Source organism: Pontibacter saemangeumensis (assembly GCF_039541895.1).
Classification (GTDB): Bacteria; Bacteroidota; Bacteroidia; order Cytophagales; family Hymenobacteraceae; genus Pontibacter; species Pontibacter saemangeumensis.
The window spans coordinates 634,387-692,057 of the sequence record NZ_BAABHC010000029.1 but is presented as its reverse complement, the minus strand read 5'-3'; the positions used below and the strand labels follow the sequence as shown (position 1 = coordinate 692,057).

Here is a 57,671-nt window from a genome sequence, read left to right as displayed (position 1 = left end):
CTCTAATATAAAATCCGCCTTGTTATTCAGCATCAAGGACAAATAGGCATATCCCTGGTCAATGACGCTGAAGTTCCTGTCTTTTTTGAATTCAATAATAACAAAAGAGTTGGCTTCTTTATCAAATGCTAAAGTGTCAATTCTAAAATTGTTAAGCGAAAATTCTGTTCTCACGAAATCGAGTTTCAGGATTGTGCTTAAATTCTCTTCTGTCAGTTTCTGAATTTCCTTTTCAAGCTTAAAAGACGATTCTTTTATATGTTGAAGGTTACTCCCTATCTTGTAAAGGGCCATTTTGGTTACTCTTTATGTTGCTATATTTCTTTAAAAAAGAGTATTATTAATTTTATATGTTAAGGTAATAGACTGGAGGCACAACTCCAATTTTCCCCGCAGCCTCTCCAAAAATTTCCGACCTTTGCAGGAAATAGCTCCGTAACCTTATGAAACGACCCCTGAGGCTGATCATATTTGCCGGCATCGCACTGGTGCTTTTTTACTTTGTGCAGGAAACCTTCCTGAGCGATGACAACTATATAAAGCCGCTGCTGAAGGAGCGCGCCGACAAGGACCTCTCGTTCCGGGGCCGCACCAACAGCCCCTTCACCGATGAGGACCGCCGCAGCTTTGACAGCTTGGTGTACTACGCACCGAACCTGGATTACCGCGTGAAAGCCAAGGTAGAGAAGCTGCCGCAGCAGGATACCGTGCAGATGAACATGACAAACGACAGCACCGAAGCCTACCTGCGTTACGCCACCGCCACGTTTGAACTGGAGGGAAAGCCGCAGCGCCTGACGCTGTATAAAAAAGTGAACCGTGAGGCAGACGAGGAGGAGCAGCTTTTCGTGCCCTTCACCGACAAAACCAACGGCTTCGAAACCTATGGCGGCGGCCGCTACCTCGACATCCCGTTTGAGGAGGACGCCGAGACGGTGGAACTGGACTTTAACCGCGCCTACAGCCCCTTCTGCGCCTACAACCCCGACTACGTGTGCCCGGTGCCCCCCCAGGACAACCGCCTTACGATAGCCATTCCGGCAGGGGAGAAGACGTACGAGAAAACGGGCAAGTAAAGGCCGCAGGATTTTAGACACAGCTTATAAGCAAGGAAGAATTGCTTCAACCAGTGATTTTTTACCCACTCGTAATTCGGAATTGATAATTCGTAATTAGAAGAAGTATCCTTAATTTTGAAAAACAGAGGCTTCCGGCGCGGAGGCTAATCTTTTAAAGCAACAAAGAAAAACATGCGGATTTCATTCGACTGGCTGAAACAACTCATTCATATAGACAAAGACGCGGAAGAAGTGGGCGCTTTGCTGACGGGCGCGGGCCTGGAGGTGGAGGGCATCGAGACATTCGACGTGGTGCAGGGCGGCCTGGAAGGCATTGTGATCGGAGAGGTGCTGACCTGTGCCCCGCACCCGGACGCTGACCGCCTGCGCGTCACCACTGTGGACATCGGCACCGGCACCCCGAGCCACATCGTGTGCGGCGCGCCCAACGTGGCGGCCGGTCAGAAGGTGGTGGTGGCCACCGTGAACAGCACGCTGTACCCGGCAGGCGGAGAGCCTTTCAAAATCAAGAAATCCAAGATTCGCGGAGAGGTGTCAGAGGGGATGATCTGCGCCGAGGATGAGATCGGCATCGGCACCTCGCACGCCGGCATCATGGTGCTGGACACGGACCTGCCGAACGGCACGCCAGCGGCCGGGTTCTTCGGACTGGGCTCCGATAAAGTGTTTGAGATCGGCCTGACGCCGAACCGCGCCGATGCCGCCTCGCACTACGGTGTGGCCCGCGACCTGCAGGCGCTCACGGACGCGAAAGCCATAATGCCTTCCGTCGGGGATTTTAAAGTGAGCAACACCTCACGCCCGATCGCGGTGGAGGTGGAGAACACGGAGGCCTGTCCGCGGTATGCCGGGGTCACGGTGTCGGGCTTGAAGGTGGGGCCGTCGCCGGAGTGGATGCAGAAGCGCCTGCGCGCCATCGGTCTGTCGCCGATCAACAACGTGGTGGACGTGACCAACTACGTGCTGCACGAGCTGGGGCAGCCGCTGCATGCCTTCGATGCCGACAAGATCAAAGGAAACAGGATCATCGTCAGGACAGTGGCAGGCGGCAGCGCCTTCAGAACGCTGGACGGCGTGGAGCGCAAGCTGCAGGAAACGGACCTGATGATCTGCGACGCGGAGGGCCCGATGGCGATTGGCGGCGTGTTCGGTGGCGAGGAGTCCGGCGTTTCTGCCGGCACGACCAGCATCTTTATCGAGAGCGCCTACTTCTCCCCGGACTGGGTGCGCCGCACCGGCATGGGGCACGGCCTGAAAACCGATGCCTCCTTCCGCTTCGAACGGGGCACCGACCCGAACATGGTGATCTATGCCCTTAAGCGAGCGGCGCTGCTGATGCAGGAGGTAGCCGGTGGCGAGGTGTCTTCTGACATTGTGGACGTTTACCCTGCGCCGATACCGCATCACGAAGTGAAGCTCAGCATTGAGCGGGCGCATATGCTGATTGGGCAGCACATTGGCACAGAACGCATCAAAGCCATCCTCACCGATCTGGGGATAGAAGTAACAGGCGAAACAGACGCGCACCTGTCGCTGTCGGTGCCGCCGTTTAAAGTAGACGTGACCCGCGAGGCCGATGTGGTGGAGGAAATCCTGCGCATCTACGGCTTCAACAACATCGGGATGAGCGAGAACCTGTCCACCACGTACCTGGCCAAATTCCCGAAGCCCTATGCGGAGAACGTCACGGAGACGATCTCAAACTATATAGCCGACAACGGCTTCCATGAGATCATTACCAACTCCATTACCAACTCCAACCACTACCGGCCGGCCGGGGAGGCGGAGGTAGCGGGCCTGGTGCGGGTTATCAACTACAACTCCGAAGACCTGGACGTGCTGCGCAAGAGCATGGTGTTCTCGGGCCTGGAGGTGCTGCGCCGTAACATCAACCGCCGCCAGCGCGACCTGAAGCTGTTCGAGCTGGGAAAGGTATATGAGCAGCTCGGGGACGGAAGCACGAAAGAGAGCCGCAGGCTGGCTTTATATATGGCCGGCAACGTATCTGCCGAGAGCTGGAAGCAGCCAAGCGGCAAGGCCTCCTTCCACGACCTGGCGGGCGTGGTGCAGAACGTGCTGCGCAAACTCAACGCCGGGGACTTCGAGGTGCAGCCGCTGCAGCCGAACAGCTATATGCGCCAGGGCATCGCTTATACAAAGAATGGCACCGTTGTCGCGGAACTCGGCCCGCTGGACGCCGGCGTGACCCGCTTTATGGAGGTGAAGGAACAGGTGTGGTACGCCGAGCTAAACTGGGATTACCTGCTGAAGAAGTACAAGGACAACCTGGTGGCCGGGGAGCTGCCGAAATTCCCGGAAGTGCGCCGCGACCTGTCGCTGGTTCTCGATAAAAATGTTACCTTCGATCAGATCAGGCACATAGCCTTCCGGACAGAGCGCAAGCTGCTGCAGGACATGAACGTGTTCGACGTGTACGAGGGCGACAAGATCGCCGCAGGCAAGAAGGCCTACGCTATCAGCTTCACGCTGCTGGACCGGCAGCAGACCCTGACCGATAAGGTGATCGACAGCACGATGAGCCGCCTGATGCAGCAATTTGAGAAACAATTAGGGGCTTTAATCCGCAAATAGTGTTATGGCTAAGGAAAAGCAGTTACAACAACTCCGGCATATTGAAGACAGGTTGCGCAAACTCGTGACCCGCTACACCGACGTGCAGCAGAAGCTGGCCAGCGCCCAGGAAGAAATCAAGTTCCTGGAAGGGCTGGTGGAAGAGAAGGAGCAGCAAATAAAAAATTTTCAAAATCAGGAGAATATCGTTAAAATTGTAGACACGATAGCAGGAAACCCTGCAAATTCGACAGAGTTAAAGCTCAAGCTGAACGAATACATCAGAGAAATTGATAAGTGTATCGCTTATCTACAGGACTAAGCACCAGCATATAAGGAGCAGCAACCCGCTCTAAGAGGCTATGAAAGCACCTGAGAAAGCACAACCCCTAAAACGCAACGGATGGGTGAATTAGCCATAAAGATTCGCATCGCGGAACGTGAGTATCCGATGCGGGTGAAGGAAGAGGAAGAAGAAAGAATCAGAGTTGTCGGCAAGATCCTGAACGAGCGCCTGCGCTTTTTCAAGGACCAGTTCGGCTTACAAGACAAGCAGGACCTGTTGGCTTTGGTGGCATTCGAAACCATGGTCGACAAGGTGAAACTGGAGGAGGAGAAAGACTCCCACGGCACCGACATCGGACAACAGCTTTCTGTTCTGGAAGATATCTTATCAACTGTAAACCTTAAGTAGGCACCGGGGCCATTGCGGGCCTGCCACTTATTTTTCGTTAGGGCCGAAAGCCACACCTGTCTTTTGCAGGCACTGCTATATGTTTTTATTCATCATAAAAGCTTATAGTTATGCCAGATATCCTTTATATTTTAATTACGGCCATTGTCGCGCTCGGAGTGGGCGTGTTCATTGGCCGCTCCATGCTGCAGAAAGTGTACAAGCAGCAGGAGGAAGACGCGCGCCAGCGCGCCAAGAGCATCATCCGCGAGGCTGAGCTGAATGCCGAGAGCCTGAAGAAAGACCGCATCCTGGAGGCCAAGGAGAAATACCTGAAGCTGAAAGAAGAGTTCGACGAGGAGATGAACAAGAAGAAAAACATCATCATCCAGAACGAGAACAAGGTAAAGCAGCGCGAGCAGCAGGCCACCAAGCAGTACGAGCAGGCCAAGCGCCTGGAGGCGGACCTGGAGAAAGAGAAGGAAGCCCTCACCACCCAACTGGACAAGGAAAGAGCCAATATGAGCTCCCAGCTCGACAAGGAGAGGGAAAGCCTGAACACGCAGCTGGAGCAGCTTAAGAAGCGTAAAGAAGAAGTTGAGGCGAAGCACAACGAGATTGTGGGCCAACTGGAGCGGATCGCCGGGCTTACTGCCTCTGAGGCACGCGAGCAGCTGGTGGAGGCGCTGAAGAGCGAGGCGCAGACGCAAGCCTCGTCCCACGTCAAAGACATCGTGGCGCAGGCCAAGCTCACCGCCACGAAAGAGGCCAAGAAGATCGTGATCGAAACCATCCAGCGGACCGCCGCGGAGCATGCCATCGAGAACTGCGTGTCGGTGTTCAACATCGAGAGCGACGACATCAAAGGCAAGATCATTGGCCGTGAGGGCCGCAACATCCGCGCGTTAGAGGCTGCCACTGGCGTGGAGATCATTGTGGATGATACTCCGGAAGCCATTATTATATCGGGCTTTGACCCGGTTCGCCGTGAGATAGCGCGTTTGTCGCTGCACCGTCTGGTGGCGGACGGCCGCATACACCCGGCCCGCATTGAGGAGGTGGTTGCCAAAACCCGCAAGAACATTGAAGAGGAGATCGTGGAGATCGGCGAGCGAACCGCCATCGATTTAGGCATTCACGGGTTGCACCCCGAGCTGGTGCGGATGGTGGGCCGTATGCGTTTCCGCTCGTCTTACGGGCAGAATTTGCTGCAGCACTCCCGCGAGGTGGCTAACCTGTGTGCCACGATGGCGGCCGAGTTGGGCCTGAACGTGAAGCACGCGAAACGCGCCGGCCTGCTGCATGATATTGGCAAGGTAACGCCGGACGAGCCGGAACTGCCGCACGCGATCATCGGTATGGAATTGGCCAAGAAGTACAAGGAGCATCCGGATGTGTGCAACGCCATCGGCGCGCACCACGACGAGGTAGAGATGACCGCCATGGTGTCTCCGCTGGTGCAGGCCTGCGATGCCATATCCGGCTCAAGGCCGGGCGCCCGCCGCGAGATCATGGAGTCCTATATCAAGCGCCTGAAAGAACTGGAGGAAACAGCCGTTTCGTTTGAGGGCGTGAACCAGTGCTACGCCATCCAGGCAGGCCGAGAGCTGCGCGTGATGGTGGATGCCGATAACGTGTCAGACGAAAAAGCGTCGCAGATCTCCTATGATATCTCGCAGAAGATAGAGAAGGAGATGCAGTACCCGGGGCAGATCAAGATCACGGTCATCCGGGAGATGCGCGCCATCAGCTACGCCAAGTAACCGTTGCTATATAAATCAAGGGTGAAGCCGCCTGCCGCGTTTGTGGCAGGCGGCTTTCTTTTGTTATATATGGCTGCCCCTGTTTTTGCCCTGCGCCATCTTAATTGATCCGGGGATTGCTTCTGTTTTAGAAACTTTAGCTTTAAATTGTTTCTTTATTGTTAAAATGACGCTGCATGGCCTTAGCTTATAAGAGAATCATAATCAAAATAGGGTCTAATGTGCTCACGCTGGACAACGGCATGCCTGACCTGGCCAGGATCGGGCACCTGGTGGAGCAGATTGCCGAAATCAAAAAGCAGGGGAAGGAAGTGATCCTGGTGTCATCGGGGGCAGTGGCCTCGGGGAGGAGCCTGGTGCAGGTGTCGGAGAAGTTTGATGCGGTGGCCAGCCGGCAACTGCTGGCGGCGGTGGGGCAGGTGAAGCTGATCAACACCTACTCGGAGCTGTTCGGCAGGTTTGGCCTTGTTTGCGCCCAGGTGCTGGTGACGAAAGAGGACTTCCGCGACCGGCTGCACTACCTGAACATGAAAAACTGCTTCCAGATCCTGCTGCAGCACGACATCATCCCGGTCATCAACGAGAACGACGTGATTTCGATCACCGAGCTCATGTTCACCGACAACGACGAGCTCGCCGGGCTGGTGGCCTCTATGCTGAACGCCGACGCGCTGATTATTCTCTCCAACGTGGACGGCATCTACAACGGGAACCCGAAAGATCCCGGCTCCGAAGTCATCCGGGAGATAGACCACGCCGCCACCGGACTGTCCTCCTTTATCACCACGCAGCGGTCGCAGTTTGGGCGGGGCGGCATGCTCACCAAGAGCCATATGGCCCGGCGGGTGGCGCAACTGGGCATAGCCGTGCATATTGCCAACGGTAAAACAGAGAACATCCTGCCCCGGCTGCTACAGGAGACTGTCGTGAACACCCGTTTCCTGCCCAGCAAGGCCGCATCGGGCAAGAAAAAGTGGCTGGCCCACAACGAGAACAACGCCAAGGGAGCCGTGCACATCAACCCGGGAGCCCGGGAGGCGCTCTTCTCCTCCCGGGCCACCAGCCTGCTGCCGGTGGGCGTCACGGGCATCAACGGTGAGTTCCTGAAAGGCGATGTGGTGAAACTGCTGGATGAGAGCGGCGCACTGTTGGGGCTGGGCATTGCAGAATATGGATCTGACAAAGCCATGGAGCACATGGGGGAGAAAAACCAGAAACCGCTGGTGCACTACGATTACCTTTTTTTATATCCTGAACCAACCGACAATGCAGTTAAATAATATTTTTGAGCGCACGCAAAAGAGCAGCAGAAGCCTGAGTGGGCTGTCAGCGGAGACGGTAGACGCTATTTTGAGAGATGTGGCGGCTGCCGCTATCGAGCATACTGCCTTCCTGCTTTCCGAAAACGAGAAAGACCTGGCCCGGATGAGCCCGGACGATCCGAAATATGACCGGCTGAAGCTGACCGCATCCCGCGTAGAGGGTATTGCTGCGGATATGCGCAATGTGGCTGGCCTAACCTCCCCGCTCGGGGAGGTGCTGCTGCAGCGGCAACTTCCGAACGGCCTGCACCTCTCGAAGGTGCGCGTGCCGCTGGGCGTGATCGGGGTGATCTATGAGGCGAGGCCTAACGTGACCTTCGACGTGTTCTCGCTGTGCCTGAAAACCGGCAATGCCTGTATTTTGAAAGGGGGAAGCGACGCCTCTTTTTCGAACGAGGCGATTGAGTCGGTCATTCACCAGGTGCTGGACAAGCACGGCGTCAGCAAAGACATCGTTGCTTTGCTCCCGCCCGATAGAGCAGCCACCGAAGCGCTGCTGGGCGCGGTGGGGTACGTGGATGTGCTGATACCGCGCGGTAGCCAGCAGCTGATCGACTTCGTGCGGCAAAATGCCAAAGTGCCTGTCATTGAAACAGGGGCCGGCATTGTGCACACGTATTTTGATGAGACAGCTGATCTGGAGAAAGGGAAGGAGATTATATATAACGCCAAGACCCGGCGCGTAAGCGTGTGCAACGCCCTGGACTGCCTGCTCCTGCACCACAGCCGGCTGCAGGATCTGGAAACGCTGACGGCACCGCTGGCTGCGGCGGGCGTTACCATATATGCCGACAAGCCTTCTTTTGAAGTCCTGCAAAAGAACTATCCACAGGATTTACTGCAGCAGGCGTCGGAAGAGGATTTCGGCACAGAGTTCCTCTCGCTGAAGATGGCCCTGAAAACCGTAGAGAGCCTGGACGAGGCGCTTGATCATATCGCCACCTATAGCTCCAGGCACAGCGAAGCCATCATCTCAGAGAGCGAGGCGCATATAAACCGCTTTCTACAGCAGGTGGATGCCGCCGCCGTATATGCCAACGCCTCCACCGCTTTCACCGACGGGGCGCAGTTCGGGCTTGGGGCGGAGATCGGCATCAGCACCCAGAAACTGCACGCCCGCGGCCCGATGGGACTGGAGGAGCTCACCAGTTACAAATGGGTTGTAAAGGGAGACGGGCAGACCAGGCCTGCTTAGCCTGAAGCGAAAAGGAGCATATGGCCTGCCGGAGAAAGCAAGTGGCAAATCAGTATATATAGCCTATATAAAAAGCGCTCCCTCAGATGAAGAGAGTGCGCTTTGTTCTGAAGAAAGGATATATAACTCAGCTCAGAAAGGCGTTCAGCATCCAGAGCGTTTTCTCGTTTTCGTTGATGTCCTCGCTGATGAGACTCACCGTGCCCTCGTCGCCGGTTACGGCTGCCAGCTGCAGGATCTCCCGCTCCAGTTCCAGCAGGGTGCTCAGGTTCTGGTGCGTCACCGACACTGTTTCTTTATCGCCGCTAAGGTCACCTGCCTCCACTATCCTGGAAACACGCACATAATCCGAAAATGTATGCAGCGGCTGTTGCCCGATCGTCAGGATGCGCTCCGCAATGGCGTCTATCTTGGTAAGCGCAATGGTATAGAGCTCCTCGAACTTGGCGTGCAGCTGGAAGAAGTGAATGCCCTTGATATTCCAGTGGAAGCCGCGCAGGTTCTGATAATACAGGTGGTAATTGGCCAGCAACTCGTTCAGCTTCTCGGCTACCTGCTGGCTTTCTTTTTTCTGTAGTCCGATATTGGTTAGTTTTTCCATAGTCCTATATGCTTTTTATTTTGAGACTCACTGTACAAAGATCATCACAGGTTATATATAAATCAAATTGATATAATTTATACTTATATAACTTAAATCTATTTAGTAGCTTTGTAAGAGCAGCGGGATGCTGGCCCGGGCTTTCGTATTCTTACGCATATAACCTGAACGGATGACGCTTGTACAGCTGGAATATTTAGTGGCCGTAGACACCTACCGGCATTTTGCCACCGCGGCAGAGCATTGCTTTGTGACGCAGCCCACGCTGAGCATGCAGCTGCAGAAGCTGGAGGAGGAGATGGGTGTACAGCTCTTCGACCGGAGCCGCGTGCCGGTGCGCCCTACAGAGCTGGGAAAGGACATTATTGCACAGGCGCGGGTGGTGCTGGCAGAGGCGAAGAAGGTGCAGGAGATCGTGCAGAACCAGAAGCAGGAGCTGAGCGGGGAACTGCGCATCGGCATTATCCCAACGCTGGCACCCTACCTGATCCCGCTGTTCATCACCAGCTTTATGGAGCGTTACCCGGATGTGCGCGTGGTGGTGCAGGAACTGCTGACAGACCAGATTGTGGAGAAGCTGAACCACGAGCTGCTGGATGTGGGCCTGCTGGTGACGCCGCTGGAGAACAAATCCATCAGAGAGCTTCCCCTGTTCTACGAGGCCTTCGTCACCTACATAAACCCGTCGCACGCGCTGGCCAGGTCAGCCACCATCAAACCGGCACAGCTGGATATGGACGAACTGTGGGTGCTGAACGAGGGCCACTGCTTTCAGAGCCAGGTGCTGAACATCTGCAACCGGGGCGGTTTGAGGAGCGCGGACGGCAAAGGACACCTGGACTATAAGAGCGGCTCGCTGGAGACACTGAAGCGCATTGTGGAGACGCAACATGGCATGACGCTGCTGCCGGAGCTGTCGGTGCTGGAGATACCGGAGGAGAAGCGCCTGCTGGTGCACCCGTTTGCCGATCCGCAGCCGCTGCGCGAGGTAAGCCTGGCTGTGCACCGCAGCTTCCTCAAGAAAAAGCTGGTGCAGGCGCTGCAGCAGGAAATTATCGCCTCCATACCGGAACGCATCCGCAACAGGAAAAAGGAGCAGGTGGTGGCAGTGAAGTAAGCGCGCCGGTTCTTGAAACACGGGGTTGGGAGGTAGCGGCCATATATAAAATAACCAAAAGCCGGGCGAAGGGGTAAATGCCAGAACAGCCATCTGCCATACCTGTACGGAGGCAGGCAAAGAAAACAGCGCATGCGGAATTTTACGCTCCTACTTACCCTTCTCTCTATAACGGCTACACATGCACTGCGTGCCCAGACAGCAGACTCCACCGTTACCGAGGCCGCTGCCAGCCCTTTCCGGCTAAGTGGTGCGGTGGATGTATACTACGGGTATGATTTCTCCGAGCCGCTGGACCAGAACCGCCTGTACACCACGCAGGCGTACCGGCACAATGAGTTTAACCTGAACTGGGGCTACCTGCAGGCAGATTATACTACAGACCGGGTGCGGGCCACGCTGGCTTTGCAGGCCGGCACGTATGTGCAGGTAAACTACGCCGCCGAGCCCAACGAACTGACCCAGCTCATCGCGCAGGCAAACGCAGGTGTCCGGCTGGCCGAGGGCCTGTGGCTGGACGCCGGGATCCTGCCGTCGCATATCGGGTACGAGTCTACGTTCTCAGGCGATAACGAGATTTACACCCGTGCCCTGATGGCGGAGAACTCCCCTTATTACGAAACCGGGGCGCAGTTAACGGCCGAGGTATCTGACAAAATAACCCTGAAGTTTCTGGTGCTGAACGGCTGGCAGAACATACAGGAGACAAACAATGCCAAGTCGCTGGGCTTCGGGATGCGGTATATGCCAACGGAACAACTGGCGCTGAGCTACAGCAACTACTATGGCAACGAGGCCCCGGATGGCTTTGAGCCGAAGCGCCGCTTCTTCAACAACCTGAACGCCAGCTATTCCTTTTCAGAGCGGCTCACGGTGGCGGCCAGTGCCGATTACGGCCGGCAGGAACTGTTCGGCAGCAACAGGAAAGGCAGTTGGTATGCGGCGATGCTGATCGGGCGGTACAGGCTGGGCAGCCATTTTGCACTGGCCGGCAGAATAGAGCACTACAGTGATGAGGACGAGATCATCGTTACAACTGATACGCCTCACGGGTTCCAAACGTCAGGGGCGTCCCTCAACTTTGACTACAATCCGGCCCCCGGTTTTCTTTGGCGGCTGGAGGCCCGGGGGTATGATGCGCGCGACAGCATCTTTTACGGCAGGGATAAGGTGCAGACGGGCAACCTGCTGCTGGTCACTTCTTTTTCCATTAAGTTATAGCTTACTTTTCCAGCGCCATAAACACCGTGTTCAGCGACTCGGCATAGGTGGGGTGCGCGAAAGTGGCCTCCTTCAGCTGCGTGTATTTGAGTTTTCCCATCATGGCCAGCTGCAGCATCGCCATAATCTCGCCGCCCTCCGCCGCTATGATGGCCGCGCCAAGGATAAGTTTGCTCTCGGGGTGCACCAGCACCTTGTAAAAGCCTTTGGTGTTGCCCGTCTCGATGCCACGCGCCACGCGATCCATGGGGAGTTTGGCTACTTCACAGGCAATCCCCTGCTTCCTGGCCTGCTTCTCCGTCATGCCCACGCGTCCTACCTGGGGGTCCGTAAAGACGCAGTAGGGGACAAGCCTGTCTTTTGTGGTTCGGTGCGTGCCGTGCAGCAGGCTGTCGCGCAGTATGCGGTAATCGTCGTAGGAGATGTGCGTGAACCTGGGCCCGCCTTTTACATCGCCCATGGCATATATGCCTTCTATGTTGGTTTGCAGCGTTTCACTGGTTTTGATGTTGCCTTTCCCGTCAGTTTCCACGCCGGCATTCTCCAGGCCTAAGCCCGCCGTGTTGGCTTTCACACCCGTGGCGATGAGGAGGTGGGTGCCGTGCAGGGTCTGCCTGTCGCTGTTCTTCAGCTTTACCTGTAGTTCAAGCTTGCCGGGGGCCAGTTGCTTTACGTGCTGCGTCTCGGCATGCAGCAGCACGTTAATCCCCTCGTCCTCCAGTATCGCTTTCATGGCCCCGGCCACGTCCTCGTCCTCCCGCGAGAGCAGCTGTTCGCCTTGCTGGATGATTGTGACCTGGCTGCCAAACCTACGGAACATCTGCCCGAACTCCAGCCCTATATAGCCGCCGCCCAACACGAGCAGGTGCTCCGGAACCGCTGTGAGATCCTGTATGGTTTTATAGGTGAGGAAGTCTGTTTTGTCCAGGCCGTCGATGGGTGGCAGGAGCGGGAGGGTACCCGTGTTGATAAAGATCTTGTCTGCTGTGACGGTTTGCTTCCCGCCGGCCTGCAGCGTAACCCTGACTGTCCTTCTATCCTTGAAAGAGGCCCTGCCCCTGAGCAACGTGATATTGTCATCGTGCAGCCCTGTTTCCGCACCCTCCCTAAACTGGGCCACGATCGCATCGCGCCGCGCCTTTACTTCGTGCATCCGTACCTCAACAGCAGCGGTGTGCACGCCATAGTCCGCGGCGCGGCGGGCGGTGTGGGCAGTCTGGGCGCTGGCGAGGAGGGTTTTGGTGGGGGTGCAGCCATAGTTGATGCAGGAGCCTCCTATATGGGTTTCTTCCGCAATGGCTACGCGCCACCCGGCGGCGGCTAAGTCTTTGGCGAGGGGCCGGCCTCCCTGGCCTGTTCCTATTATGATAGCGTCGAAATGTTGCTGCTGTTCAGGCATGGGCGCGTTGTGCTTCATCCTTTCGCTTCAGTGCAAAAGTATATAGGGCAGAACGGGGTTGCCGTCGGGGCGGTTACAGCAGGCGCGTCGGGTTAAAAGAAAAAGGCTGCCCGTCAGGGCAGCCTTTTATAGATTTATAGGTATCTCTCCTCAGGAGTTGTGCATCTGTCGGGTATGCGCCGCGGCTTACGCGTTGATGCCGGCTTCCTGCAGCGCTTTCACCATCTCATCACCGATCTCGGCAGGAGACTCCACCACACGGATACCGTTCTCGCGCATGATCTTCATTTTCGCAGCGGCAGTGTCCTCTGCTCCGCCCACGATCGCACCCGCATGGCCCATGCGGCGGCCTGCTGGCGCGGTCTGGCCGGCGATGAAACCTACCACCGGTTTCTTGTTGCCCGACTCACTGATATATTTGGAAGCCATCGCTTCGTAGTTACCGCCGATCTCACCAATCATCACGATCGCGTCTGTCTCCGGGTCGTTCATCAGCAGTTCCACCGCGTCTTTGGTAGGCGTTCCGATAATCGGGTCGCCGCCAATGCCAATGGCGGTTGATATACCCAAGCCGGCCTTCACGATCTGGTCAGCGGCCTCGTACGTGAGCGTGCCTGATTTAGAAACGATTCCGATGCGGCCCGGCTTGAATACGAAACCGGGCATGATGCCCACTTTCGCCTCGCCCGGCGTGATCACACCCGGGCAGTTTGGCCCGATCAGGGTTACATCCTTGTTCTTGAGGTAATTCTTGGCAGCCACCATGTCTTTTACAGGGATACCCTCCGTAATGGCCACAATCACTTTTATCCCGGCGTCAGCAGCTTCCATGATGGCGTCAGCGGCGAAAGCCGGCGGCACGAAGATGATAGACACATCGGCGCCCGTTCTCTTCACGGCCTCTTCCACTGTGTTGTAAACAGGAAGATCAAGGTGGTTCGCGCCACCTTTGCCCGGCGTTACGCCACCCACTACGTTTGTGCCGTATTCAATCATCTGAGATGCGTGGAAAGAACCTTCCGAGCCTGTGAAGCCCTGCACGATCACTTTGGAATCTTTATTTACTAAAACACTCATGTGTATCTTATTTAGTTTGTGTATTGACGGTCGAACTATAAGCTTGTGCAAAAATAGGTTTTTTTATGGCCGGAGCAAAAAATAGTTGGGCCTAATACCGGGCATGGCCGCACCGCGTCGCGGAACAAGTTGTGGCTGTTACACTGTTCTTTTAGCAGCGTGCGCGGCGCAATGCGCGGCGGCTGTACCTGTATCGTCCTGCTTCGGCGGGCATGGCAGCCGGGAACCTCCCCGAAGCCAGTAAATGATTTAAATTATTACCTTTGCAACACAAGACAAAAACGAACCAGATGAAGTATCTGAACCATATCACCGAATCGATCGGAAACACCCCTTTGGTAAAGCTAAACCGCGTGACGGAGGGTATCAGAGCCACTGTGCTGGCCAAAGTTGAGTACCTGAACCCGGGAAACTCTGTCAAAGACCGCATGGCGATCAAGATGATTGAGGATGCGGAGGCGGCCGGTATCCTGAAGCCGGGCGGCACCATCATCGAAGGAACATCCGGCAACACGGGCATGGGGCTGGCGCTGGTTGCCATTGCCAAGGGGTACAAGTGCATTTTCACGATGTCGGATAAGCAGAGCAAGGAGAAAATAGACGTGCTGAAGGCCGTGGGGGCGGAGGTGATCGTGTGCCCTACCAACGTGGCCCCCGACCACCCGGACTCCTATTACGCCGTGGCAAGGCGCCTGAACCAGGAGATACCGAACTCGTTTTACCCGAACCAGTACGACAACATGTCGAACACGGTGGCGCACTACGAGACCACCGGCCCTGAGATATGGGACCAGACAGAGGGGAAGATCACGCACTTTGTAACGGGTGTAGGCACCGGGGGCACCGTGTCCGGCACGTCGCAGTACCTGAAGGAGCAGAACGCCGAAATCATTACGGTAGGTATAGATACCTACGGCTCGGTGTTCAAGAAATACAAGGAAACCGGTATTTTTGATGAGAAGGAAATCTATCCGTATGCCACGGAGGGGATAGGCGAAGACATTCTTCCCAAGAACGTGAACTTCGACCTGATCGACTCTTTCATCAAAGTGACGGACAAGGACGGGGCCGTGATGACCAGGCGCCTGGCCAAAGAAGAAGGCCTGTTCGTGGGCTGGTCCTGCGGCTCGGCGGTATATGGTGCCCTGGAATACGCCCGCGAGCACAACCTGACAGAAGACGATATGCTGGTGGTGATCCTGCCCGATCACGGATCACGCTACCTCGCCAAGCTGTACAACGACGACTGGATGCGCGCCCAGGGATACATCGACTAAGGAAACAGTTTTATGCCTATATAAAGAAATGCCCGGCCAATAGGTTCGGGCATTTCTTTTGTCTAATTTCAAAGTTTTAATTTTCTGTGCCAAGCCCGGGCGCTGTTGTTTTCTGGTACTATCCGATGTTTACGTATGAATGAGTTTTTTGCAAAAATAGTAGAGTCGGATTTTATGCCGCACGGGCATTGCTATTTCTGGAAAACAGAGATAGTGGCGATGAACGTGGGAGGAGACTCCCTGATCATGCTGGCGTACTATTCTATTCCGTTTATGCTCTTTTACTTCGCCAAGAAGCGGCAGGACCTTACCCACAAATACGTGTTTCTCCTTTTCGGGGCTTTCATTCTTGCCTGCGGCACCACCCACCTGATCGACATGATCACAGTATGGGTGCCTATATACAGGTTGGGTGGCCTGGTGAAAGTGCTCACAGCCATCCTGTCGGTCGGTACGGCCATCGTGTTATGGCGGTCGTTGCCGGTGCTGCTTTCCCTGCCGAGCCATGAGCAGCTTGCGGCGGCCAATGAGCAGTTGCAGGCTGAGATCACGGAGCGCGAGCGGGCGCAGGAGGCGCTGCGGATAGCCAACGACGAACTGGAGACGCGGGTGCAGGAACGCACAGCGCAGCTGCTGACAGCAAACCAACAGCTGGAAAAGGAGGTCGCGGTGCGCAGAGAGGCGGAAAGTGCGCTGCAGCAGAGGAACCGGGAGTTGAGGCGCTCCAACAACGATCTCGATAACTTTGTCTATTGCGCCTCGCACGACTTAAAAGCCCCGGTGTTGAACATAGAGGGCCTGTTAAACGTGCTGAAGGAGGAAATGCCGGTGCCAAACGAGAACGTGAACCAACTCCTGCAGCGGCTTGATAAGTCAGTGTTTCAGATAAACCGGGCCGTGCAGGACCTGACGGAGGTGAGCGGCATACAGCAGGACAGCAATTTGTTTACTATCGGGGAAGCGGAGCTGGAGCAGGTGCTGAAGGAAGTGGAGCTGAACATTGCCGATACCATTCAGCGCAACCTCGCCACCCTCGAAACCGACTTCGCGGCGCAGCCGGTGTTGCGCATCAACCAGAAAGATTTGAAGAGCGTGCTTTACAACCTGCTTAGCAACGCACTGAAATATAAACACCCCTCCCGCCGGCCGCATATAAAGATATCATCCGGAATTGAAGAAAATTTTATATTTTTGTCTGTAGCCGATAACGGAATAGGAATAGATTTGCGTGGAAATGAGGAGAAACTTTTTAAGTTGTTCAAGCGGCTGCATGACCATGTGGAAGGAAGCGGTGTTGGCCTTTATATAGTAAAACGCATTGTGGATAACTATGACGGCAGCATTGCGGTTACTTCTGAAGTAGAGCAGGGAACAACGTTCACCATGCGTTTCCCGCGTTCCTGAGACATTTGATTTTGACTGATGAAGAGAAAGCTTACAGGCGTTTTATTGATTGACGACGACGACACGACGAACTTCCTGAACCAGCGCCTGCTCGACAGGATGAAGGTAACAGAGCATATCCGTACGTTCGTGAATGGCAAGCAGGCCTTTGACTACCTGTACAACGTCAGCAATAACAACTATGAGGAGGAGAGCCAGAACTACTTCAAGCCCGAGCTGATATTGCTGGACATCAACATGCCGGTGATGGACGGGTTCGAGATGCTGGACCTGTATGAGCGCCTGAACCCTGAATTCCGGCGGAACATTATTATGGCGGTACTCACCACCTCCACGCATCCGCAGGATACGGCTAACTCCCGTAAGTATAACGCGGAGTACCTGACCAAGCCACTGACTGTTGAGAAAGTAAACGCGCTGCTTAACAAGCACTTTGCGGGCAAGCAAATTTAATCCGGCGAATATACCTGTCGCTCCATGAAACGGGCCGCGCAACATGTTGCGCGGCCCGTTTCATGGAGCGACAGGTTCAAAAAGAAAAGCCAGTGTGTGACTTTAACATTAGGTTCAGGAGCACGCCAATACCAGCCAGCAGCAGCCCGATGGCGATCAGTTTCTCCAGGTTATAGCCTGGTTGGTTTTCCTTTTTGAAGAGGCTGGCCAGCAGCGAGCCCACGGTAAAGGACAGCACGACAGGCAGGCTGCGGCTCCAGAGCACGTTGCCGATCAGGAAGTGGCTGATGAAGCCTGTAAAGCTGGTGACCACCAGGATGAACAGCGAGGTGGAGGTGGCGACCTTGGCGGGTATCCGGAAGAGCCTGGTCATGATGGGGATTTGCAGAAAGCCGCCGCCAATGCCAAACAGGCCCGCCACCGTGCCCGACACGAACCCAAAGACCGATACTAACCCGCCATTAAGCCGGTATGCCAGGTGGCTGGCTTTGTTTTTCCGGATAAAGGTGGTGGGCACGTAGCGGACCAGGTACATGAGGCCCGTGTGCCGGGGAGGCTGCTGCGTATGGGGAAGCAGCAGCGTAATCCCGACGACGAGCACAAACAGCGCGAAAACCATCTGCAACTCCTGCACCGGCAGCGAGGCCACCAGGTACGCGCCCAGCACCGTGCCGGCCATCGCGGGCAGCTGTAGCAAGGCACCCACCAGGTAGTCGATGCTGTGGTTGCGGGAGTTGAAGAACGAGGCAATGAGTGCGGCCGGCACCATGGCCGCCATGCTGGAGCCAATGGCTACCTCAATGTTGTAGCCGAAAAACAGGATCAGAATGGGCACCAGGAACACGCCCCCGCCAAAGCCGACGGTTACGCCAAATGCACTTACTGCCACACCTACTATAAAAAGCACGATCTCCTGCATCCGCTGTTGCTCCGCTAAAGCGGCAAAAAGGTTGTCAAATTGTTTCAGCCACGGGCACAAACCTGAAATCGTCCCCGTTGAAAAGGCCTTTGTCGCTGAGCTTGAGCGACGGGATAACGAGCAGCGCCATAAACGAGAGCGTCATGAACGGCGATGCCAGCCGGCTGCCCAGCTCTTTGCTCATGCGGTCGATGGCCGCGTACTGTTCCGCCACTTTATACCCGTCCTCTGCCGACATGATGCCCGCCACCGGCAGCGGCAGCAAAACTTTTTTGCCCATACCGACGGCCGCCACCCCGCCTTTCGCCCCGATGATCAGGTTCACGGCCTGGGCAATGCTTTCATCATCCACGCCCACCGCGATGATGTTGTGCGAGTCGTGGCCTACGGAGGAAGCGATGGCCCCCTCTTTTAAGCCTAGGTTCCGGATGAAAGCCACCGAGGGGGCCGCGTTCTCGTAGCGGTTCACCACCGTTAGCTTCAGCACATCCTGTGCCAAATCCGCCACAAGGAACCCGTTCTCCGCTTTCGCGGCTGCCCAGGCCTCTTTCGTGATCAGCTGCCCGTCGAAGGCCTCTATTACCCGGACCTGAGTTGCACCCTCAGCCGATAAGGCAAACTCCTCCGGGGCTTTTGGGGCGGTGTTAAAGTTGTTGATCTCTTCGCTCACCGTGAAAGCAATCCTGGTCTGCCCGAGCTCCGCCACCAGCTGGCCGTTTATATAAGTGGCCTGCACGTCAAAGTCCTCCAGGTTGTCCACCACGATAAGATCTGCGGCGTCGCCTTCGCGCAGCAGGCCCACCTCCAGCTTATAATGCTCCACCGGGTTTACGCAGGCCGCCTGCAGCACCTGGAACAGGTCGTGGCCCTTTGCCAGTGCCCGCTTTACCAGCAGGTTTATATGGCCCTCCACCAGGTTGTCGGGGTGCTTGTCGTCGGAGCAGAACATGATGTTGCGGTAGTGCTCGGGCAGCAGTGGGATCAGGGCCTCGAAATTATTGGCCGCGCTGCCTTCCCGGATCAGGATCTTCATGCCGGCGGCCAGTTTGTCCAGCGCCTCTTCGGCGGTGAAGCACTCGTGGTCGGTGGTGATGCCGGCCGCGGCATATTGGCGGGCCTGTTCCCCGCGCAGGCCCGGCGCGTGTCCGTCCACGGCCTTGCCGTATTTTTTTGCCAGCGCGATCTTCTCCATCACCAGCGGGTCGCGGTGCAGCGTGCCGGGCCAGTTCATCATCTCGGCCAGGTACTTGATCTCGTCCCGCTGAAACAGTTTCTCAATATCGGCGGGCGTAATCTCGGCGCCGGCGGTCTCGAAGGGCGTGGCCGGAACACAGGACGGAGCCCCGAAATAGAACTTGAACGGCACCTTGTTTCCGTTGCTGATCATATACTCCACGCCCTTCAGCCCAAGCACGTTCCCGATCTCGTGCGGGTCCGAGACGGTGGCCACGGTGCCGTGTGGCACAGCCAGGCGGGCGAACTCGCTGGGCACCAGCATGGAGCTCTCGATGTGCACATGGGCATCCACAAAACCCGGTAATATATAATGAGTTGCCTCTGTGGCGGCACGAACTATTTTAGAAATGCGGCCGTTTGAGACATGGACAGTGCCCGGAAAGATCTCCTGGCGGTGCAGGTCGATGATGCGCCCGCTCAGGGTGAAGTCTGTTTGCATGGGAACGATGTTTATTTTAAAGTTTAAAGTTAAGCGTTAAAGGTTGAGCATTATCAGTGTATTTTAACTCTTCCCTTCAATCTTTTAACTCTTAACTCAAATGATCTTATATTTGCATCAAATTCAGTTGTTTTGAGAAAGATAATTTCATATATCCTTTTAGCGGCGTTTATGGCTTCAGGCCCTCTGGCCGGCTGTACCGCGAAATCGCCGCAGCAGAAAAAAACGGCCTCTCTCAAACGGAAAAGCAAGCTCGGCAACCTGCCCTGCCCCTGCGACTCTAATTAAACGCTCTTTTAGTTTCTCTCTTTATGAAGAAAATCGTAATCGCACTCGACGGGTACTCCTCCTGCGGTAAAAGCACCACCGCGAAGTTAGTAGCCGCCGCACTTGGTTATGCATATATAGACACCGGCGCGATGTACCGGGCGGTTACCCTGTACTTTCTGCAGCACCACGTGTCGCTTACAAACCAGAAGGAGATCAAAGAGGCGCTGGAGCACATCGAGATCGACTTCCACTACAACCCGAAGACGGGCCGCAACGAGGTTTTCCTGAACGGGCTGAACGTGGAGGACGAGATCCGCAAGATGTATATATCGAACCAGGTGAGTGAGGTTAGCGTAGTTCCGGAGGTGCGCCGGGCCATGGTGGCGCAGCAGCAGAAGATGGGCCGCAAGCGCGGGGTTGTGATGGACGGCCGCGACATCGGCACGGCGGTTTTCCCGGATGCGGAGGTGAAGATCTTCATGACCGCCGACGTAGAAACCCGCGCCAAACGCCGACAGGACGAACTGCTGGAGAAAAAACAGCTGGTGAACCTCGACGAGATACGCGAGAACCTGCAGAAGCGCGACCACATCGACTCGACCCGGAAGGAGAGCCCGCTGCGCCGCGCCGAGGACGCGCACCTGCTGGACACTTCGCACATGACGATCGACGAGCAGGTGGAGTTTGTGATGGAAAAGGTGACATCAAACATATTAAGCAACCAGGTTTCTTTGCAACAGAACTGAGACAGAAAGGAATGGACGTAACCATAGATAAGAACTCCGGCTATTGTTTTGGGGTGGAGTTCGCGATACAGATGGCCGAGGATGAGATGGAGCACTGCGAAGAGCTCTACTGCCTCGGGGACATTGTGCACAACAGCATGGAGGTGAAGCGCCTTTACAAGAAAGGCCTCCGCATCATCGACCGCGACCAACTGAAAGAACTCCGCGACTGCAAGGTGCTGATCAGGGCGCACGGCGAGCCGCCCGAGACCTATAAGCTGGCCCTTGAAAATAACATTGAGCTGATTGACGCCTCCTGCCCGGTGGTGCTGAAGCTGCAGAACCGCGTGAAGCACGCCTTCGACAGCGGCAAGGTCGGAAACGCTCAGGTGGTGATATATGGCCAGGTGGGCCATGCCGAGGTAATCGGGCTGGCAGGCCAGACGGGAGACGCAGCCATTATCGTGACGACCGAGGAGGACCTTGGCAAGATCGACTTTACCCGCCCGGTCACCCTTTTCAGTCAGACCACCAAGAGCACAAAGGGCTTTTACCACATCAAGGCTTTAATTGAGGAGCGCCTTCGGCAGGCCAACCACGACAGCACCCAGCCTGCGTTGGATGCCAACGACAGCATCTGCCGGCAGGTGTCGAACCGCGAGCCGCAACTGGCCAGGTTCGCTACCGAGCACGACGTGATCGTGTTTGTGAGCGGCAAGAAAAGCTCGAACGGCAAGGCCCTGTACAGCGTGTGCAAGCAGCACAACCCCAACAGCTATTTTGTGGAGAGCGAGGAGGAGCTGCAGCCCGAGTGGTTTGCCGGGGCCGGCAGCGTCGGCATCTGTGGGGCCACCTCCACGCCGATGTGGCTGATGGAGCAGGTGTCGGGGAGTATCGCGGCCATGGAAGGGGCACAAGTATAAAAATATTACTGATAGGCTATATTGGCATTTTCACTACATTTAGGCCTTGCTTCGGCAAGGCCTTTTTTGTGAACCCGGGTATATGAAAAAATTTCTGCGTTACTTTTTTAAAGCGATCCTGATGAGACAGATGTTCCGCTTTTTTATAAACGGCCTCCTCATCATCGCACCGATCGCCATCACGGTGTTTATCGTGGTAGGCATCATCGATTGGATGGACAGCCTCTTCGACCTGGGCATACCGGGGCTGGGCATCCTGCTGATGGTGGTGCTGCTGACGGTGATCGGCTATATAGGCTCCTCCTTCTTCGTGAAGCCCTTTTTCGAGGTCATGGAGCGCATTGTGCACAAGGTGCCGCTCGTCAGCATCATATACTCCAGCATCAAGGACCTGTTCGATGCCTTTGTGGGCGACAACCAGAAGTTTAACCAGCCCGTGATGGTGAAAATGGCCGAGGACTCTCATAACTACAAGCTCGGCTTTGTGACCCAGGAGGTGCTGAAAACCATTAACATAGAAGATAAAGTGGCCGTGTACTTCCCGCACTCTTACAACTTTTCAGGGGAGCTTTTCCTGGTACCCAAGCATAACGTTACCTACCTCGACCTGCCCAGCAGCGAAGTCATGAAGTTTATCGTTTCCGGCGGCGTGTCGAAATTGTAGTTTTGATTGTTGGTTGTTAGTTGCTGGGTAGTGATAAAGAAGTAATGCTGGTTCAAAAATACAGCTACGGCTGCCCTCGCTCGCCTCTGGCGAGTGTGAGCTATAGGTCGGCCTCTGGCCGCTGAGCCACCATAACATAGAGTTAAACGAGGCGGGACGCCTCCTGATAACTCACACTCGCCAGAGGCGAGCGAGGGCATAGCATTACTTCTTTATCATTACCAGTTGCTGATTGTTGAATGGCTGCATGGTTAAATTGTTGTTCGCACGAAGTCCCCGTATGATATAGGACAGATGCCGAGGCATCCATATATAATGAACCGAACAGTTATATATAAACCCACAACCATTCAACAGTTTAACCATTTAACAATCAGCAATTAACAACCAGTAACTACCTTGCCCTATATCCTGAAAGATAAATCGAAGCTGTATTACCGCGTTATCGGGCACGGCGGCCGCGCGTTGCTCGCCTTCCACGGCTACGGGCAGAACAGCGCGTATTACCAGCCGATGGAGAAGGCGCTGGGCAACGACTACACCATCTACGCCTTCGACCTTTTTTTCCATGGGCGCAGCCACCTGCACAAGCACGACATGCCGCTCGGGAAGGCGTTTCTGCGGGAGCTGATCGAGCACTTCCTGGCAAAGCAGCAACTGGAGCGTTTTTCGCTGATGGGCTTCAGCATGGGCGGCAAGTTTGCCCTCACGCTGGTAGAATGCATGCCGGAGCGCATCGACGAGCTTTTCCTCATCGCCCCGGACGGCATCAAGACAAGCTTCTGGTACAACATCGCCACCTACCCCGGCTGGCTGCAGCAGCTCTTTAAGCGCACCGTGGTGAAGCCGGAGCTTTTCTTCGGGCTGCTTCGCATGCTCGACAAGTACAACATGGTGCATAAAAGCATGCTGCGCTTCGCCCACTACCAGATGGACAGCACCTCCAAGCGCCTGCGGGTGTACCGGAGCTGGGTGGGATTCCGGGAGCTCAACTTCGATATCCGGCGAATTGTGCAGCTGCTGAACAGGCACCAGGTAGCCGTTACCATGTTCCTGGGAGAGTATGACCAGATCATCGCCCCGAAGCGGGTAGGCGTGTTTGTGGATGCGCTGGAGAAAGGGGAGCTTGTTGTCCTGAAAACAGGGCACTCGTACCTGCTGCAGGACGTGGCCGAGCTGCTGCACAGAAAACGCATGGCAGGGTAAGGCGCAGCTTAGGGGCCATATGCTCTCCGTTTCTTCGTACGTCCGGAAAGTGCTGCCGGGCAGGGCGAAAACATTGTCCCCCTATACCAGTATACTTATTCTGAGTTCAGAAACCGTGCGGCCACGCCTGTTGCTACTTAACGGGAGTATGCGCAACTTTGAATCCTACATCTTCTATACTTAAGCCATAAAACATGAAAAAACCATTAAGCTTTCTCCTTTCTGCCCTTACTGTTTTGAGTGTCAGCTGCTCTTCCGGCGAGAACGCAGAAAATGACGATGTGACGAAAACGGGCCCCACAGAAAATGAGCAGGCCGAAGGCGAAACAGCGGTCAGCTTCCCTTCCGGCCCGATCGACAAAGACCTTGAGAGAATAACCTTGCCGGAGGGATTCCGGATCGACTACTATGCCAAGGATGTGGAGAATGCCCGGTCGATGGCGCTCAGCGAGTCGGGCATCCTGTTTGTAGGCACCCGCGAGCAGGATAAAGTATATGCGGTGATAGACGAGAACAAGGACGGCAAGGCCGACGAAGTGGTGGTGGTGGACTCGGGTCTGACCTCGCCCAACGGCGTAGCCATCCGCGACGGTGATTTATATGTGGCGGAGATCAGCCGCGTGATCAAATACCCAAACATCGAGCAGAGTTTCCGGAATAACCCCGAGCCGGAGGTGGTGAACGCCGATTTTCCGAGCGATACCCACCACGGCTGGAAATACATCGCCTTTGGCCCCGACGGCAAGCTCTATGTGCCGGTGGGAGCGCCCTGCAACATCTGCGATCCGGAGAAACCGATCTACGCCTCCATCACCCGCATGGACGCGGACGGCTCTAACGTGGAGGTATATGCGGAGGGCGTGCGCAATACGGTGGGCTTCGACTGGCACCCCGAGTCCAAAGACCTGTACTTCACGGACAACGGCCGCGATATGATGGGCGACAACATGCCGCCCGACGAACTGAACAAGGCCACTGAGAAAGGCCAGCACTTCGGGTATCCGTACTGCCACGCCGGCACCATCGCTGACCCGGAGTTCGGGAAAGGGCACGACTGCAGCGAGTTTGTGAAGCCGGTGCAGTTGCTGCACCCGCACGGCGGCACGCTCGGTATCAAGTTCTACACCGGCAACATGTTCCCGGAGGAGTACCGTAACCAGGCGTTTATCGCGCAGCACGGCTCCTGGAACCGCTCCGAGAAAATCGGCTACAGCGTGGCCACCGTGAAGACAGACGCCAACGGCAAAACCACGCACGAGCCTTTTGCCGAAGGCTGGCTGCAGGGGCAGGAAGACTGGGGCCGCCCGGTGGACGTGCTCGTGATGCCGGACGGATCTATGCTGGTATCCGATGACAAGAACAACGCCATCTACCGCATCACTTACCGGAAGTAGAATGGTTGATTGATGATTGTTGATTGATATATGGTATTTGTTAATTGATGGTTTCATGCTTCTCCTTCTGGACAACCATTTGGCCACACAGCCCTTTAACTATTCAAACAAGCCCTGACAATCAGCAATAAACAATTGACAATTAACATTTATGAGCGTGAGAAAGCAAATCAAACCAAAGCCTGAGAAAAAGACCATTGGGAGGCGCGAGCTGGTTTCTTTCCCACAGCTCGACATCGAAAACATAGAGGCCAAAATTGACACGGGCGCCTATACCTCTGCCATCCACTGCTCCGACATACACGAGGAGACGCTGCCGGATGGCTCCAGGATCATCGCGCTGGACCTGCTGGACCCTTCGCATCCGCAGTACAACCACAAAAAGCTGGAGTTTAAAGAGTACGACCTGCGCGAGATCAAAAGCTCTTTCGGGGAGGTGCAGGAGCGCTATGTCATCCGCACCCGGATTAAGTTCTTTAATGAGGAATTTGAGGCCGAATTCTCGCTCTCCGACCGCAGCGACATGAAATACCCGGTGCTGATCGGCCGCAAGCTGCTGAAGAACCGATTTATAGTAGATGTGGCCCGGAAGAACCTGGCCCATAAGTTCAAGATCAAACAGAAACAGAAATAAAAAGCATTTATGAAAATTGCTATTCTCTCCCGCAACTCTAAACTGTACTCTACCAAGCGTTTGGTGGAGGCGGCACACCAGCGGGGGCACGAGGCCGTGGTGCTCGACCATTTGCGTTGCGACCTTGTGATGGAGCAGGGCGACCCCCACATCCTGTATAAAGGGGAGCGCCTGACTGATATCGACGTGGTGATACCGCGCATAGGTGCTTCCGTTACGTTTTATGGCGCCGCCGTGGTGCGCCAGTTTCAGATGATGAAGGCGAAGAGCGCCGTGAGTTCGCAGGCTATCCTGCGCTCCCGCGACAAACTGCGCAGCCTCCAGATTCTTTCGCGCGCCGGGCTGGGCATGCCGAAAACCGCTTTCACCAATTACTCCAAGCAAACCTCCGAGCTGGTAAAAGAAGTGGGAGGCGCACCGTTGGTAATCAAACTGCTGGAAGGGACGCAGGGGCTGGGCGTGGTGCTGGCTGAAACCAAGAAAGCCGCCGAGTCGGTGATCGAGGCGTTCCACAACCTGAGGGCCCGCATCATTGTGCAGGAGTTTATCAAAGAGGCGGGCGGCGCCGACATCCGGGCCTTTGTGGTGAACGGCGAAGTGGTGGGAGCCATGAAACGGCAGGGCAAGGAAGGCGAGTTCCGCTCGAACCTGCACCGGGGCGGCAATGCCACCCTCATCAAACTGTCGCGCAAAGAGAAAGCCGCGGCGCTGCTGGCCGCCAAATCGCTGGGCCTGGCTATTGCTGGCGTGGATATGCTGCAGTCGTCGCGCGGGCCGCTTATATTGGAGGTGAACTCCTCGCCGGGGCTGGAGGGCATTGAGCGCGCCACGCAGAAGGACATCGCCAGCAAGATCATCGAATACACCGAGGCGCTGGTGCAAAAGAAATCGAATAAGGGGGTAGAGGAGTAGCACGGATGCCAGAAACCATCGTTATCAACGGCAGAAGCATCGACCGCGGCGAAAAAGTGCTCACGAAGCTGGCCATCAGCAAGCTGCCCAGCGGCACCGTGATCGAGATCCCTATCTATGTGTTCCGGTCGGTGCACGACGGGCCGGTGGTGCTGCTGATGGCCGGCATGCACGGCGACGAGGTGAACGGCACCGAGATCATTCGGCGCATGCTCACCCGCAAAATGCTGTACCCGCTGAAGGGGACCATCATTGCGGTGCCGGTGCTGAACATATATGGCTTCCTGAACTTTTCGCGGGAGGTGCCCGACGGCAAGGACGTGAACCGCAGCTTCCCCGGCAACCGCGACGGTTCGCTGGCCAGCCGCGTGGCGCACCGCTTCATGAAAGAGGTGATACCGTACGTAGACTATGGCCTCGATTTCCACACGGGCGGCTCCAGCCGCGCCAATTACCCGCAGATCCGGTGCGTGCTCTCCGATTACCGGAACGAGGAACTGGCCAAAGCCTTCGGGGCGCCTTTCATCCTGAACTCCTCTTACCGGCAGGGGTCGCTGCGTAAAGAGGCCGCCAAACTGGGCAAGTCCATCCTGGTATATGAAACGGGCGAATCACTGCGGTTTGATGAGAAGGGAATCAACGTCGGTATTGAGGGCACCTGCCGCGTGCTGCACCACCTGGGCATGATGCTGAACCACACACCGCCGCAGGAGCAAAGTGTTGTCTGTATGAGGGACATCTGGCTTCGGGCAAAAAACGCGGGCCTGTGGCGCAGCCACGTCAGGCTGGGCGAGTTTATCAAGAAGAACCAGAACATCGGCAGCATCACCGACCCTTATGGGGAGATGGAAGTGCGGCTGAATGCCCCGGCTGGCGGTTACGTCGTTGGCCTCAATAACATGCCCGTGGTCAACCAGGGCGATGCGCTGCTGCACATTTCCTTTTAGAGGCCAGGTTTCAGCATTGCCTATATATAGAACGAGCCGCCGTAGTTAGCTACAGCGGCTCGTTCTATATATAGGCAGTCAATTTATCCCGCTGGTATTTAAACGTTAAAACACATAGCGCACGTGTAGCGCGGTGTCCCAGAAGCCGCCTCCGACCGGGATGTTCAGGTAAGGCTTGATGTCGGCGCCGATGGTGAACGGGATATCCTTGATATAGTACTCCAGGCCGATGATGCCGTCAATGCCCAGCCCAACCACGTTGTCGTCGTAGTGCTTGTGGTCACGGTCATAATAGTCGTGGCCATTGTAGAAGCCCACATGGCCACCTAGGCCGTAGTACCACAGCAGCCCGTCGGCGTTAAAAGCCTGCGCGTGCTTCTCGTACAGCACCGTTACCACCGTGCCCCTGTACTTAAAGCCCGTGCTGATGATGCCCTCAATGGCGGCATCGCTCTGGATAAAATGCTTGATGGTGAGGCCGGAGGCAATGCCGCCCCTGAGGCCGATACCAGTAGAATAGCCGCTTTGGGCCTGTGCGCCAAGTGAAATACACAACAAAAGGGCCAGTGTGAAAGAAATGCGGTAAATCGTTTTCATGAAAACTTTTAAAAATGTTAAAAATGCAATAACTCCCGCTGTGCGTGGTGCTTCAGCGGGTGCAATATTAACAAACTTAACGTTCCAAAAAATGAATATTATACGGCTGCGGCTACTTATTCGTCTCGGACTTGTAGTCCTGCAGGTAAGCTGACTTGCCGGTGCGCCGCCCGATGAGCTTAAAAAAGGATATAAACTTCTGACCGTCAAGCTGCAGTGCCTTGGCAAAGGGGTCGGGGTTTCCCTGCTTCTCGAAGTCCTGCACGTACTGCTCGCGTACCTGCTGTGCCTCCTCCAGTTCCTGCGCCGCCTCTATGTGTACCAGCCCGGTTTTCTCCCACAGTTTCTTCCACCACCCGATGGTGTGGATAAAGTACCAGTACTTCTGGTAATCCTCTCGCAGGAAATCCGGCACCTGCTCCAGCGATTCAATCTCGCTGGTGAAGCAAACATCCACAATGGCCAGGCGGCCCCCGGGTTTCAGGAAGCGCGCGATGTAGGGCAGGTACTTCTCGTCAGTGCCGAAGTAGGTGTAGGAGTCCACCACGATCACCACATCAAAATACTCTTCGGCGAAGGGGAGCGTGCGGGCATCGGCCTCCAGCGGAATAACTTTCTCCTCACAGCCAGCGTCCAGTATGCGCTGGTAGTTGTCGCTGGCCGCGATGGCCTCGTCCACGGCCCAGACCGTCACATCAAACTCCTTCGCCAGGAAAATGGAGCTGATGGCTTTGCCGCAGCCCAGGTCCAGCACCCGCATCCCCGGCTTCAGTTCCAGCGATTTGGTGAGGCTCTCGAGGTTAAAGAGCACATTCTCGCCCATCGAGTGCTGGCGTACCCATTCCAGGTCGTAACTGGAGGCTTTCGGGAAAACGTGTTGTAGTTGTTTTTCGGGAGGCATATAAAAGATGTTAGCAGCGGTAAACGTAAAGGTGACGGTGAGGAAGAGGTATATGGGTTGGTGGTTAAATTGTTGGACGGTTGAATTGTTAGATGGTCAAATAGTTGTGAGCTTGTATAGGGATGGTTGGTCCTTCATATACTGATGCAGCATCATATCGTCATCTGTGATATATTTGGCTACTCTAAATAAATAACAATTTAACCATTAAACCATGTAACCATACAGCAACAAACAATCAGCAACTAAACTAATCAATGCTTGGCGCCCAGGTCGGCAATGTTGTCTGAGGGATGGATGTGTACCCCGCGCTGGTCCTGCGAGGCGGCATACAGCATGCCTTTGGCCACGGTTTCCGCCTCGATGGGCTTGTATTTCTCCAGCGGCCCGATCATCAGCCCGCTCAGCGGCTTCATGATTTTGGACGCGAACTCCTCGCCGGTGCGTTGCTCCTCCCGCTCGCCCAGCAGCAGCGCCGGCCGGAAAATGTGCACCGCGCTGAAAGGCTGTTCTTTTACATGCTGCTCCATCTCGCCCTTCACTTTGTTGTAAAAAAACATGGAGCTCGCATCGGCCCCCATGGCAGAGACAACCAGGAACTGGGAGGCGCCGCGCTGTGCCGTTATATCCGCCAGCTGCGTGACGTAGGTATAATCCACTTTGTAGAAAGCCTCTTTGGAGCCGGCCTTTTTGATGGTGGTGCCGAGGCAGCAGAAAACGTCATCGGCCAACAGGTCTGAGGCGTAGTCCTTCATCTTGTCGAAATCAACGATACGCTGCTCCAGGTTGGGGTAAATAAGGGGCAACTCCCGGCGTCCTACCGAAATGACTTCGCTGTAACGCGGGCTTTTGAGGAGCAGGCTCAGGAGGTGACCGCCAACCAAACCGCTGGCACCGACGATAAGGGCATTCCGTACTTTTTGCATAAAATAAATAGCTTACGCAGTCAGTACGTGCATCAGAGCTATATAGTCTAAAAAGTATAATACTTTCCCCGATAAATTATTCCGCTGCCGCGCCGGGCCACTGCAGAAGGTTGCAAACGGGCTACACCAGCCGGATGCTGTCTTCCTCCAGCTTGATTTTACCTGCTTTGTAGAGCCCCCCGATGGCGCGCTTGAACGTTTTTTTGCTCATGGCGAGGGTTTTATATATGTCCTCGGGCGTGCTGCTGTCGGAAAGGGGGAGCCAGCCGCTGCCCTGCTGCAGCAGCCTGAGAATCTTGTCTGAGGCGTCTTCAGTCTCGGTTTTGAGGGTGGCGTCCGGTTTGCGCAGCGTCACGTCTATTTTGTTATCCGGGCGGATGGTCTTGATAAAGCCGGTGGTCTTGTCGCCGAGGTGCAGGTCCTGGAACACCTCGTTGCGGTAGAGTATGCCCATATAGGCGTTGTTGATGATCACTTTGATGCCGATGTCGGTAAAGCCTGCCACCAGGAGCTGCACTTCCTCGCCCTCGGTTAGCTGTATGTCCTCGTTCTGCAGGTATTTTCCCAGCTTCGAGGTAGCCACGACCCGGTCCGAGGTTTCATCCAGGTACAGGTACACGCAGTACTTGCGACCCACTTCCATCTTGTCTTTCTGGTTGTGGAACGGCACCAGCAGGTCTTTCTCCAGCCCCCAGTCGAGGAAAGCACCGAACGGGGCGGTGTCGGTGCAGGTGAGGCAGGCAAACTCGCCCACGGTGGCGTCAGGCGTCAGGTCGGTGGCAATGATGCGGTCTTCGGAGTCGCGGTATACAAACACCCGCACAAAATCGCCCACCTGTGCGCCTTTCGGGATGTATTTGGCCGGCAGCAGAATGTCACCGTCTTCGGAGGTGAGGTATACCCCAAAGTCTACTTCGCGCGCAATCTCCAGTACGTTGTAATTGCCTATATCTACCATATATATAATCCGTGTGTTTGTCTGTATACGAAGTTTCCTTCCCCACAAATCTAACAAAAAGCAGCCGTGGGTAAAAGCGGGGAGTCTATATAACTACAGCCTCGGGTTATCGGCGCTGTTGTAGCAAGGCCCGCTCCCAATCCTCCGGGATGGGAATGACATAGCCCGACTGAGGGGAACCCTCCTCTGCGAAGGGCGGGTTCGCAGGGAGTGCGCGTTTGCCTGGTAAGCCCTCAGCTTGTGTTATATAGCCTGTGTTGACAGAATTTGAAACAGCTGATGCAACGCTGCCTTGCATTTCAGGGTCAGGTAGATGAGCCGGTAAAATAGCCAAGCAATATGAAAAGAGTAAGCATGCTCCCAGAGCCCGTTTTGTCAGCAGGCCCGTTCGCCTGTAACCCGTCTGCCGATGCCCGGACAGGGGCGCCGGAGGAGTATGTTTCTGTCAGGAAGAATGGCCGCATCTGGGTTGGGGCACCGGAAATACACCTGAACAAGGAAACCGCCACACTCACGCTCCTGGGAGTGGCCGGCGGTTTGGAGGAGGAGGTGATCGTGATGAAACTGAAGTTTGAGGGTGTCGGCACCTACTCGCTCACCAACAGGCAGGCGTTTTATTACACATCCGCCCACGGCCACGTGCTGACGAGCGCATTTGAACTGGCTCCCTGTTCGGCAGGCGTGCTGGAGATTTCGGGCTACGACCCGGCAGGAAAACTCCTCGAAGGAAACTTCCGGCTGGTGCTGACGAAAGAGCAAAGCAACCCGGGGAACGAGGCAGAGACCATGACCTTCTCGGATGGGAGGTTCAGGGGGAGAGTAACCGTTTGAACCGCATAAAAAAGGCAGCCCGTTTCCACAGGCTGCCTTTCAGGTATATATACCGCTGCGATATATAATCGCTGCGCTTACGCTTTTGCTTTGGTAGCGGGCTTTTTGGCGGTGGTTCTCAGTCCCTTGCTGCCGGTCGAGGCTTTGTCGTCCTCCTCCATGATGTCCTCAGGCTTCGCAATCAACCCGATCGACAGGCCATCCTCACCCAGGAAGTGCTCGATGTGGTGGCAGCGGTCCTCGGTCTTGAACAGGATGCCCTCCAGCAGCGACTTGGTGCCGAAGTCGTCATGCTCAAAGGCCAGCTTGATGGACTTGCGCAGCTCTACGGCGATGGTTTTCTCATCTTCCATATCCTTCTGCAGCATCTCCCGGATCCGGAACTCGCCTTCTTCCTCATGCGCTATATAGGCCAGCTCGATCTGCCTGGCCGGGTGGCAGCTCGGTACCACGCCCATCACGGTGAGGCGCTCGGCAATGGCATCGTACTGCTCGTGTAGCTGGGTGTAATGGTCCTCAAAAAACAGGTGCAGGTCACGGAACTGCGGGCCCTCCACCAGCCAGTGGTGCTTGTGGTACTGGTTATATAGGATGATGAAGGAGGACAGGTGGCGGTCCAGTTCTGCTGCCATTTTGGTGGCGGTGTCCTTTGTCAGGCCAACCGGGTTTCCCTCATATTCGGATTTCTCTCTTACTTTTTCCATAGTCGGTTTTCGTATGCTCTTTTGGTTTGCACTTCTTTAACAGGCAAACCGGCAAAAAGGATACGCCCGCTGTTAATAAAACTCCGCCACGCCGGGGCGTGTAAACCGGAAATCACGGAAGTCGTAATAGGGCCGCGACGACTCAAAGATCTTAAACTCATTGATGGTTTCGTTGGGCGGCAGCTGCGGGTAATAACTGATCAGGAACTGTATGGTGCTGAAAGACAGGTACTCGTTCCGGAACCGGAAGCCGATGCCATAGCCGCGGTAAGGCGGGTCTTTGAACGGAATGCTCTTGTTGCCGGTGGAGAGCCACGCCACGTCGGCGAAGAAAACGGTGGCCAGTTTAAATCCGAAAAGGGAGAAGGGCGTGTACAGGTTTGCCTCATAATTGAGCGCCACCCTTCTGGATCCCCTTAACAGGTTGGAGCGAAAGCCCCGGATCCCGCTTTCGTTGTTGATGGAGAGCAGCTCCTCCGGATTCCGGTTGATGCCCCAGGTGCCGCGCCCCCATATAAAGTGGCGCAGCTTCCAGTTGCCCCGCTCATGCAGCCTCGTAAAGTAGAGGCTTTCCAGTTGCACCACGCCCTGTTCCCACTCACCCTCCCGCACAAAGGAGTCGTAGGAGGCCCGGCCATAGAGGTAGCCGAAGGTGGGCGTGTACCTGGCCAGGGAAAGGGAGGCACCCAGGTACTTGCGCTGCCGCAGGTCGCCGTTCTCGTAGCCGGCGGTAAGGGAAAGAAGCGACCCGGCCGGTATGTCCTCTGTTCTACCAAAGCCGAACAGGTAGCGGTCTTTGTAGTACTTCCGGATGCTGTAGCCGAGGCTGCCCATCACCAGCGTGTTGTCCTGGAAGTTCTCTGTGGCCTTGACGGAGTAATTGGTGTTGATGAAACGGAGCCCGGTGATCAGGCGACCGCGCGGCTCATAACCCAAATAATACGATTTGAATTTAAAAGAGCGGCCCAGCCAGGCGTCCTGCCGGTTGTAGACAAGGTTACTGTAGCGGGGGATCGAATCCTCATCGGTCGGGGGGAGCATAATCCGCTCGTTGATCCAACTGGCGCCGACCGCGCCCGCGTATTTGGTGTTGGTGGCAAAAAAGTCGCGGTGCAGGTAGGCGCTCTTCTCCTTGTAAAAGTTTTTCTCCACATACGCCATATCGGCGGTGATGTAGGTTCTGCCGATGTTCTCCACGGTATAGTAGCCCGAAGCCTCCCAGGAGCGGGGCCTGTTGTCGAGGCCAAAGCGGTAAGAGATCTCCGCCCGGTGACCCTGGCCCAGGAAGTTGAGCTCGCGCAGCGATATGCGCCCCCTGCTGGAGGAAGGGGTGTAAGAGCCGGAGCCCCCCAAACTGAAGATATCCTTCGTGATCACGAACACATCCACGCTGTCCTGCGTGGTGGTCTCCTCGTTCACGATGATGCGTGCATCCAGCAGGTAGTCGGTCTGGCGCAGCAGACGCTCCGACTCCACCAGTGCCAGCGGCTCCAAAGGCTCCATCTTCTCAAAAAGCAGCTTGTTGCGGATCAGGCCGCGCCCCGTTTTCACGTGCAGTGAGTTGCCGATTTTCTCGAAGATGTTCTGCGGCACCCGGGCGGTGTCGTGGATGGAGTAGCCAAAGGCGTCCAGCGACATGATGTCGATGCGCCGCACGATTTTATAGGTATGCTTCTCGTACTCGCGCTGGATCAGTTCCGCATCCAGGCCATATACCTCCTCATCCACCCGGTCAAACACCAGCACCGATTTCAGCAGCTTCCCCATCACCGTCTTTCGCTCCGACAGCTTCTTGAGGTTGTCTATCATCCGGTCGTCGAAACGCTGCCTGGTAGTGTCTGTGAGGGTAGAGTCCTGGGTAACCGGCGGCACCTCCTGGCCATGGCACACCCCACCCGGCAATAACAGCAGGGCCAGCAGGCACACAAGGGGCAGGCAGCAGAATCTCGGGTGCAAATAGGACATAGGTATAGGTTGGCGGCGCGCGGGCATCTGTTTGTACAGCCTACTAATATAACGGTTTGTCAGGGCATTAGGAATACAGGCAGCCATAAAATTAGGTTGCCGGCCATTTCAGGCGTGTTTAGGCAGAAAATTAATTAGATAAATGTGCTAACATTTTTAGTTTATTAACACCTGTTGATAACATTGTGAATAAAATTTGCTAATAAAATTGGGTATTTTGTCTGGCGTGCCTTACCTTTAAATTATTGGAACGGATGAACACCAGGCATATGGACAGTAAAATAACAGGTAAACTAAAGATATTAGCAGATGCTGCGAAATACGACGTTTCCTGTTCGTCTAGCGGAGGGAAGCGCAAAAACGACAACAAGGGCCTGGGCAACGCCGAGGGCATGGGCATCTGCCACAGCTATACTGAAGACGGCCGCTGCGTTTCGCTGCTCAAGGTGCTGCTCACCAACTTCTGCATCTACGACTGCGCCTACTGCGTGACGCGCAAGAGCAACGACGTGCAGCGGGCGGCCTTTACCGTGCAGGAGGTGGTGGACCTGACGATCAACTTCTACCGCCGCAACTATATAGAAGGGCTGTTCCTGAGCTCCGGCATTTTCAAGAACGCCGACTATACCATGGAGCGCCTCGTGCGGGTGGCGAAGAAGCTGCGGCAGGAGCACCGGTTCAACGGTTATATCCACCTGAAGACGATCCCTGGCGCCAGCGAGGAACTCATCAAGGAGGCGGGCCTATATGCCGACCGGCTGAGCGTGAACATCGAGTTGCCCTCGGATGCAAGCCTGCAGCAACTGGCCCCGGAGAAAAACTATGCTGAGATCCTGTTGCCGATGGGAGCGATCAGCCAGCAACTGGTACAGGCGAAGGAAGAGAAAAAGCTGTTTAAGTCGGCGCCGGCCTTCGCGCCCGCCGGCCAGAGCACGCAGCTGATCGTGGGCGCCTCTGCCGAGAACGACCACCAGATCCTGCAGCTGTCCGATCAGCTGTATAAAAACTTCAGTCTGAAGCGCGTGTATTACTCCGGCTATGTGCCGGTGAGCAGCGACAACCGCCTGCCCATCATCACGGAGCCGCCTATCATCCGCGAGAACCGCATCTACCAGGCCGATTGGCTGATGCGCTTCTATGGCTTTGATGCGAAGGAGATCGTGGACGAGCAGCACCCCAACCTGGAGCTGGACATAGACCCGAAGCTGGCGTGGGCGCTGCGCAACCGCTTCGCTTTTCCCGTGGAGGTGAACACGGCTGATTACGAGCTGATCCTGCGGGTGCCGGGCATCGGGGTGAAGTCAGCGAAGAAGATCGTGTCGGCGCGGCGGTTTACACAGCTCAGCTTTGAGCACCTGCGCCAGATGGGGGTGGTGCTGAAGCGGGCCAAATACTTTATCACCTGCCAGACCAGGAGCCTGCAGAAGCAGGAGTTCGACTCGCACCAGATCCGGCGGAAGATCCTTTTCGGTGACGGTTCTGTGCGAAGCGCCCTGCTCACCCAGCAACTGGACCTGTTCCGGCAGGTCGGCTAAAACGGCGGGCTTTTCTATATATAGGGAGCAGGGAAGGGCGGCAGGGGTTACCGCCATATGTCTAACATCTTATGTCTTGAGGGAGCCATGGCCACAGCAAAAAGGAAAACAGTTATATCAAATTATAGAGCTAAATCCGTCACATCTAAAAAAAACACTGTTATGAGAAATAACCAGAAAGTTGCCAGTGTATCGCTTTGCTGCAAACTGAACATGCTGGTGCCCCAGCTGCAGCGCCTCAATGCCAGGATGCAGCCTGAAACGCAGGACAAAAAGCGCAGTGGTTACACGAGCGGCAAGTAATACCCGCGCTGCTGCCATGCACCTCTATACCTACGACGGTTCCTTCGAGGGCTTGCTGACGGTGGTTTTTGAGGCCTACGAACGGAAAGCCTGGCCCACCGCCATCGAACAGGAGCACCTGGCGCAGCCGAGCATGTTCGGTGAAACCGTGGCAGTGCCAGCTGACGAGGAAAAGGCGCAGCGTGTGTGGCAGGGGCTGCAGAAAAGGCTGTCGGTGGGGGCGCTGAAGGAATTATACCACACCTACCTGTGGGAGCAGCCCGGCTTTGAGCAGCTTATTTTTGACTATATCCGCCTGGCCTTCGGCACGAAAGAGAACATAGAGGGAAACTACGCCGCCCCCTGTGTGCTGCAGGTGCAGCAGGCGGCAAAGCAGGTGCACCGTGAGAAACACAGGATGGAGGCCTTCGTGCGTTTTCAAAAGACTGCGGACGATCTGTTTTATGCCACCGTCTCCCCGGATTTTAATGTACTGCCGCTGATTGTGAGGCACTTTGAGAAGCGATATGCCGATCAGCGCTGGGCCATATATGATACCCGCCGCCGCTACGGCGCCTACTACGATTTGCATAATACCGCGATGGTAAACCTGGAACTGGCGCCCCAGCAGCGGCAGGCGACTTTACCCCATGCAGCCCTGGATGCCGAGGAGGATAAGTACAGGCAGCTGTGGCAGGTGTATTTTGATCATGTGAACATACCCGAGCGAAAGAACCCTAAGCTCCACCTGCGCCACGTGCCAAAGCGCTATTGGAAATACCTCTCCGAGAAGCAGCCCCGAAACCTGCGTTAGAAAATTTTTCCGCGTCGGCCTGGCAAACTTTCCTGTAACGCATATGGAAGGAGATGCTGCGCGTCTGCTCGAGACTGCAAGAGCCAGCAGGCCACCTGTTTGCCTCCCTTGGGAAAGCGCCAAAACATACTTTAGGAGCTTCTGGAGCAGCATCTTACGTAGTTGTACTAAAAAAAGATAAAAATTGCACCTTTTATGTAACTTTAGTGCCCGAAAATACGTTCAAAACAATATATATCACTTTAATTGTACAGCAGAGGGGGAATGCTGCGTGCCGTGCTGCGTGTATCTTCCCTTGTTCTGCCGAAACCATAATTTGCATTATGAACATACGGGTACGAAAAAAACTAATTCAAGTCGCTCGTGGTCGGGCGCACCTGATGACCTTCCAAAACCTTATCTATGAGGCTGAACTAGGCCTTAACCTGGAAAACTCCTATGAGAAATCGATGCTGACAGAGGTGATTGATGAGATATCGGAGAAAGAGCATGCCGCCGGAAGGCCCCTGTTAAGCGCTCTCGTTCGCGTTAAAGGACAGAAAAACCAGGGCGACAATTTCTTCAGGCTGTGTGAGCGCCTGGGGTATGGCAGCTGGAAGGAGCTAAAGCGCAACCACAAGTTTATTGAAGAGCAACGGGAAGCCTGCCGCGAGTTCTGGCAGGACCGTAAAAACTACACATCCTATTTATAGCTCAGGTTATAACACAGGGTAAAGCAAAGGGCGAGGGGTTTCATATTCTTCGCCCTTTGCTTTACCCGCACGTTATGAAAAAGGCAGTTTTGTACGGATGAACCCATTTTATATATAAAGGCAGCACCCCAGCCTGGAGTGCTGCCTTTTTTTCATTTTCCCAGGCGCGCTGCTCTAGAGGGTACAATAGATACAAATTAAGCGGCGGGCTGAGCCATAGGCGGCCGTTTGTTTCTTAGGTTACAGCGCAGTGATCGCAGCATGAAGAACGTCTTTGCCCGCCGACAGCGTGTCGATAAAAGTCAAACAGCAGTTACGTCCGTGTCCTTACCCACTTCCTGACGTCAGTGAATGCGCGTCCTTGGCTGAATACTAATCGCGCTTGTGCTGCATTCCAACGGTTCCTGATGCCCCTGATTACGCTTCATTGATGGCGCGTGTAGCAAGATTGGCTGCCAAGCCTTTAAAGTTATGGTTTGTAACAGCAGCCGTAACCGAACCCTGCCGCCCCAAAAATCTATTCTAAAAGTATATAAGAACAAGGGAAACATGTGTGAAAGCTGAAAAATAACTGGTAGGGGAAAATTTTAAACAATATTGTTCAATTTTGTTTGGACTATATATAATAATTTACTTTTCTTTATACAATCAATAGGAGACAGTTGGCTACCTGCCTGGTAAAGCAAGTACGGCACCTCCTGCCCATATACTACCGATACGAACCATCTATACTTAATACAATTAACTTTTAGCCCCTTGTCTATGAAAGCAAGAACTTTTACAAAATCAATTATCCTATTCCTCCTGTTGGGCGGCATCGCGACGCAGGCGCAGGCACAGGCAGCCAAATTCGGGAAAATAGAGGAGGCCGAACTTAAGATGCGCACCTACGACAAGGACACCAGCGCTGCCGCAGTCATATTATCGGACTACGGCTTTACCCGGTTCGAACTGTCGGGCGAGCTTCGGGTGGTAACGGAGCGCCATATGCGCATCAAAATCCTGAAAAAGTCGGGCTACGATATAGCCAACATCGAAGTGCCCTATTACTCCTATGGCACCACACGGGACAAGGTGCTTTCCATCAAAGGGTTCACCTACAACCTGGAGAACGGGGAGATACAGAAGGAGAAACTGGATGCCAAGACAGTGTTCGATGAGAAACGAAACGAGTACTGGTACCTCAAAAAGTTTACGATGCCCAACATCAAGGAGGGCTCTGTGATTGATGTAGCCTTCACCACGTCCTCCGAGCGGATCTACAGCCTCGACGATTGGGAGTTCCAGAAATCCGTTCCGACGGTTTGGAGCGAGTACCGCCTGCGCATCCCCGAGTACTTCGACTACAAGTTCCTGATGCAGGGATATCACCCACTGTACAAGAACGACAACCAGAAAGAGGGCGGCGCTGCCAACATGGTGAACAACGCCTATGTCTTTATCATGAAGGACCTGCCAGCCCTGAAAGAGGAGAATTATATTACCTCCGTCACTGATTACCAGTCCAAGATCGGCTTTGAGCTGCAGCAGGTGAATTTCCCGGGAGAGCCGACGCGCATCATGACAGGAAACTGGGACAAGGTGGTAGAAGATTTGCTGTCTTCGGAGTCTTTCGGGACACAACTGAACCGCAACAACTTCTTTAAAGAGGACATTGCCGCCGTGCAGGCGAAGCACAAAGACCCGGAACAGCAGATGCTTGCCCTCTATGACCTCGTCAAAAACAGGATGACCTGGAACGATAAGACTGGGCTGTACACTGACAACCCTATCCGGAAGGCCTACGAGCTGCGCCAGGGCAGCGCCGCCGAAATCAACCTGCTGCTGACCTCGATGCTGCTGGAGGCCGGGCTGGACGCCAGCCCGGTGGCGGTGAGCACCCGCAACCATGGCCGCGTGCTTACCACGGCTTCCCCGATGATCAGCAAGTTTAACTATGTGATCGCGCATGTGAAGGTGGGGGGCAAGGAGTACCTGCTGGATGCCACGGAGCCGCTGTTGCCTGCGGGCATGCTGCCGTTCCGCTGCCTCAACGGGCATGGCCGCCTCATCCGGAAAAAAGACCATGGCTGGCTGGCGCTGAATGCCATCTCTCCCCGCTCGAAGCTTTTCAGTGCCGAGATCACCATCAACAGCCATGGCGAGATGTCTGGGACCGGCCGCGAGTCTGCGGCGGGCTACAACGCGCTGTACCTGCGCAAAACCATACTGGAAGAGGGGGAGAGCAAATACGCTGAGCGCATTGCAAAAGAGGTGGGCGACTTTAAGATGGGCAAGCCCGAGATCAAGAACCTGCGCGAGATAAACAATGCCCTGGACATTACCTATGCGATCAGCGCCTCGGGCAGCGCGCAGGCGAACAGCATCATCTACCTGAACCCGATGCTGGGCCAGGGAGAGAAAGAAAACCCCTTTAAACTGGAGGAGCGCCTGTACCCTGTGGATTTTGGAGCGCCGATAGACGAAACCTATATATGCCGCTTCACCATTCCGGAGGGATATGAACTGGACGAAGTGCCGAAGGGGATAGCCGTGAACCTCCCGGAGAAGGGTGGCCGCTTTATGTACGTGGTGCAGCAGCAGGACAACGTGGTGCAGGTTATGAGCAAAGTGAGCATTAACAAGCCCATCTTTTATGCACCTGAGTACAGCCACCTGAAGGAACTGTACAACCAGATCATCGCCAAGCATGCCGAGCAGATCGTGCTGAAAAAGACTGTAGCCAATTAAGCTGCTGCACATACCTCTATATAAACCGGAGTGGCAGCGCAGCAAGCGCCTCCCATATACCCTGTTGCGGTGAGGGGCGCTCGCTGCGCTTTTATCGGAATAAAAGCATCCAAATTTTTGATCCAAACTTAAGACACCTTACTATGTACAAGATTTACACATTGCTGTGGATGCTGGCCGGCTCTCTGCTGCTACTGCCGCAGGCCGGGGCCACAGGGCAGGATGCGCTGGAGGAGCTGGCAAAGGACGCGAACATCATTATCCGCTCTGAGGAAACTGTGTTCACGGTGAACTCCATCAACAGCGGCACCACGACCTACAATGTGACCCTCACCATCCTGAACGAGCATGGCAACCACCGGGCGAAGCTCTATGTGGGCTACGATAAACTCACCAAGGTCGAGCGGCTGGAGGGCACCTCGTATGACCGTTTCGGGAAAAAGATCAAGGCGCTGAAGAGCAAAGACGTTGTGGACATGAGCGCCGTGGACGGTGGCTCCCTGTTTACGGACAACCGCGTGAAGATTGCCAACCTGGTCCACACCGTTTACCCCTATACGGTGGAGTTCGCTTACGAAGTCTCCAACAACAACCTGCTGGGGTACCCCCGGTTCATTCCGCAGGACGAGGAGCGCCTGTCGGTGGAGAAAGCCTCGTACGTGGTGCGGGTGCCGCTGGGCACGAAGCTGCGCTACCACGAAAGCAACATGCCGCAGCCTGTAAATAAAGCAGCCACCGCCACACACGAAACCTACACCTGGCAGGTGCAGCACCTGAAACCTGTGGAAACGGAGCCCTACGGCCCGGGGCTGGAGGAACTGGTGCCGGTGGTGCGCACAGCCCCCACCGATTTTGAGGTGGAAGGCTACAAAGGCAACATGGAAAGCTGGAAAAGCTATGGCATGTGGATAAACCAGCTGAACCAGGGCCGCGACGTGCTGCCGGATGCGACAAAGCAAAAGCTAATCGCACTGACCGCCAATGCCAAAACGCAGGAGGAGAAAGTGCGGATCATATATGATTACCTGCAGGGGAAAACGCGCTACGTGTCCATCCAGCTGGGCATCGGCGGGTGGCAGCCCTTCGAGGCCAGCTTCGTGGACAGCAAAGGCTACGGCGACTGCAAAGCCCTCACCAACTACACGCAGGCCATGCTGAAAACGGTGGGCGTCACCTCTCACCATGCCCTGATCCGGGCCGGGGACGATGTAACGGATATCAGGACAGATTTCCCCAGCAGCCAGTTTAACCACGTGGTGCTGGCCGTGCCCATGCCAAACGATACGCTGTGGCTGGAGTGCACCAGCCAGACAGAGGCAGCAGGCTACTCCGGCAGTAACACCGGTGGCCGCCATGCGCTGCTGATAACGCCGGAGGGCGGCAAGCTGGTGAGAACAACGGATTACACGGCCGCCGATAACTCGCAGCTACGCCACATCAGGGTGCGGCTGGATGAGAAAGGCAGCGGCACGGCCAGCATCACCACCCATTACAAGGGCCTGCAGCAGGAGTCGCGAAGCGGGGTCATACACCACCTGCAGCCCGAGGAGCAGCGCAAGTGGCTGTACAAGCAGGTGCAGGTGCCGTCGTTTGAGATCAGCAAATACGCTTTTGAGCAGCAGAAAAGCCGCGTGCCCGTGGTGAAGGAACAACTGGAGCTGAGCCTGCGCCAGTGCGCCACCATCAGCGGCAAGCGCATGTTCATAAACCCCAACCTGATGAACAAGTGGACGTCCGTGCCCAACCAGAGGGACAAACGCTTGACGGAGGTGGTGCGGGATATGGCGTTCCTGGATGTGGACACGGTGGAGTTTGACTTGCCGGCGGGCTACGCCGTGGAGTTCCTCCCGCAGGATATTACCCACACCTCAGCGTTCGGCGAGTACAACGCCACGGTGAAAGTAGACGGCCAGCGCGTGATTTACAGGCGCAGCCTGCAAATGGGGAAAGGCCGCTACAGCCCCGAGTCCTATACAAAGCTGGTCGAGTTTCTCAACAACGTGATCAAGTCCGATGCACAGCAGGTCGTGTTTGTGAAAAACATCCCATAAGCCCGTTCAATGGAAACCTTGTTCACCCCCGGGCCCCCAGCGGAGCCATTGCCGGAGCGGCCGCACCAGAAGCTGTACACGGAGCAGGCGATAGCCATTGCCACTTTCTTAGGAGGCCCTTTGGGCGGCTCTTATCTCCTGAGCCTGAACTATATGCTGCTGGGCGATGAGGAGGCCGGGCAGCGCACCATCAAATGGGGCCTGACAGGCACTGTTCTCCTGCTGCTGGTTTTCTTTCTGCTGCCAGAGGCAATAGGGGAGGCGGTGCCGAACATGGTTTACAACCTGGCGTTCACGGGCCTTTTTTACTATATGGCCAAACGGTTACAGGGCGCGTACCTGGCCGAGCACCGACAGTTGCACGGCCGCTTCATGACACGGTGGCGGGCTGTGGGCGTGGGCCTGGTGAGTATGGTGGCGGCTGTGCTGGTGGCTGTCAGCATTACGGCTTTCCTGCCCGCCGAAGAGGAAAACAAGCTGAAATTCGGGTCTGCGGGCCACGCTATATACTTTGACGGGGAAACCGTAACGGCCGATGAGGCCCGCAAAGTGGCCAATCTGCTCGCCGACATTGACTTGCTGGGCGAGTACCAGCGGAGGGAAGTGCTGGTGGAGCAAAGCAAATGGGCCTATAAAGTGCTGTTGCCTGCTTCGGAGGAAGACTTCACCAACAGCTCCATCCTCGGGTATTACCGCCTCGTGCAGGCCGACCTCGACTCCTCCGGGTTTGAGAAGCGCGTGCAGCTGATGATGTTTTATATGGAGGGCGAGGCGCGGAAGATAAAGATCATCGAGTAGGTGTTGCCTGGTGCGTGTTTCGTGTGGGGTGTTTCGGGTTCCTTTTTCCAAACGTCTTAGGTGAGGCACCATCAGTGGTGGGCAGGGCATTGGCCGGAGAATGCGGCACCTGAACCAGCTCATCTACCAACTAAATAATTTTGAAAATAGAGTAACGAAAAACTGATTATTCCTGCGTCTTTTTCTGCATGGCTCCGTCATCAGGGTGTACATCAAATTTAAACACCTAAAAGATGATCGCCATGAAAAGATTCCATGTGAACGTGCGGGTGAAAAACCTGGGAGAGTCCGCCGCGTTTTACACCGCACTGTTCAACACTGCGCCCACCGTGCTGAAAGAAGACTACGCCAAATGGATGCTGGAGGACCCGCGCATTAATTTCGCCATCTCGCTGCACCCCGAGAACGCCGGCATCGAGCACCTGGGCATCCAGGCAGAGAGCGAGGAAGAACTGGCGGAGGTATATGGCAACCTGAAAAGAGCAAAAGGCGCGATCCGGGAGGAGGGCAAGTGCACCTGCTGCTATGCCAAATCCGAGAAGTCGTGGATAACAGACCCGCAGGGCGTAGACTGGGAAGCATTTTACACCTTCGGCGAGGCAACTATATATGGTGAAGGCGCCAACGCACGTGTCACCCAGCCTGAAGCGGCAGTAGCCCAACCGGCACTTTAAAGATCATCAGCCTTCGCAGCCCTGCTAAAATTTCCGGTGGGGCTGCGAAGGCTGTTTTCGTTAAAATTCGTTTCTTTATATATGGAAAGCCTCACAGCACAAGCTACCCGGATCGTCCCGATGCTGCCTGCGCACTATGCGCAGGTGCGGGAGATATATAACCTGGGCATCGCCACCAACAACGCCACCTTCGAGAGGGAGGCACCCGCTTGGGAGGAGTGGGACCATAGCCATATGCAAAGCTGCCGCCTGGTGCTGCTGGTGGAGGGCCGGGTGGCGGGCTGGGCGGCGCTGACGCCGGTCTCGGGCAGGTGCGTGTACCGCGGCGTGGCCGAAGACAGTGTGTATGTGCACCCGGACTTCAAAGGGCGTGGCTTTGGCAAACTGCTGCTGCGCACGCTGGTGGAGGCATCGGAGCAGGAGGGTATATGGACGCTGCAGGCCGGGATCTTCCGGGAAAACCACGCCAGCATCCGGCTGCACGAGGCTTGCGGCTTCCGGCTGGTGGGCGTGCGCGAGCGGATCGGGCAGCTGCACGGGCAGTGGCGCGACACCGTTCTGATGGAGAGAAGAAGCAACAAAATCGGTATCTGATATATGGAAAACTGCTGTGGCAACCCCGGTCAAAATAAACCCGCCTCCGACCCCTGCGCGGCAGTGGCACCCGTTTTCCTGGCCTACGAGGCGCAGCTGAAAAGCTTCGTGCAGAAACGGGTGCAGGACAGGGACGAGGCGGATGATCTGCTGCAGCAACTGTACCTCAAGCTTCACAAAAACTGCGAGCAACTACAGCAGGTGCACAACCTGAAAGCCTGGCTCTACCAGGTCACCCGCAACACGGTGTATGACTTCTTCCGGGAGAACAGCCGCCACCAACGCCTGGAGGACGGCACCGAACTGCCTGCGGAGGAGTTTCCCGAGCAGGCCCGGCACGAAGTGGAGGCCCTGGTGGAGCCGCTCATTAACCTGCTGCCGCCGCTCTACGCCGAGGCGCTGCGCCTGAGCGAACTGGAAGGCGTGAGCCAGAAAGAAATTGCAGAGCGCCTGAACATCTCCTATTCGGGCGCCAAGTCCCGCATCCAACGCGGCCGCGACATGCTCAAACAGCTGTTCTTCGAGTGCTGCCACCTCGACTTTGGCCCTGACGGGCAAGTGATCGGTGCACAGGTAAAAGCCAGCTGCAAAGCGCTACAATGATCGTGTTGCGCGTTTCGGGTATCGTGTTTCGGAAGTCTTGTTGACTTTATATAGCAGTCCGCCTGCGTCAGCGGCTTTTTCAAAAGCAAATATCACTGGCCTCCGCTCTGGCTAATCGCTGCCTGGTGCGGAGGCATGGCTACGCAATACAAAAACACCCGAATCACTACACACGAACAACGAAACACTAAAACTTATACCGCACCTGCGCCTTCACATCCGATCGGGTGGCGCCGTCAATCGTGTCGAGGCCGGAGCCGATGCTGTCCTGGTTGCGGTAGTGCGTCAGGCCGTACTTCAGCCATATATCCAGCTGGCGGTGCGGCCGGAACTGCAGCAGGGCGTAGAGGCGGGTGCCCCTGCCGCTGAACGCCGGGATGGAGAACGCATACAGCACGTCGCGCTCGTACACATACTGGCGGGTGTCGTAGCTGTCGGTGTCGAAGAGGGCGTAGCGCGTGCTGAGCCTGATCCTGTCAAAGTTGAAGTTCACGTCCTGCGCGATCAGATAGCCTGTGGCCTGCGGCGACTCGTGGCTGTAGGTGCTGAACTGCACCCGCGATTTCAGGGTAATGGTTTTGGTCGCGGCCGTCTCGAAATACAGGAGGTAATTCCTGCGATCCGTCTGCGCCACATAATCCATCGGGGTCACGTTCGCGGCCACATTGCGGCCCTTGCTTTCGTAGCGCATCTGGGCATATAGCCCGGTCTCGCGGTTAGGTTTGAAGTACAGCCGCACGAGGTACTCGTGCCCATAAGAGGGTGCGTCCACGAGGTAGCGCAGCCACGGGAACCGGAAGCGGTCGTAATAGGCCGTCACCTCCCATTTCGCCAATGGCCTGATCTTGATACCGGTATAAAGTCCCTTCTCGTTGATGCTGCGGGTGCCCTCGCTGAAGGCGCTGCCGTAGAAGCTGTGGAAGTTGCGGGCGTAGGAGCGGTACAGCAGGGCAAGCTCTATATGGTTCGAGAGGTTTGCGACCAGCCCGTTCACCGTGCCGATGCCGCCGCTTTTGCTCATGGCCGTCTCCCCGAAAAGGTACACGTTCTGCCAGGTATAGCTGTAGTGGCTACCGAGGTTGTAATTGCCCGTGCCCCCGAACTCGAAGCGCTGGTACGGCGCCCCGGCCTTTTGAATGGGCGAACTGTAGTGGGTGCCGAGGGCGGTGAGACCCAGGTTCAGCGTCTTGTCGCGGGATTGGTAGCTGGCGGTGGTGCCATATACCTGCTCCCGCACCCGGTGCTTGTTGGCCAGCTCGGTGGGGGTGCGGTGAAAGCCGGTGGTCTGGATGCCGGAGAAAAAATCGTCAAACCCGCTGAGCGTGTCCTGCTGCGCCTGCAGGTTGGCGTCCACGCGTTTGTTCGAGTAAAAGCCAGTTATGTCTATTTTGCCCAGGTTATAGGTCACGGCCGCGCCCCTTAGAAAAGCATATTCCAGCACTGAGCTATAAGGCCGGATGCCCACGCTGGCGCGGCTCACCGTGGCAATCGTTTCGCTGCCCTTGCCCACGCTGTAGCCCGAGGAGAGCAGCAGTCCCTGCCCGATCTGCAACTGGTAATCCCCGAGCGCGATGGTCTTAAACCGGCCCTTATTGTAAAGCTGCAGGTGCGCCGTGTAATAATCGAAGCCGTAGCGCCTGGTGCCCGGGGCCCAGGTAAATTGCTCGCCGGCGTCTTTCTCGGCGGTAACCCCGAAGCTGTAGTCGCGGGCATGGCTGACGCGGTAGCGCAGGTACAGTTTTTCGGGTGAGCCGAGGTAGCGGGTGGTGGCGCGGCTGCCGGTGTCCAGGGGCATATAGCCGCGGCGCTGCTGCAGCGTGCGCTCGTAGCGCAGGATCAAAGCGTTGTTGTCTTCCCCGATCACGCGCTGCCACAGCGGGCGCTGGTCGGCCTGCAGCCCCGCGTCGGGCACCTGCACAAACGGCAGCAGCCTGTTGATGGTAAGCAGGTCGAAGTCTGGTATAGCCTGCAACTCATATATGCTCAGCAGCGCGCCGTTGTCGGCTATATAACCGAAGAAGGAGGCGATCTGCGGGCGCGAGAGGATATATAAAGAGGCAAGTTCCTCGGGCGTGGCGCGGTTCAGGTCGAGGGGGCGCTGGTAGTACTGGAAAAGCGTTTCGTAAAAGTCCTCGTACGGTACGTTCACGTCGTCCTGCTCCGCGAAAAGCTCCTGCACCAGCAGGTCCAGGTCGATGGGCTGGCGTAGGTAGTCCTGGCTGTGCAGGGGCGGCACGCAACAAAAAACCAACCAGCATAGCAGTAACCTTCGTACCATAGGCAATGGGTTTTGGTTGTTGGTAGTTAAATTGTTGATTGACGAGTTTTAGTGCTTGATAGTGAACTGGTTCTTAGAGGAAGACAGCAGCGCAGGCTCTTCGCTATATACCATCCACAACCAGCAATCCACAATAAACAGCCAACTATCACCTTACTATACTTTAGCTAAAAATAGTTACATGGAGTTCTTTCATATCTTCTCGGTCATCCTCGTTATCTCGGCCATCTTCGCCTATATAAACCAGCAGTATATCCGGCTGCCGACCGCTATCGCGCTGCTGCTGGCAGGCCTGCTGGTGTCGGTGCTGGTGCAGGTGGCGGGGGCGGTTTCGCCTGCGTTCGAGGTGTTGGTGGAGGCCCGACTCCGGGAAATCGATTTCTCGGAGGTGCTGCTGGAGTTTATGCTGAGTTTCCTGCTTTTCGCGGGTGCGCTGCACACGGACCTGGAGAGACTGGCCAAGTCGAAGTGGTCGATTATGGTGTTTGCCACAGTGGGCGTGGCCATCTCCACGGCCGTGACCGGAACTGCCTTTTATTTCCTGCTGCAGGCGCTGGGGCAGCCGATCGATTATATATACTGCCTGCTGTTCGGTGCGCTCATCTCACCCACCGACCCCATTGCCGTGCTGGGCATTCTCAAAAAGGCGGACATCCCGAAGTCGCTGGAGGTGAGTATCACGGGCGAGTCTTTGTTTAACGACGGCGTGGGCGTGGTAGTTTTTATATCCCTTTTCCAGATCGCGCAGCGGGGCATGGCGAACATCGAAGGCTCTTTTATCGCGGAGCTTTTCGTGCTGGAGGTTGGCGGCGGCATCGGCCTCGGGCTGCTTATCGGGTATATCGCCTTCTTCTTTATGCGGCGCATTGACCATTACCAGACGGAGGTGCTGATCTCCCTGGCCGTGGTGACGGGTGGCTACAGCATCGCGCAGCTTTTTCACTTTTCAGGCCCGTTGGCGATGGTGGCGGCGGGTTTGCTGATCGGGAACCAGGGAACCAAACACGCCATGAGCCAGCAAACCGCTGATTACCTGACCAAGTTCTGGGAGATGGTGGATGAAGTCTTCAATGCCGTTTTGTTTGTGTTGATAGGACTTGAGCTGATGCTGATTCCGTTGCGGTGGGAGTACGCGCTAGTGGGCCTGGTCACCACGGTGATCGTGCTGGTGGTGCGTTATATATCCCTGGCGATACCCTCGTACACCTTGCAGCTGCACCGCACGTTCACCCCCGGCACCCTGCCCATCATGACGTGGGGCGGCCTCCGGGGCGGCATCTCTATTGCGCTGGCCCTCTCGCTCACGCCCGAGATGCACCGCGACATGATCGTGGCCATCACGTATGGCGTGGTGCTGCTCTCGCTGGTGGTGCAGGGCCTGACCATAGAACCGTTGATCAAGCGCCTCTCCCGCGACAGGGTTACGGTCTGACAGCTAGCGGGCTGCGCGCCGCGTACCGGTAGGAAACAGAAAGGTGGTGGCTGGAGCCGAGCCGGGTGGTGGCGCCGAAGGCGTACCCAACCTGCAACTGCCTCGCCTGAAACCCCAGCCCAAACGTGGCGCTGCCGGTAAAGGTGCTGAAACCGGTGCGCAGGGCCAGCTTCTCCTGTAGCACCAGGTATTCTACCCCTGCCTTGAAAGTGGCGTCATGGTCTATGCTTTTCTCCGTTTCCATCGCCAACAACAGCCGCTGGTAAGGCCTGTAGGAGAGCCCCGCTTTCATCACCGTGGCGAGGCGCTCGTCTTCGAAAGCGGCCAGCCTCGCCTGGTTGATGTTAAAGGCGTAGGCGCCGAAATGTAGCTTCGGGATAATTTCGCCCTGCCCGCCCACCGATAGTGCCACGGCTTTCCGGCTGCCGTACCCGGCGATGGCCACCTGCCACACCTCTGCCTTTGCGCCCAGGCTGAACTGCCCCAGCTTATGTGCCGCGCCAAGCCCAACCGACTGCTGGCTATAGAGCGCATCGCCAAACCGGCTCAGGCTGATGCCGTAGCTGCCGTATTTCCCTGTCGGGTAAACTGCCTGCAGGGCCACCGTGGTGAAGGCCTGTATTCCAAACCTGTTCTCTATATATACCCCGGCTTCCGGCTGCGTCAGGCTGGCAATGCCGGCAGCATTGTTGTGCATTGCCCACACATCAGGCAGCGTAACGGAGGCATTGCCCAGGGCGGCGGCGCGCGCTCCCATTGGCGTGTCTGCCTGCGCCACCGCGAGGACTGGATGCAGCCAGCACATGGCGGAAATACCGAGTAGTAAGAGTAGCCTTTTCACCTGCACTTTTTGGGGTTTTTCAGGAAGACGCGTGGTAGGGGCAGTTACGTGCTGTTGTTGCTATATGTTAAAGATCATCAGGATAGGGTGCAAAAAGCAGGAAACGCAGCGCGTAACGAGACGGCAGGAAAAGCGAAGCTGCAGCGGCATGGGGAACGCCGGATGAACATATATAAAACCTTTCGCCGGACTTCCCTTTTAAGAAAGGAACAGAAATGCTGAAAAATAACATGACGATGGAAATTAACCTGAAGAACAAAGTAGCCCTGGTGACGGGCGGCAGCAAGGGAATTGGCAGAGGCGCTGCGGAGGCGCTTTCAGCGGCTGGCGCTACTGTAGTGATCTGCGCCAGAAATGAAAAAGAATTGCAAACCACCGCACACGAAATTTCGGCTAAAACAGGGAACAAAGTAATCCCCATCCCCACTGATGTGACAAGTCAGTCGGATGTAGCCCAGCTGCTTGTGCGGGCAAAGCAGGATGCCGGCGATATCGACATACTGGTAAACAACGCCGGCGGCATCGGGCAGACGGGGGCGTTTGAGGAAATTGACGAGGAGATCTACAGCCAATTGTATGACCTGAACGTGGTATCGATGGTGCGGCTGATGAAGGCGGTGCTGCCGGCCATGAAGCAGAAGCGCTGGGGGCGCATCATCAACATCTCCTCCGAGAACGGCCTGCAGCCTTACCCCGATATGATCCCGTACGACCTGACCAAAGCCGCGATCATCAACCTGAGCAAAGCGGTGTCCAAGGCGGTGGGGCAGTATAACATCCTGGTGAACACCGTGTCGCCGGCTTTTATCGCCACGCCCCTGGTAGAGGGCATGATGGAGGCGCAGGCCAGGAGCAAGGGCATCACGAAGGAGGCGGCGGAGCGGGAGTTCCTGCAACAGAACCGCCCGGATATCGTGCTGCAGCGGCCCGGCACGATCGCGGAAGTCGGCGCGGCAGTCGTGTTCCTGGCATCGGAGCAGGCCTCCTTCATCACAGGCACCAACCTGCGCGTGGACGGCGGATCGGTGGCTTCGATATGATGTCGAGTAAATGATTACGGCTTTCAGGCCAGCAGATACACAGCTTGAAGCTGTTCTACAGAACCCACCCCTGCCCCTCCAAGCAGGGGAATCTGCAGACAGATTACATATAATGCGCATGAACCAGCTGATAGAATGGTAGTAGCCATATATAAAAAAGGCGCTGAGGGAGATGCCCCAGCGCCTTTTTTATATATAACCGCAGGAAAAATTAATCTTTCACTTGCAGCTTCACTTTTGCGTCGCCTTTCTTCTTTTCGATCTTGAACTCCGTTTTACCGGCACGGAGCCTTTGGTTTGCCTCCTGCACAGCGGCATCCAGCAGCTCGGCCTGCGGAACCTGGAGTTCTGCAGTGGCCTCGGCTGCGTCGCCGGCACCCGGGTTTTCGCTGTCCACAATCGTCATTTCCTGGATCAGGTTCTGGGCGTTGGCGAATTTATCGATCAGGAACAGCAGGTAGCGCGAGTCCATGTTGATGCAGCGCTTGTACTCCGGGTCATATACCAGGTCACCGGTCATGGCTTCCCAGTTGCCGTCGAAGGCCAACCCGATCAGTTCCCCGCGCCCGTTGATGACAGGCGAGCCGGAGTTACCGCCCGTGATGTCGTTGTTGGTGATGAAGTCAGTTACCAGCTCGCCCTTGGAGTTGGCGTAGCGGCCGTAGTCTTTGGCCTGGTAGAGTTGCTTCAGCTTAGCCGGCACCACAAACTCCTCGTTGTTCGGGTCCTCTTTCATCATCACGCCATCCAGGGTGGTGTAGTAGTTATACAGCACGCCGTCCTGCGGGCTATAGTCCTTCACAGCACCGTAGCTCAGGCGGATGGTGGAGTTCGCATCCGGGTAGTATACCTTGTCCGGGTTCATCTGGCGCAGGCCGGCTACATATAAACGGTTGGCCTTGTCCAGCTTTGCGTTACTTTCGGCCAGCTTCGGGGCGATGTTCGTCCGGTAGTTCTCGATGATGGCGTTCACGATCTGGAAAGCCGGGTCGTTCTCCAGCGCTTTCTGCGTCGGGTTTTTCAGGAAGCTGTTCAGCTTCTGCTCCGTCACCACCACTGAGTTGCCGTACACGTAGTCGGCCAGCTTATCGAAGTTGCCGTTGTATTTCTTCACCAGGTTCTTGAAATAGTCAGGCTGCTGCTCTTTGGGGATGTCCTCGGAGTAGTACTTCATCAGCGCCGCGAACACCTTCTTGTCGGCAGGCATGTAATAGTCTTTCAGGAAAGCGTCCACGCGCGGCTGCAAGTCCTCCACGGCTGCGCGGGCAGCCCCCTCGTTCCCCGATTTCAGGGCATTGTAAAGCGGCACCATGCGGTAGGCCATCAGCAGCGACTCGGTGCCCAGCACCGCCTCGTTCAGGTACACCGTCCCCAGGTTATACTGCTCGATGTTCTTATAGGCATCGGCAATCTCGCTCAGCAGGTTGCCGTACGTGGCCTTGCGGGTAGGGTCGGCATTGGCCCAGGCCTGGAACTTGTCCTCGTCCACGATCTTGCCCTCGATGGTGCGCATGCGCTTGATGCCTTCGTTCTGGCCGATCGAGTACTTGTAGTAGTTGGAGGTGGACGCATACTTCGACGCGTACTTGATGCGTGTGGCCGGGTCCTTGTCCATGTCCTGCTTCCAGAGGCCGAGCTTGCTCTCGCGGAGCTTGATGCGCGACTTGTTGAGCTGGTTCACTTCCAGTTTCAGGCCATGCGAGGTCATAAAGCGCTTGGTGCGGCCCGGGAAACCGAACACCATCGTGAAATCGCCCGGCTGCTTATCGCCGATATTGATGGGCAGGTGGTGCTTTGGCTTGTAGGGCACGTTGCTCTTCGCGTAGGGGGCCGGCTTGCCATCCGGAGCCATATATACCCGGAACATGGAGAAGTCGCCGGTGTGGCGCGGCCACATCCAGTTGTCGGTATCGCCGCCGAACTTACCGATGGAGGATGGCGGCGCACCCACCAGGCGCACGTCGTTGTAGCGGTTGTACACGAACAGGTAAAACTCGTTGCCGTTGAAGAAGTCGCGCACGTAGGTCACGTACTCTCCGTTGTTGCTGGCCTCTTTTGCCAGCGCCTGCATGCGCTGCGACACCAGCTGGGCGCGCTGCTCTTCCGGGGTGTTGTTGTCGATGCCTTCCAGCACCTTGCCGGTCACATCGTCCATGCGAACCAGGATGTCCACGAACAGGCCCTCGTTGGGCAGTTCCTCTTCCTTGGAGGTGGCCCAGAAGCCGTCGGTCAGGTAATCGTGCTCGGTAGTGGAGTGCGACTGGATGGAGCTGTACCCGCAGTGGTGGTTGGTCAGCAGCAGCCCTTCAGGGGATATAAACTCGCCGGTACAGAATCCGCCGAACTGCACGATGGCGTCCTTGAGGCTGGAGCTGTTCACAGAGTAGATTTCTTCGGCGGTCAGTTGCAGGCCCTGCTTCTGCATGTCGGTGTAGTTGAGGCGCTTGATGAGCATCGGCAACCACATCCCCTCGTCTGCCCTGGCGGCGTAAGGCACGCTCAGCGAGACAAAAAGTAAGAGTGAAAGGATTCTTTTAAGCATGGAAATTTGTTTAGATGGATTGAAGTAGTGCAAATTTAATAAAATAATACGGCTCCTAACAACTGTTAGGCATTCTGGCTGTTGCAAAAACCAAACCATGACCTGGATTCTGAAGAAATTTGTGCTGGCGCTTATCTGGGTGTACCAGCGGATGATCTCGCCGCTCACCCCGGCGTCCTGCCGCTACACGCCCACCTGCTCTGCTTACGCGGTGCAGGCCGTGAACCGGTACGGCCCCTTCAAAGGCGGGTGGCTGGCGCTGAAGCGCATCGGGCGGTGCCACCCTTGGGGCGGGAGCGGCTACGACCCCGTGCCGTAGTGTGCCGCCGGCAGCGAGCCCACGCCGCATCGGGCGTAGAGAAGGCAGCGCCCTGCACGCACGGTATATAGGATCGCGTCCTCAGCGGTATTTCCGGAAGATGAAGAGCTTTAACTGCGCCGATTCGGCAATCAGCTGCACGTTCGTGCCTTCCACGTCATCAAACTCCAACTGAAAGCCATCTTCGTAGCCGCGCTGGTTGGTCATGCGCCATATATAGCTGATGTGCTTGCGCTGGTTGGAGATGGGTGTTCTGCTAAACCGCAGTTCCAGCGCTGCGACGTCCAGCTCCGGCTGTACTGAGATGACCAGCTCGTCTGAGGCCGCCTCCACAGCAACTACCAGGTATAGATCCTCCAACCGGAACACAACCTGCCGCAGCCCTCCCTGCTGCAGGTCGTGCAGGGCAAAGGCGTTGATCACTTGCTTTCCGGTCAGGGTGTCTAAGTCTACGAAGCTTTCCATAGGCGTAGGTATATATAGGCTCCGCTACACATGCCAGTTCTCCCGGAACCACGCCAGCGTCTCTTCTATGGCCTGCTTCATGGGCGTGTGGGGCAGGTTCGGAAGCGTGCGGCGCAGTTTGTCGTCGTGGAGGAGGAGGGTGTGCTGCCAAAGGTAGCCCATCTCGCTGATCTCGCGCATGCCCGGGGAGAAGAGCCCCATCAGCTTAAACAACCAACCCGGATATAATTTGTGCTTTGGAGCGGTGCCGGCCGCTTCCGCAATCTGCCTTTGCCAGGCTTTGACGCTGGGAACCACCTCGCCGGCGAAATTATAGACGGCATAAGGCTCGGCGGGCTGCAGCTTCGCCAGCTCATAGAAGACCCGGGCGGCATCGGGCGTGTACACCAGCTGGTGCGGAATGTCGTTGCGGTACAGCCAGGGCATCGGCTTGCCCTGGAGCGCGGCCCTGAAGATGGGCGCGATGCCCTCGTTCATCACATTGGGGCCCCAGAAATCGGGCAGGCGCAGGGTGATCACGCGGCACGTTTGGGACTCGGCCGCCTGCTGCAGTATTTCCTCCAACCTGACCCGTATGGCGCCTTTTTTGGTGGTGGGCGCAAAGGGGGTGCCCTCGGTGATGGGGGTGGTTAAACCGAAGTTATATATGTTTCCCGGGAAAAGGACGGTGGCATTTTGCTGCGCGGCAGCCTCTACCACGTGCCGCGTCACGCGTTCCATGTGCGCCTCCCACTGTTCATACGGGTAGTTTATCCCATGGAAAATATGCGTCGCCGCTGCGCCAAGCTCCTTCAGCAGCGCTGCATCCTGCGCGTCACCGGTTACCAGTTGCAGCGACGGATGCGGGCCAAATAACCTCTCGGCCTTCTGCCTGTTTCTTACCAGCAGCGTAACCTGCTCTCGCTGTTGCAACAGCTCCTGCGCGAAGGCATACCCCATGCTGCCTGTCCCGCCAAGTACCAGAAATCTGAAAGGTTGATGTGCCATATAGAAGGTCATGATTTCCTGTCAGGCAGGCATGTGGCGTACCCTCCGGTATGCGGTGCGCCTGTCGTGCAGTGTACTAAATGTAAGAAAATGGCAGGAATAAAACGACGCACGCGATGCGTAACGGCTTTTGCGCATGCCGGAAGTGTGCTCTATACATTAGCGAAGAATTGATATTCCATCAGAAAATGAGTAAAAAGCATAGAACAGAGACACTCAAAGCAACAACACCCCTGATACAAGCGCACCTGTGACGAAGGATTTTCCGGCCACGCGGTACTTATCTTGCAGAGACGGTTTTGTTGACTGCCTGCTTCAGTTCCACGTCCAGCATCCGGTCGCCCACCTCCAGTTGGTGCACGACCTCCATGCCGCTTATCACTTTGGCGAAAATGGTATAGCGCCCGTCGAGGTGCGGTGCGGGGGAGTGGGTGATAAACCATTGGTTGCTCTCCGTATCTTTGCCCGCGGAGGCCATCCCTATATAGCCTTCCATGTAGCGCAGCGGCGCCAGCTCTGAGCGGATGGAATAGTCGGAACTGCCCCAGCCGTCGCCACGCTTGTCGCCTCCCTGCACCACAAAATTGGGCACCACGCGGTGGAAGTACAAGCTGTCGAAGAAGTCCTGGCGGGCAAGCTCCACGAAATTAGCGACCGACCCAGGCGCGTCCTCCACCAGCAGCTGCAGCGTAATGGTGCCTTTCTCCGTGTGCAGTGCCACCTGCTGGTCTGTGGGGATGGTCCTGGCAAGGTCCCAGTCGATGGGGTGTGTGAACGGGTTCTGCGGTGCGGCGCTTTCGGGCCTGTTGTTCAGGTAGTCCAGTGTTTTCTCAATCTCTATGTTGGTTTCCATGTCGCGCGGCAGCTGCAGCTTCAGCTGCGCCTGCGCCAGGAAGCTGTAGTCGCGGTAATAGGGGCGGAGGTTGAGCTTGGGCGCGCGGATGGCGGTGGCTGCCATGCCTACAAGGGCCACGTCACCGGTGCCCACCGCCTGTCTCAGGATATCGGCGAAGGCCTCCTCCATCCGCTTGGGGAAATCGGGCTGCTGGCGCATCAGGATGAGGGCATCCATGGCGGTGGTGGCCACCACCGGTTCCTGCGCCGCAAACATCTCGTCTGCTATATACTGGTAGTTGCCGAAGTCGCCGGAGAGGGCCCGGAGCAGGTAGGCCTTTTCGTAGGGATTGCGGGCGTTCCGGTATTGCTGCTTGTAACGGTTGTTCAGGAAGGTTTTGCTCTGCGGCTGGCTGTTGTGCAGTATCACCCAGATCAGGTTGCCGCGCACGCGGGCGTCCTGTAGCTGCGGCAGGAGCTTTGCAAGCGGGGCTACCGCTACCCCGTTCGGGTTGGCCACCAGGAACTCCGCCGTGGCCACCGCCGTGTTGATGTTGCTGTCCTGCAGCGCGGCCAGCACCGCCTGCTCTATGCCTGCATACTCCAGGCCGCCCATGGCGCGCACGGCACTCAGGCGCACGCGGTAATCGGGGTCGCTCTGCAGGATGTTCGACAGGAACTGCGCCTTGTCGCGGGCCCGTACCTTCGCCAGCGACTGCACCACCGCCATGCGCACCTCCGGTGACTCGTCGGAGGTGGCTGCGGTCAGCAGGTCCCTGCGGTATGGCGTCAGGTCCAATTTGGAAGTGCGGGCCAGGTAGTGCGCCGCTGCCAGGCGCGCCTCATAAGGGTTGTCAGCCGCCAGCAGGTGCACGGCCTCGGCGGTGCCCTGCTGTGTTACCTGCTGCCGAAGCCCGGCCCGGTACAGGCCCCAGGCCTGGCCTGTTTTAGCGGTAGGGTTGGGCGGTATATAGGAATTAAGGAAGGTGGCGCCCGCCGGTGTGGCCACTTTGCCCAAGGCCTCCAGCAGTGCGGCCTGCACGGCCGGGTTTTGCTCGTCCTTCAGCGCCCGCATCACTTCCTGCTCCGCACGGGCGCTTCCGGTCTGGCCCAGCGCGTATGCGGCGGCACGGCGCACGGCCACAGCGGAGTCGGCCAGCAGGTGCAGCAGGGCCGGCACTGCCAGCGTATCCTGTACGGAGGCAAAAGCCAGGGCAGCCTCGGTGCGGTACTGTGTCGCCGGGTGGCTTAGGTAAGGAAGCAGCTCAGTGGTGTTGCGCTCGTCCTGCAGCGTGTACAGCCTCCGAAGGGTGTTATCCGAAAACTTGTTGATGGTTGCCTCCGGTGCCTTGGCGCGCCGCAGCGGCAGGTGCTGGCACGCTGAGAGGGCACCAAGGGCTAAGGCAAGCGTGAGGCTGAATTTAAAGTGTCTGTTCATATACAGGCTCAAGTTAAATAAATTGTGGCAGAGGCCCTCCATTAAACCAATTCAAATTGAATTTTGACATTAATAGGAAATTGTCTATTTTTAGACGAATCAAGCCGCTGTTGTGCATGCAGGAGCTAAGTATCAGACTTTTTGAAGGTGCTTACACACTGAAGCCCGAAACAGAACGACGCGCCATGCTGCTGGCGATGCTGGCTGTGGTCCTGCAGGTGTGCCTGCTGGTGTACCTTGCCGCCACAAAGCATTTCGCGCCGGTACTGGTGCTTGTTTTTGCATTCAATTTAGTAGTACCCGCTTATTTCTTTTTCAATATCTGGCTCGACCGGAAACCAAAGTACAGGCGCCACCTTACGCTGACGGAGCAGGGCGTGTGTTACAGGGCCAGGTTCATGCACACCGAGCAGGAGTTC

General features: G+C 56.2%; 52 protein-coding genes and 1 pseudogene (2 of these 53 only partly in view). 35 read left to right on the top strand and 18 right to left on the bottom strand.

Going from position 1 to position 57,671, the window contains the following annotated elements:
- Positions 1-294 carry the 5' end (the start) of a DUF5655 domain-containing protein gene (locus ABD920_RS21195; protein ID WP_345162035.1) on the bottom strand. Its footprint begins 621 nt before the window's first position, so only the first 294 of its 915 coding nucleotides appear in the window; the start codon lies at positions 292-294; the stop codon falls past the left edge of the window.
- Between the two features lie 149 nt (positions 295-443).
- Between ABD920_RS21195 and ABD920_RS21190 the strand changes: the two genes are divergently transcribed.
- The 7 genes from ABD920_RS21190 (at position 444) to ABD920_RS21160 (ending at position 8,603) form a co-directional block, all read left to right on the top strand.
- Positions 444-1,076 carry a DUF1684 domain-containing protein gene (locus tag ABD920_RS21190; RefSeq protein WP_345162032.1) on the top strand — a complete coding sequence of 211 codons (633 nt, stop codon included), beginning with the start codon at positions 444-446 and terminating at the stop codon, positions 1,074-1,076.
- Between the two features lie 174 nt (positions 1,077-1,250).
- Positions 1,251-3,671 (top strand): phenylalanine--tRNA ligase subunit beta, encoded by a 2,421-nt coding sequence (pheT, locus tag ABD920_RS21185; protein WP_345162030.1) that lies wholly within the window; start codon positions 1,251-1,253, stop codon positions 3,669-3,671.
- Between the two features lie 4 nt (positions 3,672-3,675).
- A complete protein-coding gene (locus ABD920_RS21180; protein ID WP_345162028.1) occupies positions 3,676-3,972 on the top strand; it encodes a hypothetical protein in 297 nt (98 codons plus the stop codon).
- 81 nt (positions 3,973-4,053) lie between these two features.
- Complete coding sequence (locus ABD920_RS21175; protein WP_345162026.1) at positions 4,054-4,344, top strand: cell division protein ZapA; 291 nt, start codon at positions 4,054-4,056, stop codon at positions 4,342-4,344.
- 110 nt (positions 4,345-4,454) lie between these two features.
- Positions 4,455-6,086 (top strand): ribonuclease Y, encoded by a 1,632-nt coding sequence (rny, locus tag ABD920_RS21170; RefSeq protein WP_345162024.1) that lies wholly within the window; start codon positions 4,455-4,457, stop codon positions 6,084-6,086.
- Between the two features lie 176 nt (positions 6,087-6,262).
- Entirely contained in the window at positions 6,263-7,366 is a 1,104-nt protein-coding gene (gene proB, locus ABD920_RS21165; protein WP_345162022.1) for a glutamate 5-kinase, read from the top strand.
- On the top strand, positions 7,353-8,603 hold the full coding sequence (locus tag ABD920_RS21160; protein WP_345162020.1) for a glutamate-5-semialdehyde dehydrogenase: 1,251 nt from the start codon (positions 7,353-7,355) through the stop codon (positions 8,601-8,603). Before proB ends, ABD920_RS21160 begins: the two co-directional genes overlap by 14 nt.
- 127 nt (positions 8,604-8,730) lie before the next feature.
- Here ABD920_RS21160 and ABD920_RS21155 read toward each other — a convergent pair whose 3' ends face one another.
- Positions 8,731-9,204 (bottom strand): Dps family protein, encoded by a 474-nt coding sequence (locus ABD920_RS21155; protein ID WP_345162018.1) that lies wholly within the window; start codon positions 9,202-9,204, stop codon positions 8,731-8,733.
- Between the two features lie 172 nt (positions 9,205-9,376).
- On the opposite strand from ABD920_RS21155, the gene ABD920_RS21150 reads away from it, so the two are divergent.
- Positions 9,377-10,321, top strand: a complete 945-nt coding sequence (locus ABD920_RS21150; protein WP_345162016.1) for a hydrogen peroxide-inducible genes activator — start codon at positions 9,377-9,379, stop codon at positions 10,319-10,321.
- A 132-nt stretch (positions 10,322-10,453) separates the two neighbouring features.
- The gene (locus ABD920_RS21145) at positions 10,454-11,542 is read left to right on the top strand and encodes a porin (RefSeq protein WP_345162014.1); all 1,089 of its coding nucleotides are present in this window, start codon (positions 10,454-10,456) and stop codon (positions 11,540-11,542) included.
- Position 11,543: 1 nt separating this feature from the next.
- On the opposite strand, the gene ABD920_RS21140 is transcribed toward ABD920_RS21145, so the two are convergent.
- Positions 11,544-12,959 carry a mercuric reductase gene (locus ABD920_RS21140; protein ID WP_345162012.1) on the bottom strand — a complete coding sequence of 472 codons (1,416 nt, stop codon included), beginning with the start codon at positions 12,957-12,959 and terminating at the stop codon, positions 11,544-11,546.
- 168 nt (positions 12,960-13,127) lie between these two features.
- A complete protein-coding gene (gene sucD, locus ABD920_RS21135; RefSeq protein ID WP_345162010.1) occupies positions 13,128-14,018 on the bottom strand; it encodes a succinate--CoA ligase subunit alpha in 891 nt (296 codons plus the stop codon).
- 290 nt (positions 14,019-14,308) lie between these two features.
- Here sucD and ABD920_RS21130 point away from each other — a divergent pair.
- From ABD920_RS21130 to ABD920_RS21120, 3 genes and pseudogenes are all read left to right on the top strand, one after another.
- Positions 14,309-15,292 (top strand): annotated as a pseudogene (locus ABD920_RS21130) (PLP-dependent cysteine synthase family protein); the annotation flags it as partial.
- A 138-nt stretch (positions 15,293-15,430) separates the two neighbouring features.
- On the top strand, positions 15,431-16,699 hold the full coding sequence (locus tag ABD920_RS21125; RefSeq protein WP_345162008.1) for a sensor histidine kinase: 1,269 nt from the start codon (positions 15,431-15,433) through the stop codon (positions 16,697-16,699).
- 18 nt (positions 16,700-16,717) lie between these two features.
- Entirely contained in the window at positions 16,718-17,152 is a 435-nt protein-coding gene (locus ABD920_RS21120; protein ID WP_345162006.1) for a response regulator, read from the top strand.
- 76 nt (positions 17,153-17,228) lie between these two features.
- Here ABD920_RS21120 and ABD920_RS21115 read toward each other — a convergent pair whose 3' ends face one another.
- Both ABD920_RS21115 and ade read right to left on the bottom strand, forming a co-directional pair.
- Positions 17,229-18,071 carry a sulfite exporter TauE/SafE family protein gene (locus ABD920_RS21115; RefSeq protein ID WP_345162004.1) on the bottom strand — a complete coding sequence of 281 codons (843 nt, stop codon included), beginning with the start codon at positions 18,069-18,071 and terminating at the stop codon, positions 17,229-17,231.
- Positions 18,072-18,105: 34 nt separating this feature from the next.
- Positions 18,106-19,746, bottom strand: a complete 1,641-nt coding sequence (ade, locus tag ABD920_RS21110) for an adenine deaminase (protein ID WP_345162002.1) — start codon at positions 19,744-19,746, stop codon at positions 18,106-18,108.
- 311 nt (positions 19,747-20,057) lie between these two features.
- On the opposite strand from ade, the gene cmk reads away from it, so the two are divergent.
- The 8 genes from cmk to ABD920_RS21070 all read left to right on the top strand — a co-directional run bounded on the left by cmk (position 20,058) and on the right by ABD920_RS21070 (position 27,421).
- Positions 20,058-20,762, top strand: a complete 705-nt coding sequence (gene cmk / locus ABD920_RS21105) for a (d)CMP kinase (RefSeq protein WP_345161999.1) — start codon at positions 20,058-20,060, stop codon at positions 20,760-20,762.
- Between the two features lie 11 nt (positions 20,763-20,773).
- A complete protein-coding gene (locus ABD920_RS21100) occupies positions 20,774-21,664 on the top strand; it encodes a 4-hydroxy-3-methylbut-2-enyl diphosphate reductase (protein ID WP_345161997.1) in 891 nt (296 codons plus the stop codon).
- 82 nt (positions 21,665-21,746) lie between these two features.
- Positions 21,747-22,328 (top strand): DUF502 domain-containing protein, encoded by a 582-nt coding sequence (locus tag ABD920_RS21095; protein WP_345161995.1) that lies wholly within the window; start codon positions 21,747-21,749, stop codon positions 22,326-22,328.
- Positions 22,329-22,727: 399 nt separating this feature from the next.
- The gene (locus ABD920_RS21090; RefSeq protein ID WP_345161993.1) at positions 22,728-23,534 is read left to right on the top strand and encodes an alpha/beta fold hydrolase; all 807 of its coding nucleotides are present in this window, start codon (positions 22,728-22,730) and stop codon (positions 23,532-23,534) included.
- 194 nt (positions 23,535-23,728) lie between these two features.
- The gene (locus ABD920_RS21085; protein WP_345161991.1) at positions 23,729-24,928 is read left to right on the top strand and encodes a PQQ-dependent sugar dehydrogenase; all 1,200 of its coding nucleotides are present in this window, start codon (positions 23,729-23,731) and stop codon (positions 24,926-24,928) included.
- 157 nt (positions 24,929-25,085) lie between these two features.
- Complete coding sequence (locus ABD920_RS21080) at positions 25,086-25,562, top strand: ATP-dependent zinc protease family protein (protein WP_425568667.1); 477 nt, start codon at positions 25,086-25,088, stop codon at positions 25,560-25,562.
- 9 nt (positions 25,563-25,571) lie between these two features.
- A complete protein-coding gene (rimK, locus tag ABD920_RS21075) occupies positions 25,572-26,474 on the top strand; it encodes a 30S ribosomal protein S6--L-glutamate ligase (protein WP_345161987.1) in 903 nt (300 codons plus the stop codon).
- A 5-nt stretch (positions 26,475-26,479) separates the two neighbouring features.
- Entirely contained in the window at positions 26,480-27,421 is a 942-nt protein-coding gene (locus tag ABD920_RS21070) for a succinylglutamate desuccinylase/aspartoacylase family protein (protein ID WP_345161985.1), read from the top strand.
- Positions 27,422-27,526: 105 nt separating this feature from the next.
- Here ABD920_RS21070 and ABD920_RS21065 read toward each other — a convergent pair whose 3' ends face one another.
- The 4 genes from ABD920_RS21065 to ABD920_RS21050 form a co-directional block, all read right to left on the bottom strand.
- The gene (locus tag ABD920_RS21065; protein ID WP_345161983.1) at positions 27,527-28,018 is read right to left on the bottom strand and encodes a hypothetical protein; all 492 of its coding nucleotides are present in this window, start codon (positions 28,016-28,018) and stop codon (positions 27,527-27,529) included.
- 112 nt (positions 28,019-28,130) lie between these two features.
- A complete protein-coding gene (locus tag ABD920_RS21060; protein WP_345161981.1) occupies positions 28,131-28,919 on the bottom strand; it encodes an SAM-dependent methyltransferase in 789 nt (262 codons plus the stop codon).
- Positions 28,920-29,173: 254 nt separating this feature from the next.
- Positions 29,174-29,845 carry an oxidoreductase gene (locus ABD920_RS21055; protein WP_345161978.1) on the bottom strand — a complete coding sequence of 224 codons (672 nt, stop codon included), beginning with the start codon at positions 29,843-29,845 and terminating at the stop codon, positions 29,174-29,176.
- A gap of 121 nt (positions 29,846-29,966) precedes the next feature.
- Positions 29,967-30,803 carry a CvfB family protein gene (locus ABD920_RS21050; protein WP_345161976.1) on the bottom strand — a complete coding sequence of 279 codons (837 nt, stop codon included), beginning with the start codon at positions 30,801-30,803 and terminating at the stop codon, positions 29,967-29,969.
- 339 nt (positions 30,804-31,142) lie between these two features.
- Between ABD920_RS21050 and ABD920_RS21045 the strand changes: the two genes are divergently transcribed.
- Complete coding sequence (locus ABD920_RS21045) at positions 31,143-31,634, top strand: hypothetical protein (RefSeq protein ID WP_345161974.1); 492 nt, start codon at positions 31,143-31,145, stop codon at positions 31,632-31,634.
- Between the two features lie 77 nt (positions 31,635-31,711).
- Here ABD920_RS21045 and ABD920_RS21040 read toward each other — a convergent pair whose 3' ends face one another.
- Positions 31,712-32,338: a Dps family protein gene (locus ABD920_RS21040; protein WP_345161972.1), complete on the bottom strand. Its 627-nt coding sequence runs from the start codon at positions 32,336-32,338 to the stop codon at positions 31,712-31,714.
- Positions 32,339-32,410: 72 nt separating this feature from the next.
- Positions 32,411-34,303 carry a BamA/TamA family outer membrane protein gene (locus tag ABD920_RS21035; protein WP_345161970.1) on the bottom strand — a complete coding sequence of 631 codons (1,893 nt, stop codon included), beginning with the start codon at positions 34,301-34,303 and terminating at the stop codon, positions 32,411-32,413.
- A gap of 269 nt (positions 34,304-34,572) precedes the next feature.
- On the opposite strand from ABD920_RS21035, the gene ABD920_RS21030 reads away from it, so the two are divergent.
- From ABD920_RS21030 to sigZ, 10 genes are all read left to right on the top strand, one after another.
- Positions 34,573-35,838 carry a putative DNA modification/repair radical SAM protein gene (locus tag ABD920_RS21030; RefSeq protein WP_345161968.1) on the top strand — a complete coding sequence of 422 codons (1,266 nt, stop codon included), beginning with the start codon at positions 34,573-34,575 and terminating at the stop codon, positions 35,836-35,838.
- A gap of 162 nt (positions 35,839-36,000) precedes the next feature.
- Positions 36,001-36,141 carry a hypothetical protein gene (locus ABD920_RS21025; protein ID WP_345161966.1) on the top strand — a complete coding sequence of 47 codons (141 nt, stop codon included), beginning with the start codon at positions 36,001-36,003 and terminating at the stop codon, positions 36,139-36,141.
- 16 nt (positions 36,142-36,157) lie between these two features.
- Positions 36,158-36,934, top strand: a complete 777-nt coding sequence (locus ABD920_RS21020) for a TIGR03915 family putative DNA repair protein (RefSeq protein WP_345161964.1) — start codon at positions 36,158-36,160, stop codon at positions 36,932-36,934.
- A gap of 380 nt (positions 36,935-37,314) precedes the next feature.
- The gene (locus ABD920_RS21015) at positions 37,315-37,626 is read left to right on the top strand and encodes a hypothetical protein (protein WP_345161962.1); all 312 of its coding nucleotides are present in this window, start codon (positions 37,315-37,317) and stop codon (positions 37,624-37,626) included.
- Positions 37,627-38,388: 762 nt separating this feature from the next.
- Positions 38,389-40,356: a DUF3857 domain-containing protein gene (locus ABD920_RS21010; RefSeq protein WP_345161960.1), complete on the top strand. Its 1,968-nt coding sequence runs from the start codon at positions 38,389-38,391 to the stop codon at positions 40,354-40,356.
- Positions 40,357-40,499: 143 nt separating this feature from the next.
- Complete coding sequence (locus tag ABD920_RS21005; protein ID WP_345161958.1) at positions 40,500-42,407, top strand: DUF3857 domain-containing protein; 1,908 nt, start codon at positions 40,500-40,502, stop codon at positions 42,405-42,407.
- Positions 42,408-42,416: 9 nt separating this feature from the next.
- Positions 42,417-43,205 carry a hypothetical protein gene (locus ABD920_RS21000; RefSeq protein ID WP_345161956.1) on the top strand — a complete coding sequence of 263 codons (789 nt, stop codon included), beginning with the start codon at positions 42,417-42,419 and terminating at the stop codon, positions 43,203-43,205.
- A 242-nt stretch (positions 43,206-43,447) separates the two neighbouring features.
- Entirely contained in the window at positions 43,448-43,879 is a 432-nt protein-coding gene (locus ABD920_RS20995) for an ArsI/CadI family heavy metal resistance metalloenzyme (protein ID WP_345161954.1), read from the top strand.
- Positions 43,880-43,960: 81 nt separating this feature from the next.
- Positions 43,961-44,473 (top strand): GNAT family N-acetyltransferase, encoded by a 513-nt coding sequence (locus ABD920_RS20990; protein ID WP_345161952.1) that lies wholly within the window; start codon positions 43,961-43,963, stop codon positions 44,471-44,473.
- A 3-nt stretch (positions 44,474-44,476) separates the two neighbouring features.
- On the top strand, positions 44,477-45,076 hold the full coding sequence (sigZ, locus tag ABD920_RS20985; RefSeq protein ID WP_345161950.1) for an RNA polymerase sigma factor SigZ: 600 nt from the start codon (positions 44,477-44,479) through the stop codon (positions 45,074-45,076).
- Positions 45,077-45,263: 187 nt separating this feature from the next.
- Here sigZ and ABD920_RS20980 read toward each other — a convergent pair whose 3' ends face one another.
- Positions 45,264-47,354: a ComEA family DNA-binding protein gene (locus ABD920_RS20980; RefSeq protein ID WP_345161948.1), complete on the bottom strand. Its 2,091-nt coding sequence runs from the start codon at positions 47,352-47,354 to the stop codon at positions 45,264-45,266.
- A 181-nt stretch (positions 47,355-47,535) separates the two neighbouring features.
- Between ABD920_RS20980 and ABD920_RS20975 the strand changes: the two genes are divergently transcribed.
- A complete protein-coding gene (locus tag ABD920_RS20975) occupies positions 47,536-48,786 on the top strand; it encodes a cation:proton antiporter (RefSeq protein ID WP_345161946.1) in 1,251 nt (416 codons plus the stop codon).
- Here ABD920_RS20975 and ABD920_RS20970 read toward each other — a convergent pair.
- Positions 48,776-49,627, bottom strand: a complete 852-nt coding sequence (locus ABD920_RS20970; protein ID WP_345161944.1) for a PorV/PorQ family protein — start codon at positions 49,625-49,627, stop codon at positions 48,776-48,778. The genes ABD920_RS20975 and ABD920_RS20970 overlap by 11 nt on opposite strands.
- 215 nt (positions 49,628-49,842) lie before the next feature.
- Here ABD920_RS20970 and ABD920_RS20965 point away from each other — a divergent pair, with 215 nt between their 5' ends.
- A complete protein-coding gene (locus tag ABD920_RS20965; protein WP_345161942.1) occupies positions 49,843-50,667 on the top strand; it encodes an SDR family NAD(P)-dependent oxidoreductase in 825 nt (274 codons plus the stop codon).
- Positions 50,668-50,878: 211 nt separating this feature from the next.
- On the opposite strand, the gene ABD920_RS20960 is transcribed toward ABD920_RS20965, so the two are convergent.
- On the bottom strand, positions 50,879-53,209 hold the full coding sequence (locus ABD920_RS20960; protein ID WP_345161940.1) for a S46 family peptidase: 2,331 nt from the start codon (positions 53,207-53,209) through the stop codon (positions 50,879-50,881).
- A gap of 97 nt (positions 53,210-53,306) precedes the next feature.
- Between ABD920_RS20960 and yidD the strand changes: the two genes are divergently transcribed.
- Positions 53,307-53,528, top strand: a complete 222-nt coding sequence (gene yidD / locus ABD920_RS20955) for a membrane protein insertion efficiency factor YidD (RefSeq protein WP_345161938.1) — start codon at positions 53,307-53,309, stop codon at positions 53,526-53,528.
- 81 nt (positions 53,529-53,609) lie between these two features.
- On the opposite strand, the gene ABD920_RS20950 is transcribed toward yidD, so the two are convergent.
- From ABD920_RS20950 to ABD920_RS20940, 3 genes are all read right to left on the bottom strand, one after another.
- The gene (locus tag ABD920_RS20950; RefSeq protein WP_345161936.1) at positions 53,610-53,993 is read right to left on the bottom strand and encodes a DUF6334 family protein; all 384 of its coding nucleotides are present in this window, start codon (positions 53,991-53,993) and stop codon (positions 53,610-53,612) included.
- Positions 53,994-54,017: 24 nt separating this feature from the next.
- A complete protein-coding gene (locus ABD920_RS20945; protein WP_345161934.1) occupies positions 54,018-54,980 on the bottom strand; it encodes an NAD-dependent epimerase/dehydratase family protein in 963 nt (320 codons plus the stop codon).
- A gap of 280 nt (positions 54,981-55,260) precedes the next feature.
- Complete coding sequence (locus ABD920_RS20940; protein ID WP_345161932.1) at positions 55,261-57,252, bottom strand: peptidylprolyl isomerase; 1,992 nt, start codon at positions 57,250-57,252, stop codon at positions 55,261-55,263.
- Positions 57,253-57,368: 116 nt separating this feature from the next.
- On the opposite strand from ABD920_RS20940, the gene ABD920_RS20935 reads away from it, so the two are divergent.
- Positions 57,369-57,671, top strand: the 5' portion of a protein-coding gene (locus ABD920_RS20935; RefSeq protein WP_345161930.1) for a hypothetical protein. 174 nt of this gene lie beyond the right edge of the window; the window shows 303 of its 477 coding nt (coding positions 1-303); its start codon is at positions 57,369-57,371; its stop codon lies off the right edge, out of view.

Bases quoted from the DNA above. Each gene is read 5' to 3' on its own strand.
- ABD920_RS21010 (WP_345161960.1), top strand. From the start codon at position 38,389: ATGAAAGCAAGAACTTTTACAAAATCAATTATCCTATTCCTCCTGTTG.
- ABD920_RS21190 (WP_345162032.1), top strand. From the start codon at position 444: ATGAAACGACCCCTGAGGCTGATCATATTTGCCGGCATCGCACTGGTG.
- ABD920_RS21160 (WP_345162020.1), top strand. From the start codon at position 7,353: ATGCAGTTAAATAATATTTTTGAGCGCACGCAAAAGAGCAGCAGAAGC.
- ABD920_RS21000 (WP_345161956.1), top strand. From the start codon at position 42,417: ATGGAAACCTTGTTCACCCCCGGGCCCCCAGCGGAGCCATTGCCGGAG.
- sigZ (WP_345161950.1), top strand. From the start codon at position 44,477: ATGGAAAACTGCTGTGGCAACCCCGGTCAAAATAAACCCGCCTCCGAC.
- ABD920_RS20995 (WP_345161954.1), top strand. From the start codon at position 43,448: ATGAAAAGATTCCATGTGAACGTGCGGGTGAAAAACCTGGGAGAGTCC.
- yidD (WP_345161938.1), top strand. From the start codon at position 53,307: ATGACCTGGATTCTGAAGAAATTTGTGCTGGCGCTTATCTGGGTGTAC.
- ABD920_RS20960 (WP_345161940.1), bottom strand. From the start codon at position 53,209: ATGCTTAAAAGAATCCTTTCACTCTTACTTTTTGTCTCGCTGAGCGTG.
- ABD920_RS21070 (WP_345161985.1), top strand. From the start codon at position 26,480: ATGCCAGAAACCATCGTTATCAACGGCAGAAGCATCGACCGCGGCGAA.
- cmk (WP_345161999.1), top strand. From the start codon at position 20,058: ATGAAGAAAATCGTAATCGCACTCGACGGGTACTCCTCCTGCGGTAAA.
- ABD920_RS21150 (WP_345162016.1), top strand. From the start codon at position 9,377: ATGACGCTTGTACAGCTGGAATATTTAGTGGCCGTAGACACCTACCGG.
- ABD920_RS21175 (WP_345162026.1), top strand. From the start codon at position 4,054: ATGGGTGAATTAGCCATAAAGATTCGCATCGCGGAACGTGAGTATCCG.
- ABD920_RS21180 (WP_345162028.1), top strand. From the start codon at position 3,676: ATGGCTAAGGAAAAGCAGTTACAACAACTCCGGCATATTGAAGACAGG.
- rny (WP_345162024.1), top strand. From the start codon at position 4,455: ATGCCAGATATCCTTTATATTTTAATTACGGCCATTGTCGCGCTCGGA.
- ABD920_RS20945 (WP_345161934.1), bottom strand. From the start codon at position 54,980: ATGGCACATCAACCTTTCAGATTTCTGGTACTTGGCGGGACAGGCAGC.
- ABD920_RS21055 (WP_345161978.1), bottom strand. From the start codon at position 29,845: ATGCAAAAAGTACGGAATGCCCTTATCGTCGGTGCCAGCGGTTTGGTT.
- ABD920_RS21060 (WP_345161981.1), bottom strand. From the start codon at position 28,919: ATGCCTCCCGAAAAACAACTACAACACGTTTTCCCGAAAGCCTCCAGT.
- ABD920_RS20975 (WP_345161946.1), top strand. From the start codon at position 47,536: ATGGAGTTCTTTCATATCTTCTCGGTCATCCTCGTTATCTCGGCCATC.
- ABD920_RS21020 (WP_345161964.1), top strand. From the start codon at position 36,158: ATGCACCTCTATACCTACGACGGTTCCTTCGAGGGCTTGCTGACGGTG.
- ABD920_RS21030 (WP_345161968.1), top strand. From the start codon at position 34,573: ATGGACAGTAAAATAACAGGTAAACTAAAGATATTAGCAGATGCTGCG.
- pheT (WP_345162030.1), top strand. From the start codon at position 1,251: ATGCGGATTTCATTCGACTGGCTGAAACAACTCATTCATATAGACAAA.
- ABD920_RS21120 (WP_345162006.1), top strand. From the start codon at position 16,718: ATGAAGAGAAAGCTTACAGGCGTTTTATTGATTGACGACGACGACACG.
- proB (WP_345162022.1), top strand. From the start codon at position 6,263: ATGGCCTTAGCTTATAAGAGAATCATAATCAAAATAGGGTCTAATGTG.
- ABD920_RS21125 (WP_345162008.1), top strand. From the start codon at position 15,431: ATGAATGAGTTTTTTGCAAAAATAGTAGAGTCGGATTTTATGCCGCAC.
- ABD920_RS21085 (WP_345161991.1), top strand. From the start codon at position 23,729: ATGAAAAAACCATTAAGCTTTCTCCTTTCTGCCCTTACTGTTTTGAGT.
- ABD920_RS21100 (WP_345161997.1), top strand. From the start codon at position 20,774: ATGGACGTAACCATAGATAAGAACTCCGGCTATTGTTTTGGGGTGGAG.
- ABD920_RS21025 (WP_345161966.1), top strand. From the start codon at position 36,001: ATGAGAAATAACCAGAAAGTTGCCAGTGTATCGCTTTGCTGCAAACTG.
- sucD (WP_345162010.1), bottom strand. From the start codon at position 14,018: ATGAGTGTTTTAGTAAATAAAGATTCCAAAGTGATCGTGCAGGGCTTC.
- ABD920_RS21015 (WP_345161962.1), top strand. From the start codon at position 37,315: ATGACCTTCCAAAACCTTATCTATGAGGCTGAACTAGGCCTTAACCTG.
- ABD920_RS21155 (WP_345162018.1), bottom strand. From the start codon at position 9,204: ATGGAAAAACTAACCAATATCGGACTACAGAAAAAAGAAAGCCAGCAG.
- ABD920_RS20980 (WP_345161948.1), bottom strand. From the start codon at position 47,354: ATGGTACGAAGGTTACTGCTATGCTGGTTGGTTTTTTGTTGCGTGCCG.
- ABD920_RS21095 (WP_345161995.1), top strand. From the start codon at position 21,747: ATGAAAAAATTTCTGCGTTACTTTTTTAAAGCGATCCTGATGAGACAG.
- ABD920_RS21005 (WP_345161958.1), top strand. From the start codon at position 40,500: ATGTACAAGATTTACACATTGCTGTGGATGCTGGCCGGCTCTCTGCTG.
- ABD920_RS21050 (WP_345161976.1), bottom strand. From the start codon at position 30,803: ATGGTAGATATAGGCAATTACAACGTACTGGAGATTGCGCGCGAAGTA.
- ABD920_RS20940 (WP_345161932.1), bottom strand. From the start codon at position 57,252: ATGAACAGACACTTTAAATTCAGCCTCACGCTTGCCTTAGCCCTTGGT.
- ABD920_RS21045 (WP_345161974.1), top strand. From the start codon at position 31,143: ATGAAAAGAGTAAGCATGCTCCCAGAGCCCGTTTTGTCAGCAGGCCCG.
- ABD920_RS21115 (WP_345162004.1), bottom strand. From the start codon at position 18,071: ATGCAGGAGATCGTGCTTTTTATAGTAGGTGTGGCAGTAAGTGCATTT.
- ABD920_RS21145 (WP_345162014.1), top strand. From the start codon at position 10,454: ATGCGGAATTTTACGCTCCTACTTACCCTTCTCTCTATAACGGCTACA.
- ade (WP_345162002.1), bottom strand. From the start codon at position 19,746: ATGCAAACAGACTTCACCCTGAGCGGGCGCATCATCGACCTGCACCGC.
- rimK (WP_345161987.1), top strand. From the start codon at position 25,572: ATGAAAATTGCTATTCTCTCCCGCAACTCTAAACTGTACTCTACCAAG.
- ABD920_RS20965 (WP_345161942.1), top strand. From the start codon at position 49,843: ATGCTGAAAAATAACATGACGATGGAAATTAACCTGAAGAACAAAGTA.
- ABD920_RS20950 (WP_345161936.1), bottom strand. From the start codon at position 53,993: ATGGAAAGCTTCGTAGACTTAGACACCCTGACCGGAAAGCAAGTGATC.
- ABD920_RS21140 (WP_345162012.1), bottom strand. From the start codon at position 12,959: ATGAAGCACAACGCGCCCATGCCTGAACAGCAGCAACATTTCGACGCT.
- ABD920_RS21035 (WP_345161970.1), bottom strand. From the start codon at position 34,303: ATGTCCTATTTGCACCCGAGATTCTGCTGCCTGCCCCTTGTGTGCCTG.
- ABD920_RS21065 (WP_345161983.1), bottom strand. From the start codon at position 28,018: ATGAAAACGATTTACCGCATTTCTTTCACACTGGCCCTTTTGTTGTGT.
- ABD920_RS20990 (WP_345161952.1), top strand. From the start codon at position 43,961: ATGGAAAGCCTCACAGCACAAGCTACCCGGATCGTCCCGATGCTGCCT.
- ABD920_RS21040 (WP_345161972.1), bottom strand. From the start codon at position 32,338: ATGGAAAAAGTAAGAGAGAAATCCGAATATGAGGGAAACCCGGTTGGC.